Genomic DNA, 57671 nt, shown 5'->3' on the forward strand with positions numbered 1-57671 from the left:
TTTCATTTCTAAATCTAGCGGCAAAACAACTTGATTCATGTTATAATGTTTAAACATAAGGACACCTCTTTTGTGATGAATTATTGCTGTGGTAACTTTAATTTTATCAAAAGGTGTCCTTTTTGTTTTTGTTGAGTAAAATAAGAGTAAATAGAAAATCGCTTCACGCTTTTTGCGCGAAGCGATTTTCTATTTACTGGGGTTTTGTCCCAGCCTCTTGTCATGCCTTTTTTTAAGCCATCGAAGACATTATGAGAATTTAACAGAGTCGAGGTGATTATTTTGTCTTATTTCATTCTTTCACTCAATCGCTATGGGGACAGGCACCTTGCTCGGTTTTAAAGCCGGAGAAGGTGCCTGTCCCCAAATTCTTAAATTAATTCATTATTTTTTTCGTTTCTTCCAAAGCATTTCCCAGGAATTTAGCGAGCTCGAGCATGCCATATTTTTCAGCTTTAGCTTCAGCATCTGAATTGTAATTGGTGTTGGTATTTACATCATACGTATAAACTTCACCATTTACATCTCGAATAAATTCAATTCCGGCAACATCAATTCCGCTATCCTTGAGGAATGCTTCATAACGGCTAATTTGTTCCTTATCTATTTCACTTTCATTTAAAATCTCAAACATCGGAGCCTCCCCAGATTCCTCACCGACCGGGCAATACAAATCATCAATACGGCATGCATCTGCAGGACATAACTCAAATCCTTCAGAAGTGTCTACTTTCACCGCATAGACGAATTTTCCTCCAACGAATTCCGCTCGTGTGATGAATGGCTCAGGTGCCTGAATGTACTGCTGAATAAGTGTAATTCCGTCAACAGGTTCTTCAAAATCCGGGCCATTTATATACTCTTCAAGTCCCTCAATGGAATAGAATAACTGAACACCTAAGCCCTTGCCAGCTCGATTATGTTTTGTAATAAATGGTATATTCCCTAACCTTTTCGCTGCTTCGATAATATTTTCCCTACCAACTGCACCAATAGTCTTTGGCGTTTGAATCCCATTTCTTTCTAAAGCGGTGTATTGATTTACTTTACTTATTTCGAGATTCAATGCGCGTGATCCGTTAAACACTGTACGACCATACAGTTCAAGCCAGGATAAAACACCACCAGCAAGCTCCGGTGCAAAACGGTGATTCCTCGTGTGGGAGGATGCACTCATCCGATTATAAAAAACGCCTTCAGGTGGTTCTGCTGTTAGATCAACGATTCCCTGATCAAGATGCCATGTTTCGAATGGCAGTTCCAATTCATCCAAACGTTTTGTTAAATGATTTGTCCATTCATCATTTTCATGTAAAATATAAATTTTTGACATCATACATTCCCCTTCACTTGGTTAATTTTTTTAATACATTTGCCAGTAAAAGTGTTCTCTCTGTTAAAGAAGGGATATATAGAAACTCAGATTCAGAATGCGCTCCTCCTCCGTTAGGGCCCATACCATCAACCGTTGGTACACCAAGATGACTGGTCAGGTTTCCGTCAGAGCCACCACCGCTTTTTTCATGTTTTAACGTAAGGCCCAGCTTGTCGCCTTCTTCCACAATCTTCTCGATGAGTTTCTCCGCTTCTTCTGTTAATTCCCACGCAGGTCTTGTAATCTTACCTGTTAACTCGAGTGTCGTTCCAGGCACATCGGATCTACTAGTAACTACTTTAATAGCCTGGTCAATGGCAATTCCCTGTTCTTCCGTATCAATCCGAACGTCTATTGCAGCTTCAGCAAATGGTGCAATAGTGTTTACAGAAGTACCACCTTTAATTACTCCCACGTTCACATACAAGCCTTCCTCATGTCTTGCCAGCTGATGGAGCTGCAAAATTTTCCCTGCCAGTTCTTCAATCGCACTGATTCCACTCTCCGGATTCATTCCAGCATGTGCAGCTATCCCAGTCACCTTCAGGAAGTATTTTCCCCCGCCTTTTCTTCGGCTGACGAGATTACCTTTTTGAGCGGGTTCTAAGATTAAAGAATACTTTTTATCTTTAGCAACTTCTTCAATTAATGGACGCGAACCGACTGATCCAATTTCCTCATCACTGTTTAAGATAAGTACTATATCTTTATATGCCTCTTCTTCACTTTCAATTAAAGCTTTTATTGCATAATATGTCGTCACGTGACTACCCTTCATATCAATTACACCTGGACCATATGCATAGTCACCCTCTGTTTTAAATGGGCGTTTAGTAACCCGCCCATTTTCAGTCCAGAAGGAAACATTTAATTGCTTCATATCGAGTAGTTTCTTCTCGCTATTCATGCTCTTTTCCTCCCTCCAACCTTTATCGATTTTCTTTTTCTCTTTGTATTCATTATTTTCGGGTCTAAAGCATCTCTTAATCCGTCACCTACTGTATTTAAACCAAGTACAAGCAGAATAATCGTTATACCAGGAAATACGGTCATCCACCAAGCATTATAAATGACGTTCTTTCCATCAAATAAAATGTTCCCCAGACTTGGGTTTGGTGCAGGAATTCCAGCTCCTAGGAAGCTTAATGCTGCTTCTGTAATAATTGCAACTGCAAATACAAAGGTCAAAAGTAAAACGGGAGCGGATCGAACTAGAGGGAGAGGTACCGTCTCCTCTTGATGCACCACAGGGCTGTGTATTCCATACCAGCGTGGAATTTACACTTGAACTGATCCAAACGTACGATGCGGAAGTTGAAAAAGGAAATATGTCTTTAGAAGATGCCCAGGAAAATGTGAAGGAAATTGTTTTAGGTGAAAAAAAATACGGATGGAACACGTTCTATAAATGCAAATATTGACCTTGGGGAAAACGGATACATATTTGCAAATACGAGCGATGGGCTTTCCGTTGCTAACCCAGCCAACGAGGGTGATAATTCTTGGGAACTTGTAGATTCGGAAGGAAGCAAGTTTGTACAGGAGTATATCGATAAAGGAATGAATGGTGGAGGTTTTACATTCTATGAATATCCGCTCCCTAATAATGAAAATCAAATAGCGGAAAAGGTTGTATACTCCAGTTATTTTCCAGAATGGGATTGGGTTGTAAGTGCTGGTACATATATGAATGACTTTAATCAGTCCGCTAATGAAATACTAAAGGCCATATTAATTACAAGTGTTCTTGCATTACTCGCAGGAATTACGATGACTTGGTTCTTTGTCAACCGGATAACCAAACCGCTTCTACTAGCGACTGAAAGAATGGATGAGCTAGCGCAGAGGGATTTAAGTCTGGATCCTATTAAAGTGAATTCAACCGATGAAACAAAAATATTAGTCGACTCAGTCAATCGATTGCAATCTGATTTCAGAAAAGTGCTAGAGAATATTTCGGACACCTCCAACATCGTTGCCAGCAACAGTGAAGAGTTAGCCCAATCAGCGAATGAAGTCATGACAGGAACCGAACAAGTCTCTGCTACGATGCAGGAATTGGCCTCCGGATCAGAAACACAGGCAGATCGTGTGAGTGAACTAGCATCTGCTATGAATTCTTTTACAACGAAAGTCATGGATGCAAATGAAAAGGGAGAAGCGGTCGATGGGCATTCGAAGCATGTGCTGCATTTGACGAATGAGGGAAATCAGCTGATGGAGAACTCCGTAGCACAAATGGAGAAAATCGATCAAATCATTCAAGATGGCGTTCAAAAGATACAGCATTTAGATGAACAAGCGAAAGAGATCTCGAAATTGGTAACCGTTATTAACAATGTTGCGGATCAAACGAATTTACTCGCATTAAATGCTGCCATTGAAGCAGCAAGAGCTGGTGAGCATGGGAAAGGATTTGCTGTTGTTGCAGATGAAGTTGGAAAGCTTGCGGAACAAGTCTCCATATCGGTATTGGATGTAACAGCTATCGCAGACGCTATCCAGAACGAATCAAAAATCGTGACGGAATCACTGCAAGGTGGATACAAAGAAGTGATGGCAGGTACAAGTCAAATCGAAACAACGAGAGAAAAACTGGAAAGCATCAAGGATGCCACCAGAGATGTAGTAGGGCATATAACACAGATAACAGAAAACCTTTCCGACATTACGGCAAACACCCAAGAAATGAACGGAACAATTGAAGAGATTGCTTCCATATCAGAAGAATCTGCAGCGGGAATTGAAGAAACCGCTGCATCCTCCCAGCAAACAAGCAGTTCAATGGAGGAAATAGCGGGAAGTTCCGAACAGCTGGCAAAAACTGCTGAGGAACTGAATGATATTGTACAACGATTTAAATTATAGAAGTATTGGATTATAGGGGATGAACGAGGGTTGAGTAATATTGCATTTATACATGATAACAGTTTGTATATGAAGGGAATCGTTCATATTCTGAACGAAGAGATACCAGAACATACCTTTCATTTATATAATTATAAAGAGGTACTTTCAGGGGAAACAAGGATTCATTATTACACGGATTTGTTAATTCTTGAATTAAACACTCAAACGAGTCAGGATGAAATCTATGAAAAATATCAAAACAGAAATATTAAAATGGCAGTTTGGACATTTTCAGAAGTCCATCGAGAACAAATCGCAGACTTAATGAAAAAAGGCATTGATGGTTATTATTATGGTGACCTTGACCTAAACCAATTCCAATCAGCCATTCTCGATATTTTAAAAGGGAATAAATATATTCATACGTATTTTTCATCTATGATTCTTCATGAATATGCACGGATAACGAATCAATCCGTGACGAGGCCTTCTGATTTACTGACCAATAGAGAATGGGAAGTTTTGGAGGGGATGTCCAAAGGCTGGCAAAATGAGGAAATCGCAAATCAATATAGCATTTCTGATAAGACAGTGAAAAATCATGTATCTTCCATTATAAAAAAATTGAAGGTGAAAAATCGGATGCACGCTGTACTTGCTGCAATACGAAATAATTGGGTGAGTGTGTAAGTTGCTGCTTTCTACACAAAAAATCGACAAAAGACGAAGAGGATCAACATGTGATTCTTTTCGTCTTTATGCTGTCTATGAGTTTTTGTTCTAGATAGGTCAGGTGATGGTTGTAATACCTAAGCTTTACAACTTTGCTTGGGGGAATACTGCGAAAACCCTCCTCTTACATGCAATAATTATTACCTCTTATTTTATAAAGTAAAACTTCAACCAGTGGGAGTTTTACGGACGGTTACACCGGGATAAAAACCAAATCAAAAAAAGTCTTGATTATTTTTGATATAACGCTTGGCTTGCTTCATCAGTTTCTTATACTTTCTCCTGCACGAATCATTTCTCTGCCGCATCAGACAGTGTACGAGGAATAAGCGAGCATAAAAAATGTAACATAATAAAACTAACAATCCCCACAACATTTGCCGCAACGTCTATTAATTCAGCACCACGTCCAAAAAACGGCTGCACGAATTCAATGACAAATCCATATAAAAATGCGAGTAAAAATACCATTCTCATATTTTTAATCACTTGCCGCAGCAGTGCTGCCAATGCAAAAAACAGGAAAAAATGACCCGCAAACTCGATATGGCTGAATTCTCCATGAAAGAAGTTGAGCCAGCTTGGTTCTTGGCTAAGCTGGAATTGCACATCACCTGCGAATACTGCAAAAGCGGGCGTGGAACACAGCAATACGAATATTACAATCAACCAAGTAAATACAATAAATAACATAGGCACTGCCCTTTCTTTTTCTATTGTATATCATAGTATTGCCGACTGACACAAGTTAAATAACCTTTGGGGCAATATAAAAGTCTAGTGGTAGGAATGAGTTATTTTGATAGTGTCTTGGTCCTTTACCTACGATAGGGGGCTAATTATAATATCTATTGGTTTGACCAATAACAAAACGGAAATCGGTAAGGAGCTATTGTTTGTCATGATGACTTCGACCACAGCTATACCCTCCATTTTAAACTTCATGCTTTGATATTTCACAGCAGTATCGACACCATTATATGACTTTAAGATCCAACTTCTATTTCCATTTTCCAATTGCAAATTTTTTACGTTTGGTCGGCTTCTCCAATAGTTTGTACTCTCCACGAAAACAAAAAGGGAGCTTGACTTTAACGCCCAGCTCCCTCTTCATCTTGATTTCAGTTATTTGATAGGAACGCATCCCTAGCCTTCAGCTAATCAATCCAAATTTAATATCTGCTGAGTTCGCAATCTCAGAAATTCAATCTTCCACCCGTTTTATTATCCTGGCAGGCACCCCGCCTACTACCAAATTATCCGGCACATCTTTCGTAACTATCGCACCTGAAGCGATGACAACATTATTCCCTATCGTTACGCCGGGGTTTATTATGGCATTTCCGCCAACCCATACATTATCTCCAATAGAGATTGGCTTGGCATATTCTTTTCCTGAATTACGTTCGGTTGGATCAAGTGGATGGGTTGCCGTGTAAATTTGCACACCAGGACCGAGCATACAATTATCTCCAAATCGTACTTCACAGACATCTAAAATGGTACAGTCAAAGTTTGCGAAGAAGTTATCTCCTACATATGTATTAAACCCATAGTCAAATCGGATATTTGGTTCCATATATACATTTTCTCCCACAGATCCAAGTAAATCCATTAATAATGGTGTGCGTTTTTCCTCTTCCGTTTCCAGAGTTTGATTATATATTCTAACCTTGCGCCTAGCTTCTTCACGTTTCTTTAATAAGACTGGGTCAGAAGGATTATAAACCTCCCCAGCTAACATCTTCTCCATTTCTGTTTTCATAAGAAAGTAGCACCTGTCTTTTTGAATTATGGCATTTTAAGAATTAAGAAATACTTACTTCTTCAATAGATGCTAAAGCTGTTAATGAACCTACTTTTGTACATACTTCCGCGCTGAGATAATTTGCAAAGCGGGTTACTTCTTTTAAATAGTCAAAATCAGAAACTGAAATCGCTTTTTCTTCGTTTAGCCTATTTGAAAACTGATAAAGTACTGCTCCAACAAAGGCATCCCCCGCACCGGTTGTATCAATTGCTTCTATACTTTTACTCGGAACAACTTCATATTTTTCTCCATTTGATATAATCGAGCCTTCTTCACCAATTGTAACAGCAACTATTTTTGCTCCGAATTGATGAAGTTTAGCTATTCCATTGGAAACTTCATCCTCATTTGTCAAAATAACTAATTCTTCATCACTTACTTTAATAAAGTCCGTATAAGCCAGGATTTCCCTTGACAATTCTATAAATTCGTTTTCATTTCCTTTCCATAAATCCTCTCGGAAGTTTGGATCAAATGAGATGAATTTCTTTTCATTATAAGCTCTTTTAATCAGGGAAAAATACGTCTCTCTTAGCGGTGCTTCCAGTAAAGCAGTGGCTGAACCAAAGTGAATGACCTTCGATTCCATTACATCGGTAAGGGAGAAATCTGTCATCCTAAGATTTTTATCCGCTCCACGATAAAATTGAAAGTCACGTTCGCCCCCCGTTACCAAGGAAACAAGTGCCATCGTGGTTGGTAGACTTTTATCTCTTACCACCATCGAAGTATCTACTTGGTAATCTTCCAACGTTTCGACTAAAAAATCACCAAAACTGTCATTTCCAACTTTTCCTATCATCGAGGCTTTTCCACCCAGTCTAGCAATCGTTGCAGAGACATTAGCGGGTGCACCACCTGCCATTTTTTTGAAGTTATCCCCATCTTTTAAACTTACATCTACATCGATACAATACATGTCTATTAATAGCTCTCCGATACAAGCTACATTAATTCCTGTCATTGTGCCACCTCATTTTATATGAAATAGAAGCCTATATATAATAGCGCTTCCTTTTTTTACGGATATCATATACCCGTTGTTCCATTCAGTAGTAATCATTTATGATACTTTTTCTACAATTGATTTTGCTTGGCTCAGCTCCCCCTTTTCATACGCTTAGATATTTCATCCTTCTTCACTAAAGGTAATCGATTACGTATGTACTACGATATACTAATAAGTTTAAAAATGTCAAATTCATTTCATGAAAGTCCAATTCTATTCAGCTCTCTCTTCCAGTATATTTTCCATGAATAATTTTGCTAAATGTTAGGCTTGTCTATCAAACCATTGTTTCATTTATTAAGTTGTCATTGACTTTTTCTTAAGAACCGTTTAACATATTATGTAATCGATTACGTAAACGATTACCTTTTATTTTACTATAAATAAGAAAATGGAGGGAAGACATGCATACTTATAAAAACAGTAAGTATTGGTTTTCATCAGGTTATTTATTCCTATTCTTTGTCACTTGGTCCATCTGGTGGTCCTTTTATGCAATTTGGCTAAATAACACCCTCGGTTTGAGTGGTACACAAGTTGGAACCATATACTCTTTAAATTCATTTTTCGCCTTGCTGTTCATGTTATTTTATGGGGTCATCCAAGACAAATTAGGAACGAAAAAGCATTTAGTATGGTTCCAAAGCATTGTTCTAGTTTTCATCGGACCTTTTCTCATCTATGTATATGAACCATTACTAATTTCTAACTTTTACATAGGTGCTATATTGGGTTCAATTTATCTAGGTCTAGGTTTCGTTGCGGGGGCCGGGTTTTTAGAATCATATACGGAAAAGATTAGTAGAAAATACAACTTTGAATTCGGTAAGGCAAGAATGTGGGGATCTTTAGGATACGCAGTCGCTGCATTTGGTGCTGGTACACTGCTAAGTATCAATCCACATCTTAACTTCTGGCTCGCTTCTGCTGCTGGAGTTCTGTTCTTTATATTAAACTGTTTCTTTAAGATAGATGTATCAGAAAAAGAAGAGAAAGAAACAAGTAATCTTTCAAAAGAAGACATCATGGGGCTTTTTAAAAATAAAGTATTTTGGTTTCTAGTTATTTTCTTATTTGGTACCGTCTGTATCTACACTGTATATGATCAGCAATTATTCCCTGTATATTTTGTAGAACTCTTTGCTGATCAGGCAACAGGTAACCAAGTTTATGGTTATTTGAATTCCATCCAAGTATTTGTGGAAGCGTTGTTTTTATTCCTTGCACCGTCTATTGTCAGTAAAGTCGGGGTGAAGCGATCCTTATTACTAGCTGGTGGGGTTATGTTCTTTCGCATCGTAGGTTCCGCCTATGTGTCAAGTGGAATTGGGATTTCATTTATGAAAATGCTTCATGCGGTTGAAGTTCCGCTTCTTTTGATTGCTTCATTTAAGTACATTGGCCTGCATTTTGATTCAAGATTATCCGCAACAGTGTATCTTGTTGGATTTAAAGTTTCGAGTGAGATTGGAGTTATTGTATTCTCAACACTTGTAGGTCGTTTATATGATCTGACAAGTTATGAAACCACTTTCTATGTATTAGGATCAATTGTCGCATTGTTTGTTATTACAGCAATGTTTACGCTCAGCAAGGATAAGAAGGCTATTTCAGGTAATAGAGAAACTGATTTGTATCATAATATAAGTTAGGAGAGATTTTATAATGAATAATCATGAGAGACAAATTGAGAAAGCAAATACATTTATAAAAGAAAATTCGAATCAAAAAGAAAGGGATTACCAACCTACTTATCATTTTACTGCTCCGGTTGGCTGGTTGAATGACCCAAATGGTTTAATTCAACATAAAGGTATCTATCATTTATTCTATCAATTTCATCCTTACTCGGCGGATTGGGGACCGATGCATTGGGGGCATGCAACCAGCAGTGATTTAGTTCATTGGGAACATCAACCCGTAGCACTTGCTCCTTCAGAGGACTATGATTTAGGTAATCCTGGCGAAGGGTATGGCTGCTTCTCCGGTAGCGCTGTAGTAAAAGACGGTGATTTATTCCTCTTATACACAGGACATATTGATAGCAAAAATCCAAAAGAAGTACAATGTCTAGCGACAACACAAGATGGAATACACTTTGAGAAACATCCTAATAATCCTATTATAGATAAACCACCGCATTCATTGAGTAATGATTTTCGTGATCCTAAGGTATGGTCATATGAAGATACATGGTATATGGTAGTTGGAACAAGTCACAATGGGGATGGTGCAGCAGCTTTATTTCAATCAGATGATTTAATAAACTGGGAGTATTGTGGCCCAGTTGCTAAAAGTGATGGTACTTTAGGGGATATGTGGGAGTGTCCTGACCTATTCCCCATCCAAAATAAACATGCGCTAATTTTCTCACCTATGAAAGATGAGGGGCATGGTAAAGCTCTGATTCAAGTCGGAGATATGGATTACGACACCAAACGTTTTACAAAAGATTATGATGTGGAAATTGATCAAGGATTTGATCTTTATGCACCTCAAACATTTCTTGATGAAAAAGGGCGTCGTATTTTAATTGCTTGGATGGATCATTGGGCCTCTAAATTCCCAACAAAAGAAGAAGGCTGGGCCGGGGCGATGACGATACCAAGAGAAATAAAATTAAACAATGAAGGTAACGTTCGGTTCCAACCAGTAGAAGAATTAAAGATGTTACGAGCAAAAGAAGAACAATATCATGAATTGAACTTTACGAAGTCGTTTTCACCTGAGACAAAAGGTCAGTCTATCGAAATCAAATCAAGTTTTGATCTTTCTACGACAAACAGTGAAACATTCGGATTAAAAGTTTTAAAATCGGATGACGGGGAAGAATTTACTGAAATAAAATACGATGCCAAGACAAGTAAAGTCACTGTTGATTTAAACAAGGCAGGACATGTTTCAGGTATTGCATCAGCAGAGGTAGAACCAAGTGAAGAATTGTTGCTTCATATTTATATTGACCGATGTTCCGTGGAATTATTTATTAACAATGGAGAAAAGGTTATTACAAACAGAGTATATCCAAAAAACACAAGTAATCAAATTGAGTTTTTCGGGGAAGAAAATGTAGCTGTGAAAGAACTCAATGTATGGGAACTAAAAAAGTAAATATTTAGTTGATAAGAGCAGACAGTCTATAACCTTGAACTGTCTGCTTTCTTTATGTGGATCCTCGTTCTATTAGCATGGGTTGTAAAACAACCTTTTTCATCTTTTTATCAGGAGATTGAATTCGTGAAAGAATCATATGAGCTGCCTCTATTCCCATTTCATATGCCGGCTGGTCCACTACGGTCAATGGAGGAGAAACAATTCTTGTCCATTTAAAATTATCGAATACAATGACAGCAATATCGTCCGGAATAGTTATCTTATTTTCAATAAAATAATAGATGATTCCTGTAGCTACCTCATTGTTCGCTATAAATATAGCGTCTAAATCATGTAATAGGAGTTGAGCAGCCATTTCATAACCGCTTTCATATGTAGGTTCTCCAATAAATACAATATTTTCTACATCAGGTTCATCTTTTTGAGCATCTTGATATCCAGCTAATCGTTGTTTTGCTGTACTTATCGTTAAATTCGCACCAGCGTAACCAATGCGTTTATAACCCTTTTTCTTTAAGTATTTTATTGCATCATAGACGCCTTGATAGGAATCAATAGATACGGAATCTCGTTGGTTTTCTTCTGGTATTCGATCAATTAAAACAAGAGGATGATCCTTAAGAATATGTTTCTCAAGTGTTTGATACTCACTGTAAGTAGATGCAAGAATAATGCCATCCGTAATTTGGTCATTTAATAGTTGTAACTGTTCTATTTCTTGCTCTAAATCTTCCTTGGAATTACTAATAATTAAGTGATAACCGTATTCTCTAAGGGTCTCTTCTATTCCTTCTGCAATGGACATAAAAAAGCTCTTTGACGTATCTTCTTTTCGGAATGGAATGATAAGACCGATTGTGTATGTTTTTGCACTTCTTAAACTACGAGCTGCATGATTTGGACGATAATTTAATTCCTCCATTGCCTGTAAAACCCGTACAGTTGTCTCCTCCGACACATACCTGGTTTTATTAATTACATGAGAAACAGTAGCAGTTGAGACACCTGCCGCTCGTGCAACATCCTTAATTTTAGGCTGAGACAACGAATGCTCACCCCTTTCTGGTAGCCATTTTCGTATTTTTGTCTAGCAAAGATGATATAATTATTATATCATATTAATGAATTTCATAATACGTATTTAATGCTTCACCATCACCATATGTAGTTGAGTTGGTTTGTTCCCAACTACATATGGTGATGGAAAAGCCGACTTTGGTAATTATGAAATTCATTCATATATAAGAAATTTTCTTCTATAATGAATCCATTTCAGAAAAGCAATAACACTATTTCTAGAACGCTCGATTCACTTAGCTTTGTTAACAGTCGCGAATAGAAGTTTTGACTAACTGTACACGTCCATTTTATTCCTTTAAATTTCACCGTCATTCATCTATCAAGAACTACAAGCAATTTCCCAAAAATATAGGACACTCCCACCATATCCTTCATTATCAAAACAACACGTATCCAACTCAAAAACACGATCCACCCCATTGACTGAATCCTTTCTAGACCCATCCTTATTTCAAAAGCAATTTACTCCGAGTCTCCCGATCTCCTTCTCTATCGCTCAGCACGTTTCACTACTTCTCATCCAGGGAAAAAGCTAAACAAAGATAATGAAAAGGAGTTGGTACCATGAACATGTATAGTGTCGTTCCGAATCCGAAAGCAACAGGATGGTTGGTCAAACTGGAGGATGTGGCACCAGAAGAACAATACAACTCTGAGGAAGAAGCAATGGAGGCAGCAGAAAAATTAGCCAAAGAAAATAGACCGAGCACCATCCAAATTCTAAACATGGAACATGATATAGTAGATGAAATAACCTTCCAATAACGAAGGAGTGGCACTTCACAATCAAATGGAAGTGCCACTTTTTTTATCATTTTCTGAGTTGAAGTCATACAAGTCATCACTTTCTATTTATCCGTCTGATCACTTATAAATAATTCATCAATATTGTAGCGATGGAAAAGTAAATCATCAATCCGATAATATCATTAATCGTCGTTATAAATGGACCGGAAGCAATAGCAGGATCAAATTTTAATTTATTAAGAACTAATGGGAAAATTAATCCGACAACTGCCGATATACTTAATGTAACAAGAATGGATAGTCCAACCACTACGCCTAGCATGATGTTCCCATAAAAGAGAAGGATCAAGATGGTAATGAGCATCATACAAATCAATCCGATTAAAAAGCCGGTTGAAAATTCTTTCCTCATCATGCGCCACAAATCTTTCATATCAATTGTTCCGAGTGCAAGTCCTCTAACAGAAACTGCCAGGGATTGCGTGCCGAACTGCTTAGTAAGATATAACCTCTATTTATCATTAAGAAAACAGGCCGCTCGCTCATTTTATTATAATCAAGGTATGAAGAATAAGAAATTAAGGTGTAATCGATTTAGATTATCCCATAACAGCAATAATCCCTGCGCCACTAAAAATAAAACTTGCAGATATTAAAACTTTTGGGGTTATTACTTCTTCACTTGCTAAAAATAACTTGCTTAATACAACACACAATACAGGTTCAATAGCTACAATTGCAGCAACATAAGCGACCTGTATAAACCAAAGTGAAATAAAGAAAAACAATAAGGCAAAACTAGTTGCTATTCCAGCAACTAAGTAATATTTATTTTGCAATAAAATTATCTCTTTTACGGATGAGATCAAAGATTTATTTTTAGCTTCAATAAAGAAAAAACCTAATAATGCAACGGAGGCCCCAATAAAAGCACCAGCAAATGGATCATTAAAATGAAAGAGGGCTTGCTTTCTGACACCCTGGCCTATTCCAAAACCTATTGCGCCTAACAAGGTAATGAGTGCGCCCCATCGATTTATGCTTTCAGTTGACTTTTTAAATATCTCTGTATCGTGGGTCATTAAGCCAAGTAATATTAAGCCTAATCCTAACCATGGCCATCCTCCAATTGTTTCTTTCAAAATTAATAGCGCGAAAAGCAAAGTAAAAATAGGGGCTGAATTCTTGATAACCGAAGCTTTTGCAGAACCAATTTTCCTAATGCCTAAAAAATGCATACTCCGTCCAATCAATGTTGTCGATAAACCAGCAAGTATAAACAATAGAAAGCCCGTAACGTTAATGGGATCGGGATGGTGTTCGACCATCCGATAAATGATCAATACCAATCCCAATATAGCCACATTAACAAAAGCAGTGTTAAATGTTCCATTATTGTTCTTGGAGAACTTCATTCCCCTTTTTATTAAAATATTACTTACTGCATAAAGGAATGCTGTCATAAAAGCAAAAACAAATCCCATTTGTATGCCCCCTCTATGCTATCCAACCCCATACTTAAGTGAGGAGTACACTAATTCGATAATTACCAAGGGTACTAGCTTTTTCAAAGGCCTTCTGAATATTATCCAATGGGACTTTTTCTTCGATCAATGGTGATATATTTATGATTCTTTCATTTAACAATCGCCCTGCATGATAAAAGTCTGCTATATCTGCACCATATGTGCCTATCAATTCTATTTTTCGATAATGAATTATGTTCGAATCGATTTCCAGTTTGGGATTTGGGTATCCCGCCGCAAAAAATGATATACGTCCTTCGTATTGTTTTACCATCTCAAGAGCCTGTTGATTCGCTATTGTAACCCCCACAGCAACAATAACCGCGTCGACACCCTTTCCATTCGTTAATTCTTTTATGGATTTTACAGGATTATTTTTACTAGCATCAATAACTTCAAATCCCATAGAACGGGCTATTGCAATTTTTTTTTGCATTATTTCAGTTATTATCACCTGTGCTCCATATGCCCGGGCAATAAGTGCGTTGAGTAAACCCATGGTTCCCGCACCGATAACCACAACTTTCTCCATAGGGGTGACTCTTAACTTTCTTATTCCCTTTACTACTGTTGCTGCTGGTTCTAAAAAGCCCGCTTCACTTGCTGATAAATTTGGATTCATTTTCACTAGAAATTTTTCGTCCCTTACAGAGTAATTAGAAAAACCGAAGTTTCCATAATACCCATCACTTGAGGGTATTTTATTCATTGTCTTTTTCTTTTGTTCGCAATCGCTAGTAAATCCTAATAGACATTGCTCACATCTACCACAAAAGCTGTGTGTAACTGCTACATAATCGCCAATTTGTAAATCCTCACGAACTTTTTGGCCTCTTTTAACAATAACTCCGGAAACTTCGTGGCCGCCAGCCATCGGATAGGGTTGATGTTCCCTTAATCCCAACCATTGTCCGTAATCCGTTGTACAAATATTGCATGCCTGTTGTTGAATAACTAGCTCATATTCTCCAAAGTTAGGTAAGGCGCGAGTATGAACTTCAGCGTTCTTGACTTTTGTTAATACAGCAAACTTCATTTCATCTGACATATTTATCTTCTCTCCTTAAATTTATCTTCTTTAAATCATACTTTATTGGCAGAGCCAAATAATTTCATGTAATACTTGAGCGCTGTTTTATAACCTTTCATAGATTCTTGCGAAGCTTCTCGTATATTTAGCTTCATAACCCCTTCCGAAAATTCATCATCATTATCTCCATCAATATTATCTGGTACTTCTTTTGCTACATAGCTTTTTAATTGCTCCATTCCTTCTTTATTGAGATCTGTAAATAAGTTAATCTTTTGGATTCCAAGGGCAATGGCTCTTTGAAGATTGATATCACCAGTACCAGATCCGCCATGAAGTACTAACGGAATATTGACATTTCTTTCTATAGTTTCTATTAAATCAAACTCAAGATAAGGTTCCCCCTTGTAATTACCATGTGAGGTCCCTACTGCCACAGCTAGACAATCAATATTTGTTTTCTTCACAAAGTCTGCTGCTTGATCTGGATTGGTAAGACCTTTATCTCGTGTTTCATTATAATTCAACCCAACACCGACGTGTCCCAATTCTGCTTCAACGGATACTCCAACGGCATGCGCTATTTTGGTAATTTCTGTTACCTGATCTACATTATCTTTGTAGGGCAATGTTGATCTATCTACCATGACTGATGTGAATCCAGAACGAATTGCCCGTATAGCAGCCTCAAAAGTATCTCCATGATCTAGATTGAGAGCTGCACTAACGTCTCTATATTTGCTAGCAAAGAAGTGAGCAATTGCACTCACTTCTTCAATACCATGAGCTGGTGCACAGTCCAATATAATTGGTGCATTTAATTCTCTAGCTGCCTGAAACGCAGCCTCAACTGACTCCAAATTAAAAACATTTGGTGCAGCTATCCCATATCTTCTCTTTTTTGCGTCATCCAGTAAGTCTTTCATCGGTATAAGCATGATCATACTCCCTTATTATTAGTTTGCTGATTTACTAAAACATACTAGATTGCTAGAATAAACCGATATATGAACCTGCTAAACTAAGGATGAGAATAGATAATAAAATGATGGTGAAGTTTTGTCCCCTCTTTTTCAGGTACCAGTATATGGAAAATGTAACTAGTAATGGTAAGATACCTGGTGCGATACTGTCTAATAACGCCTGGACTTTTAATGGTTCTCCGCCTTCAATGTTAATTGTAAGGGGGATATCCAATTTAACAAAGCTAGCTGCTAAAGCCCCCATCATGAATAAACCGAGAATGCTAGCACCTGTAATTAATTCTTTTACCCACCCACTTTGTAAGATGGATTTTACTGATTCTTTCCCTACAGAATAGCCAAAGTTCCATAAATAGTAACCCTCTATAACTGTTACTATTGTAAATAGGAAGGGAATGAAGGCACCAAAGACACTTCCAGTTGCACCGAAAGAACAAGCTAATGCAAAAATTATTGGTTTTAATGTTCCCCAGTCAATCGTATCTCCAATTCCTGCAAATGGCCCCATCAAACCTGTTTTGATTCCAGTAATTGCATTTTCTGGGATTTTTCCATTGTTTGCTTTTTGTTCTTCCATAGCAATGGTTATCCCATGAATAAGACTTCCCCAAGTGCCCTGTGAGTTGAAAAAGTTCAAATGCCTTGTCAACGCTTGACTTAATTCTTCTTTAGTTCGATAGAGCTTACGTAAGATTGGAGAAAGGCTTGCACAAAAAGCAACTGATTGCATTCGTTCATATGAATTCGAAATTTCGCATATGAGCCACCAAAGAATAAAGGATTTATTAATGTCCCTTTTAGTTAGCCTAATGCCAGTTTCATTCGTTTTATCCATTTCATTAGTAACTCCTATGGATTCATTTGTCATGTTGTAGTCCCAGCTCCTTTCTCTTTTTTCATAAGCACAACTAGCAGAGCAATACAAGTTCCAAATATAGCAGCAGCCATCACATCAATTGCAAAATATTGGACTACAAAAAACCCTATAATGAAGAAAGGAATAAGATTAGCTCTTCCAATAACAAACACGGTTATTGCAAAACCAAGTGCGGGTAAAACCCCACCTACTACGCTCAGACCATGAAGAATCCATTCAGGCATTGTATCGATAAACCGTTCTACCACTGAAGCCCCATACAAATTTGCTATAAACACGGGTGGAAATCTAAGGAAAAAGGTCAATATCAAAGGATATAGTACTGCACAATACCAAATACCTTTTATATTGGCATCTAATGCATGCTTATCTGCCCTGTGGGCAAATCCCGCATTAATTGTTCGCCTAATCTGATCAAGGAATACCCCAAGTACACCGAAAGGAACAGCCAAAGTTACTGCCATAGCTGGATCCATCCCACTTTGTACTGCAATAGGGATTGCGATTACACCTGCAAAACCCTCATCTGCTGGCAAATTTGAGCCAGCGGCAACCATACCTATATAAAGTATATTAATAGCCGCACCAATCTTCATCGCACTTGATAAATCCCCCATAATTAAACCAATGGGAAGTGCCATAACGATAGGCTGGCGTAATACCGCTTGAAAGGTGTAACCTAGCTTTCCCATAGCTAACCAGTGTAATAAAGCGGTAAAAGTTGCTAGTCCAATGGACATAATGAGCCCCCCTAGAAATTAAATTTTTTAATTGCATTTTCTAGCTTTACTTTTTGTTCTTCGGGGATGATATGGAGGTAAATATCAGAACCTCCTTCTTCCATTTCCTGTAATTGTTCGACATCTTTCTTGTCAAATGAAACTGCCCTCAAAACTGTCACCCTCCCTGGCGCACTTGCCAATCCACCAATTTGCAAATATTGTATAGGGAAACCCTGTTTATAGCAGTTATAACAACTTTCAACATCTTTAAAGAGCAGCAATATATTTCCCACACCTAATTCATTTTCTTTCCATAATTGTGTTGCTTCATTGACGCTGAGTATTTCAATTGAAATTCCTGTAGGTGCTGCCGCAACATAGATGTCCGCCATAAAATCGTCTTCCGATAAATCATCATCGATAATTACAATCCGATTGGCACCCGCCACCTTCAGCCACTTAGTAATTACCTGCCCATGAATTAAACGAGTGTCTATCCGAATTAATTTTATATTTGCCATTCCAACAACCCCTTTCTTAAACAATTATTTATTAACTTTATTAAATGACTGAATTTCATAATTACCAAAGTCGGCTTTCCCATCACCATATGTAGTTGGGAACGAACCAACTCAAGTACATATGGTGATGGTGATGCATTAAATACGTATTATGAAATTCATTAAAATAATTCTTGACGAACATTTTTAATTCCTTCAATCCCTGCCTTGCAGCACCCATTCGTTACCTCCTGGAGGTTGCTATTTCCCCTTAAACTGAGTGCTTCGATCAGCATAGGCAAATTGACACCTGTAAGGCATTCCATATTACGTTGTTTCATATTTGCTGCCGTTACATTAAACGGACTTCCACCATATAAATCGGTTAACACTAAAACCCCCTCTCCGGTATCTAATTTTGTGGCTTCTAATTCAACTTCCTTTTTCAATAAATGAATATCGTCATCCGCATTTAAATTTAACGCATTTACACTAACCTGCTTCCCGACAATCAATTCAGCTGAATTGAGAAGCTCTGTGCTAAACTTGCCATGGGTAACAATTAAAATACCTATCATGCCAAATTCCCTCCCCTTTCTAAACTGAATGAATTTCATAATTACCGAAGTCGGCTTTCCCATCACCATATGTAGTTGGGAACGAACCAACTCAACTACATATGGTGATGGTGAAGCATTAAGTACGTATTATGAAATTCATTAAACTTTTAAAGAAATAAACTTCTCCTCGAGAAAATTCGCAATTCCCTGATGTCCACCTTCCCTACCAAAACCACTCTGTTTTATCCCACCAAAGGGCGCTTGTGCTACGGCGGGGGAAGAATCATTTAAACCAATGATCCCAAATTGTAATGCCTCTGCTGTTCGAACAGCTTTCTCCATATTTGAGGTATAGACGTAGGCAGCTAGGCCATAGTCAGTATTATTAGCTTCAGCTATCACATCCTCTATATTGTTAAAATGAATGATTGGTGCAACAGGACCGAAAGTCTCTTCAGACATAATTAGCATATCGTTTGTTACACCAGTTAAAACTGTTGGCTCAAAGTAGTAGCCTTTCTTTTTAAAACAACGTTCTCCACCTTGTATAATAGTGGCACCCTTTTCAACAGAATCTTTAACGTGACTACTGACTTTATTTAAAGCGCTTTCATTCACGAGTGGACCAATTTCTATACCCTCATCTAGACCACTTCCTATGCTTAACTGTTTAATCCGAGACACAAATAATTCTGTGAACTCTTGCTTTACTTTTTCATGTACATAAATACGATTAGCACAAATACAGGTTTGACCTACATTGCGATATTTACTCTCAATTGCTCCTTCGACTGCTTTCTGAATATCTGCATCCTCAAAAACAATAAATGGCGCATGCCCTCCCAGCTCAAGTGATAACTTTTTCAATTGCTGCGCAGATTTCTTAACTAGAATCCTTCCCACACGAGTTGAACCAGTAAATGAAACCTTTTTAACAATCGGGTTTTCAAAAATTTCATCTGAAATTGACTCGGGCATACCAGTTACAATGTTAATGACACCTTGTGGGAACTTCGCCAATTCTACTAATTTAGCAAAGGCTAATGCCGTTAAGGACCCTTGTTCCGCTGGCTTTAAGATTGTTGCACAACCAGCCGCCAAAGCAGGGGCTAGCTTTCTTGTTAACATGGAAAGCGGAAAGTTCCACGGTGTAATAGCGGCCACAACCCCAATAGGTTGCTTAATTACAAAAAGACGTTTGTTCGAGCTAGATGCTGGGATTGTTTCACCATAAATACGTCGGCCTTCTTCAGCATACCAAGTAAGGAAACTTGATGCCTGTTGAACTTCACCCAGCGCCTGGCCTTTTACTTTGCCCATTTCCAAGCTTATAATGGATGCTAATTCCTGTTCATATTTGAGTAAAAGATCCCGCAGTTTCAATAAAAAACTTCCACGTTCATTTGCTGTTAATCCTGACCATTTTGGAAAGGCGTTAGCGGCTGCTTCAATCGCTTCGTTTGCGTCTGAACGACTTGCATTTGGAACTTTTGCCAATAATTCTTCATTAGATGGGTTTATAATTTCAATCGTTGAACAATCCTCAGCTTTCTTCCACTCTCCATTAATAAAGCATCTTAAGTCATCTAAATTAATAAGCGATAATTCTTTTAAAGCATTTTCTACTTTCATATTAAAAACCCCCATTTTTTTCTTTTTCAATTATTTTTGATTAGCTATTGATAAGTCTATTAGCAGTTGGGTCATCGATAATTAACGCATTAATCACTTCAGATAATAAAGCTGAGTGTATAGCATTTGATTTCTTTATCCCACCTGCAATAGCCATTACCATGGGTGCTTGCTTTATTTTTTCAAATTCAATACCTATTAATCTCTCCATAAAATCCGTTTGCACGAACTCTCCATCCTTATCTAAAAAATGTCCGCCAACTTCGGCAACTACCCCTTTATCTTTCAACTTCTTTATTTCAATTTCTCTTGAAATATGTGGTAAAGTCAATAAAGATGTACACACTGTACCTATACCAAGCACCATAATATCTGCTTTTCCAGCTTGCTTTAGCAGTACCTCTGCACTTTTATCTTTCATAACTGCTGATTTGGTATCTGGCGAACTAACAAAAGTAGGAAAAGGGACTTGTAGGTAAGAGCCTCCTAGTTGTTTTGCTAATTTTTCTGCATGGGTATTTCCGGTATAGTGGTAATCCGATTGACTTACACCACCATTGATAGGGACAACCATAACAGGAATATGCGTGTTAAATACATCAGCTGTGACCATGCCATTAATTGTACTGCCACCAGTAATTCCGACGATATTTTCTTTCCTAACTATTTTTTGTAAAAATAGAGCAGCATGCAACCCTAATTTTGACTTCAAAGCAATGTTAGACGGAAATGGGCCTGGAACAACCTTGACGAAAGTTAATCCGTATTCTGTTCTTATCCTCTCCTCAAGTTCACTTAGCGGAGCAAATGGATCGCGAATTCTAATTTCTACAAAACCCTTTTCTAAAGCTTTGTTCAGTAAGGTGCTCACTTTTGCAGCACTTAATCCTAATTCATTACTAATATGACGTTGAAGCCAGCCTTCTTGATAATGTAAATGTGCTATTTTGATCATTAACTGTAACTCATCTTGTTTAATTAGGTCATTTTCTAACTTCAAAGTTCCAATCCTCCATTTGTTTTATACTACAAAAGTTTTAACCCCCAAAATTAAAATTGTAGGTTATTAGAGTATATTGCTTTTCTTCACTATTATGACCTTTTATCAAAAAAGCATAAAATTTCCCCAGCTATATTCACCCTTTATTTTCAGCTGTACAAGATAACAGGGGCATTACAGGGTTAAAATTAAAATAAAAAAATCGATAAAACTGTTTGTTAGATAAAAAAAACAGCCTTACCGATCAATGTATTATTATATTCATCAATTAAACTAACCTACTAAAAGTTGGGCTTTACTAAAGTTAATTTGTTTCAGATTAGCCGAAGCTAACATCATAAAAAAGTTGTTTACATGCCCGTGATCCCAAATAGATTCAATTAGATAAGTAACCATTAAGTATTGATCTAATAGCTTTTTACTTACGTACCAAATTTGCGCAGCATTAGCCACAACGATATAAGAGTTTAAATTCAGTTCTTCAATATACTGATAACAATATGATATTGACCTACCAGTACATAACACGATTTCCACATCTTTATTTATTAATTTTTGCATGACACTTTTTGTATAAGCAGTAACGGAATAATTATCATTCAAGAGTAAGCCATCCATATCAAATACAACTAATTTGATAGACATCTAAGTTTCCCTCTAATCTTGATTAAATACATATCTATTTTGCCCAACTTTTAGGCCTAATAATGAACTACATAATCCTAAAAAAATAAGAATTAATAAAGGTATTTTCCATTCAAAAGTAATGTCGTGTATCAGTCCTATAATCATTGGACCAAATGCCGCTAAAGTATAACCAATAGTTTGTGCCATTCCAGACAAAGAAGTAGCCTGGTTAGAGTCTCTTGACCGAATAGATAGGAATAATAAAGCTAATGTAAAGTTACCATTTATTGAAAAACCGATCAGAGCGGATGAAATAAAGTATACAACTTTACCGTTATATGCCAATAGCAGTAGTAATCCTAAAATTAAAAAAGCATTTAAAATAACTACTAACCAAGCTTGGCTCTTTAACTTATTTGCAATTAATGGTATTAGCAAACTAGCAGGTATCCCTATTAACTGTAAGTAAGATAATAAAAATCCGGAAGTTGTTTTATCTAATCCAAAACTGATAAATATTTCTGGTAGCCAGGAAATGATAATATAAAATAATAGAGAATGACATCCCATAAAAAAGGCAATTTTCCAGGCAAGGGGGGATTTCCAAATATTAGTGGCCTTTTCAGAAACTGATTGATTCTTAATAGACTGCTTAGATTTCGATATAATAATAAAACTCAAGTATATTAATGCAATAATTGCGGGTATTACCCATATTAGGAGGGAAATTCTCCAACCTAGCCCTAAACTTTCAGCAATAGGAACGCTTAGAGCAGATGCACTTGTTGCAGAAATCCCCATAACAGTTGAATAAACTCCTGTCATTAACATTAATTTTGTTGGGAATTCCTGTTTTATTATTCCTGGTATAAGGACATTACAAATAGCTATTCCAACACCAATGAATAATGTTCCAAAAAGTAAAAGTATTACTGTTGATGTAGATCGAAGAATTATACCAATCGTTAAAGAAATTAAACCAAACATTATTATTCTTTCATTCTTAAATTTTCGCGCGAGTTGGGGCGTAACTGTCGACATGATAGCGAAAACCACTAACGGTAGGCTAGTTAACATAGCTATACTCCAGTTAGAAAAGCCTATTTCATTTCTAATAATACCAATAACAGGTCCCACAGCAGTAAGTGCTGGTCTTAAATTGATCGCTAATAAAATGACTCCTACTATTAATATTATTTGAGCTCTAGTATCTCCGCTTGTATTTCTTTGTGCTAAATGCTCATCCAAATAAAGTGTCCCCCTGATTAAGATAGTAATTGTTAAGATTTAACAACAATATAAATAGTGCTTACGATAAACTTGTCAAACTTACAGTATTTTGTTCAGCATAAGTATAAGGGTTGCTATGCGATTTCCATGCAACCCCTATAATAAAAAAGTATTTTATTCTGAGTACTAATAATTCGCATTAAATGATATATATTTTGTAATTAAGTACCCTTCTAGACCATACTTTCCACCTTCTTGACCAAGACCACTTTCCTTGATACCTCCAAATGGCGCTTGAATAACGAATGGAGAAGAATCATTTACTCCAATCATTCCATATTCAAGTTCTTCCGATACTCTAAAAGCCCTTCCCAGATCACTTGTATAACAATACCCTGCTAATCCATAATGTTTGTGATTAGCTTTCTCTATAATTTCCTCTTCAGTTTCAAAAGTGAATATTGGAACAACAGGCCCAAATGTTTCCTCAGTCGCTATTAGCATTTTTTCATTCGCCTCAGTAATAATCGTAGGCTGAATAAATTTGCCCCCAGTGTTATTAGCATATTGCTTTCCTCCACATATAATCTTACCTTTTTTATCTCGAACATCTTCTATTTGCTCCATTATTTTATCAAATGACTTTTGGTCAATAATAGGGCCAACGTCTACATCTTCATCTAATCCATTTCCAACCTTAAGTTTTGAAACTTTTTTAGTTAAAGCTTTTGTAAACTTTTCGGCAATGCCCGATTGTACATAAATTCTATTTGTACTTACACACGTTTGCCCAGAATTGCCGAATTTTGTATTTAATATCCCTTCCACCGCTATATTTACATCAGAGTCATCAAATACAATGAATGGGGCATGTCCTCCAAGTTCCATAGAAATTGCTTTTACTGTGTCAGCAGAATCTCTGAATAGTAACTTTCCTACGGCAGTAGAGCCGGTGAAGCTAATCTTACGAACATCCTCGCTCTTTGTCATTTCATTACCTATCTCCTGGGCACTTCCAATAACTAGATTAATCACCCCTTCTGGCAGACCCGCCTTATCGAAACATTCAAATACCTTAACAGCCGATAATGGGGTCGCCGATGCAGGTTTTAGTACCACTGTACACCCAGTTGCTAAAGCCGGTGCAATTTTTCTAGTAATCATTGAAAAAGGAAAATTCCATGGTGTAATAGCAGCGCACACTCCTATAGGTTGCCTCTTTACTATCAGATGTTTATTCTGACTAGAAGCGGGAAGAACGTCTCCATAAATTCTTTTTGCTTCTTCCGCATACCATTCAATGTATGCTATCCCACTTTCGACTTCATCTCTTGAATCTCCTATAGGTTTTCCATTTTCCTTAGTAATTAATTGAGCTATTTCTTCATGCTGTTCTCTTAATAATGTTACTACCTTTTCAAGGTAATACACCCTTTCTGGGAAAGTGGTTTTTTTCCAACTCTTGAATGCCTCTTTTGCACTTTCTATTGCTTCGATAGTCTCTGTTTTTCCAACGACTGGCACCTTTCCAATGATTTCATTAGTTGCTGGGTTTATCACCTCGAGTTGGGATGCTGTTTCAATCCATCTTCCATTTATATAAGCCATTTTATTCCTCCTCATATATTTGTTATCTCTATGTATTCACTTTTAAATCAATAAAGATAATCTGCTTTACAACTGCTCTACTTCTGATAATAGTAAATATGATTATATGGATAAACACGTCTACTATTATTAAATTTCAGATAGCGCTAATAAGATTACCTGAATTAAAAAATTCTATAAATTGGAGTGATTTTCACATACTAAAGCCTTTGCCGATCAGCATTCTTTGATAAATAAGAAAAGGTCACATTCCTTATGGTTTATTAAGCATTACAAAGTAATATCTTGCATTTTCAATGTATAATTAAATAGATCACTTCGGAAAATACCTTCCTCATAGATTACTGGAACTTGTTGTGTATCAAAAGTAGTTCTCTCTATCGCTAATCCAGCAGTTGATTTTTCCACTCCTAAAAGTTTGGCGACTTTTGTTGGCATAATTGATGCATTAATAACGTGTATAGCACTATGAACTGTTCTCCCACAATCTTTTATCAATTGATATAAAGAATTAGGTATATTGTTTAAATCGGTATGTTCTACTATATTAAACGGTATATAGCCCCTTATATAAAGAATGGGTATTTTATTACCAGTTCGTATCCGTTCTATAAAAAGAACATCATCAGATGGGTTTAGATGTAGTTTTTCAGCTATTTCTTGATGTGGTTTTATTTTTTTAGCTTGTAATATTATGCTTCCAGGTTCCATCCCCTTTTCAGTTAATTCTTGACTCATACTTTTTAATCTCGGTAAATCAATAGCCACCTTAGGAACATCTATAGATACAAATGTTCCTTTTCCCGTAATTCTTATCAAATATTTTTGTCTAACTAACTCTTCTAATGCTTTACGAATCGTAGAACGACTCATTTGCGTTTCTCTTAACAGTAAACTTTCAGTGGCGAAAAAGCTTCCCTGCTCTAGATTTTTATCAATAATTACTTTATATAGAGCATCAAATAATTGTTGGTATAAAGGTAACGGATTATTACGATCAATATTTTTAACAGCCGTTCTTACTGCTTCTGGTAATTCTTTGCGGTCCTCTGAATAATTACTTTTTCCAATGTTATTAATCATTAATTTTATTTCCCTTTCCAAAATAATTACTATTTTTAAATATTCGATTTAAGACAAAAGAAGCTAACTAAATATAAATACGTTAAACACCCTCCCTCATAATCTTTTGTTAAATAATTTTTATCAAAGTCAAATTTCTATTTCATTTATTTCGATAATAATCAGACACTAAAGTCTACTGTCGAAGCATTTTTGATTCATTTGAATATAGAGGCTAATTATTCAGATCAACATATTCATTACAATGACTAAATAATCAAAGGAAAATAAAAATTTTGATGACTATATTGGTAGCGCATTAATGATCACTATAACTCCGTATTCAATCAGAAAAAAGATTTTGTAACCATTTCATTCTAGAGAAACCTAAAATCTTCTATTTCTGGATCAATCCCAAGTCGGCCATTGCAATCAAGCTTCGACATTTTTTCCATGTCTTTTTCCTCAAGCCTAAAATTAAATAAATCAAAGTTTTCTTTTATCCTTGATGCGGTAACTGATTTCGGAATAACAATTGTATTCCGTTCTAAATGCCACCTTAAAATGATCTGAGCTGGTGTCTTTGCATGTTTTTGTGCAAGGCTTTTAACGAGTTCATCTTGTAATATATTGCCTTTACCCAGAGGAGACCATGCTGTTACAGCGATTTGTCTTTCCTCGCAAAATTCTTTCAAATCCCTTTGTTGTAGGTAGGGATGACATTCTACTTGGTTAATCATCGGATGAGTATTCACTTTATTTTCAAGTTGCAAAAGGTGCTTTTCATGGTGATTAGATACTCCCGGCACACGAATTAGCTTCTCTTCATATAATCTTTCAATCGCTCGATAAGTATCGACAAATATATCCGGAAGTGGCCAGTTAAATATAAATCAATATAGTCAAGACCAAGAGTCCGAAGAGACTTTTCAAATGCACGTAACGTTTCATCATAACCTTGCTCATCATTCCATACTTTAGTAGTAATAAACAGCTCTTCTCTAGGAACCTCCGATAACCGAATTGCTTCCCCCACTTCTTTTTCATTTTTATAATAGCTCGCTGTATCTATTGCCCGATAACCTGCCCTTAATGCTTCTAATACAGCATTTACAGTAACTTTTGGTTCGGACATTTTAAAAACTCCTAGTCCTACACGTGGCATGAGAACACCATTTCTTAATCATTTTAACGTCATTCTATAAAATACCTCCGATCGAATTAGTCCTCACTACCATAAAAATGAAATATAAATACCATCTTCTTAATAAATTATTAAACCATTTTGCTATTTAGTTCGACTCCGCTGTCAATTTGATAACTTTGTATAGCTTTAGCAATTACTTTTCTTACAGGCTTTTTATAATTATCAAAGTCTTCTAGTTCTAAATGCAGCAAATTCTTACTAATTAATTCCTCACACCTGCACCATGACGAAAAAAAAGTTGCACCTGTCAATAAAAGACAACCTTTAATATTTGCTTCTTCATCTAATTGAATTAGAATAATAGCACCAGAAAACACACCTTTACTTCTCTCCACTAATACATTTCCATTTTGTAAAAAATTATTGTAATGTCCAAGAAATTCTTTTGTTTGTTTTGTTTTAAAATACCATTGAATAATAACCAGAATAATAAAAAATAAAAATAGAATTTTCATATCTTCACCTATTTTATTGTAATATTTCCAGGCTGTGATAAGTCACTTTTAAAACTTGGGGTTAAATGGATATGTCCTGGCAATTTCGCCTCTTTAGCATTATCAAAACACAATGAAACATGACCAAGTGAATAAAGATTTTCACTAACTACTGCTCCAACAGCTGTAATAGTATAAATTTGATCAATAATCTTCACACTATCTCCCACCTCAATTAGTCCTTCTTCTTGGTTTTCTTCGGTGATTACACAATAAGCTCTTAAATCTTGTGGTGCGCTTTGATTAAATAAAATCAATAAACCAGTCTGTAACATCTCATCTACATTAGCGCCGATTTCAATAATTTCCACGTTATATTTCACTCTTAAACCTCCTAAATTTCAACCTTTATTAATAATATATATTTATTTTATTTCTTTTTACACTTATTGTTTCGCTCATAAATTATATTACCTAGTTTTAACAGAATTAAAAATATAGAGAGCTGAGAATACATCGGGCGATGTCTACGTTATTTTTCATAACGGAATTTATCGATAGATTAAACCTCGCTCTCTTCTCCTAGCAACCTTTCAGTACGCATATCTATTTTGAAATTATAAAGTTTGATAGTTTTATATTTATTAAGAATAGAGACCAATACTGAATAGATAAGCAATTACTACCGCTAGAGGGGCTGAAATTTGTCTAGCAATTAGAAACGCCGGTGTCCCATATTGAATAGTTTTTGGTTTCGCTTGCATTATAGACATACCAACTGGAAAAAAATCCCCACCTACTTGGGCGTTAATAGCAAATAAAGCTGGCAAGGCAAACTCTGGTGGAATTGATCCCGCTGCAATTTGAGTTCCTACTAGGACACCTACGACTTGGGCAACAGCTGCTCCTGGACCTAGCACAGGAGATAAAAACGGAAAGCTACAGATAATCGAGATAATTAATAATCCCCAAAGTGATGATCCAAGGGGAGTTAGAGCATTTGCAATCCATTCCCCAACACCAGTATACTGTACTGCAGCGACTAAAATACTGACAAACGCCATAAAGGGTATAATTGTTTTTAATAAAAGATCAACAGTCTTTCTACCAGCATCTAAAAACATAGAAACTATCGAGCCTACAGATGATCCGATTTTTGATAATAGATTAAATACGGAATTACCTTTTTCTTCCTCCTGTTTTTCATCCATTTTTTCAAGCTCTATTTCAGATGCCGTTTCCTCCACAGTTCTAATTTCAACATCTACTGGGTCTGCTTCTTTAACGATTTTAATATTTTCTTTTTTAACGCCAGATACATATAAATCTTTTACTATATGATCGGCCAACGGGCCAGAAGGACCAATCGAATATAAATTAATTGTATCTATGCCTTTCTGTGGATAAATGCCACATCTTAATGTGCCACCACAGTTAATAATTGCACAAACAATCTCCTCATCATTCGGTACTTCTTTAAAGCCATTTACTACTTCTGCACCTATAGTATCTGCAATATAGATAGCTAATTCATGAACTCCGCCGCCTGTCATTGATAAAACCTTATTTTTTTTACCCTCACACTTTAAAAACAGTGGTCCTCCCCAACCGCTACTTCCTTTTTCAACCTTAACCATTTTATTCATGATTTACCCCCCCTATTAAACTTGATAATTGTTCCTTTTCGCAATAATAGTAAATACTATTTCTAAAATAATTGCACTTATGAGGCCTACAACTATACCGGTAATAATATAGCGGATAGCTAATGCACCAACAGGCAAACCAAGTTGTTCAATACCTTGGGCCACTCCTAGCCAAACAAACAATTCTGCCGGATTTGCGTGGGGGAATAAGCTTGTTAATGGATGTCCGATTCTGAATAATGCTTCTAACATTCCTGGCTTTGATCTTTCTGGTAGAAATCTACCTAAAGTACCACTAGCTGGACTTCCAAGGAAGAACTGAGCGAATACAGGGAATATAGAATACTTTAATATAGGGTTTTTAGCTAAAAATTGACCCATTTTTTCGATTCGACCCTCACCTACAATATTTACCAAGAATTGAATCAATGTTAACATTCCTATAAGGATAGGAACTATACCTGTAAACATGCCTACAAATGTCTCCCCTACAAATTCAAAAAAACCTACAAACGTTTCCGCAAAATCAACGATAAACGCCACATTTTGACCCCCTCTTTATTATTTTCAATAATAATAGTCAAAAGCCAGATAATATAATATCTTCAATCAAATGCATGGCAACACATTCCTTGGTTGTTTGCTATCTTGCAATTGGGGGACTTATACATAATCCCCCTTCCATTAACTAAGATATAATAATATAACCAATTCCTTAATAACTATTTAGACTCTTATCGTAACAACACACTAACACGGTAACTTCCTTGTGTACTAGCAATTTCGTAAGCTTTTTGAATATCTTCTAAGAGAATATTCGTTTCGACCAGCTTAGAAACATTAACTCTTCCTTCATTTAATAAGCTTGCAGATATATTAAAATCAAGGATATCAGCTCCGTATGTACCTATCAGCTCCATCTTTCTGTAATGAACTAAATTTGAGTCTACATTTAACTTCGGAGCTGGATATCCAGCCGCAAATAATAATAATTTACCGTTTAGATTTTTAACCATTTCAAGGGCCTGATCATTTGCTTTTGTATTTCCAACCGCAAGTATAATAGCATCTGCACCTTCACCATCAGTTAACTCTTTCACCCTCTCTACTGGGTCATGTTCTTTTACATCAATCACATTTAACCCCATCGCCCTTGCTGCTTCAATCTTTTTATCCATCATTTCGGTAACGATGACATCTGCACCATATGCTTTTGCTGCTAGCGCATTTAATACACCCATCGTTCCAGCGCCAATCACAACAACTCGCTCCATAGCAGTAATTCTTAATCTTCTTAAGCCACCAACAACAGTTGCAAGCGGTTCCAAAAAGCCGGCTTCATTAAAAGGTAATTTGGGATTCATTTTAATTACTGCATTTGCGTCTTTAACATCATAGGTTGCAAATCCCAAATGCCCATAATATCCCTCTTTATTTTGGTCTTTAAAAGGGTTTAATACTTCCGTACATTCACTTGTCCTTCCTACTTGACAAGCAGAACACTCTCCACAGTAATCATAAGCAACCGCAACATGATCTCCAATACTTAATTCATTTCTTACATTCTTCCCTTTTTCAACTATGACACCAGAACCCTCATGACCGCCAGCCATTGGATAAGGCTGATGTTCTCTTAATCCCAACCATTGACCAAAATCTGTTGTACAAATATTACAGGTTTCTTGCTTGATTAATACTTGGTTATCACCAACTTTCGGAACTTGTCCTTCATGTACTTCTGCATTTTTCACTCTAGTTAAAACGGCAAATTTTCTTTTTGTCATGATTATAGTTCCTCCCAAATAATATCTTGCTTAAGATAACAAACAGTGTTTAATCTCAAGGTTTATGAATAATATTAGCAAACCTTTCTAATAACTCTTTCGCTTCTTCCGGAGGGCGTTGCCACACATTTCTACCAATCGCCACGCCATTCACCCCTACATCCACAGCTTCATCCACCATTTTAACTAAGTCTTCCGTAGACCCACTCTTACTTCCACCTAGCAAAATAATTGGAACGTTGAAATATTTAACCCAACTTTCTAGTGTCTTCGTGTCTCCAGGATGAGCTACTTTCAAGATATCTGCTCCCAATTCAAAGGCGACCCGATTCGCGTCAGTTAAAACATTTGCACGTTCCTCAGGATCTTCTATCGGCTTTGAAGTAAGTGGTTCAACCAACACAGGCATCTCCCATTTTTCGGCCTCTTCGATAACTGAAGCAATCAATTTAATAGAACGCATTCTTTCAGCAGCAGGGCGATCCCAAAATAGGACGAGTTTCATACAATCGTATCCCCTTCGAACTGCTGTCTCTGGACTAAACGTTAATTGATGCTCCATTCTTTCATTTTTTACTTCATAACTAAAGACATCCGCATTCAACATACGCCCAGGTGCACCTTTCCCCTGAAATACTTCACTGGCTTGCCTGGCAACTCCGTCATTTAATAATACTGCATCGACACCAGGGGTTTGCAATTCCCTGAGAGTCTTAACCGGATCTTCTAAACCCTCCATACTTCCACCTATCCCGTGATCTACCGGCAATACAAGCGTGTTACCAGTGTCTTTCCTAAAAATCCGGGATAGTCGTAATGATTTTCCCACTTTGTCACCCACTCCTTATGTTATTTTTTTACTAGATACAATCCACTACTTTGTAAATTTAATTTTATATATTAATTAAATTATCTAAATTCGGTTTGTACGTATAATGGATTAATGTCATAATACTAGAGAAGCATTTTTTTGTCAATACTATTTATTTAAAGTTTTTAGTTTATTTCAAAAAACAGACTTAAACGTAGATGAGAATAACTAATCGTAATCCAACTCTATCTATAATAGAGTGTGTCTTTATAAATAGAACATCATTATTCAACCAAATGGATATTCAAGAGGATTAAATGATTTACCAATAAAACATTTTGTCTTGAATGGTATATTGTAAGAACAAAATCATCTAAATTCTGTGTACTATCCTACAAGTGTTCTAGTTGCTTGATGGTTTTCTGTTTTAAGCAAGTAAACAGCATGATAAGAAAATTTCATTTACTAAAACAAAAAAGCCGCCAGGTTATGCTCACTTCCGAAGCACAACCCAACAGCTTTTCCCATTTCAATTACCTCTCCACCTCACACAATAACCCCATCCTCAAAAACATCCCAAACACCCCAACCTTACTCCGGCACCACAATATCCGCTTTCTGCCTTAACAACTGATGCGCCTACACTAATTCCGTCAGATTCCATATGGCTCCGGCAGGGTCTGGCCAGTCATAATTCCAATTATCATATTTAGGAATGACATCGGCAGGCAGCGCAACTACCTCTTTTTTTCATTGTTACAGCTACAACTTAGCTTCCCGGTGTATGTCCACCGACATTCCCGATAGAGCCTCCTTGATTATTCGCCCGGCTATCTTTCTAGGCTTTTATGCCATAATGTAGAGCTAAAACCACTTTCCCCTTCTTGGATCAGGATTCCCGCCCTATAGACTAACCCTTATCAGATGCAAATAAGCTAGGACAAATGAACACGCTTGTTCACCCATCCTAGCTTAACTATAATTTTTTCACAAGGGCTCTGCATCCTAACACAACGGGGGACTGCTTCCCATAAGAGGTGTAAGATTTAATAGATAAAAAGCCAATACCAGTAATCACACGAGATTACTGGTATTGGCTTTTAATAATTAATAATCCCAACTCGGTAAAATAACGCCGTCAAAGTGGTCTAATACGAACTCTGTTACTTCTGGCGAGTAATATAGTTCTACTAACTTTTCTAATACGGGATCATCTTTATTTTCGTCTCGAACAACGAGTTGGTTTACAAATGGGGTATCTTTAGATTCGGAAAAAATGGCATCTGTCGCTGGATCTAAGCCATTTTCTACCGCAAAGTTACCATTAACAACACCTAAATCAACTTCCGATAAAAGATTTGGGATTTGTGCTGCTTCTAACTCTTTAAACTCAAGATTTCTTTCATTTTCTTCGATGTCTAGAACGGATGCTGTCTCTTTGTTCACATCATCTCCAAGTTTGATTAAGCCCGCTTCTTCAAACATAATTAATGCACGTGCACCGTTTGTTGGGTCATTTGGAATTCCAATGACTCCGCCTTCCGGAACATCATTAATATCTGTAACTTCCTCCGAATAGACACCGATTGGACTTAATGTAGTTGATGCAATTGCCGCTAGATTTGTTCCATGGTCTTCATTAAATTGCTCCATGAATGGCTGATGCTGGTAACTGTTTACATCTAGGTCGCCTTCCGCTAGAGCTGTATTTGGAATAATATAATCCGTGAATACTTTAATTTCGATTTCCAGTCCATCTTCTGCAGCCAATTCTTGAATCACTTCAAAGATTTCCTCATGCGGACCAGAAGTTACGCCCACTACTAATTTTTCATCACTTAATTGATTTTCTCTCTTCTCATCAGTTTCTGTCTCCTCACTCGCTTCCACCTCTGCTGTAGCATCTGTTCCAACGTCTGCGTCTGCATCTTCTCCGCTTTCACTTCCACATGCAGCGAGCACGCCAATGACAAGCACTGTAATGAATAACAATAATAACTTTCTCATTTTACTTGCTTCCCCCTATTATTCTATGTTTTCCTAACTACGTGGATTGAATAAATGAATTTTCCCAATAAAAAAACCACCTAAGATAGGAGGTTCGCTTAACAGATGTAAATTCTCCCCCTTATCTCGCAAAAAAATACTTGCAGGAATTAGCACCTCTTCATGCCGTGACATGAATGGTTGCTGAGCTTCATCGGGCCAGTCCCTCCGCTACTCTAGATAAGAGATCTTCTATTCAATTTGTAGTTAGATTATATATGATAGTACTGAAGTAACGTTAAATTGTCAATTAATATGGTTCCCACATAACTTTTCTCCTATGCAGATATTGGTGTAGAAAGTAGAATAAAAGCAATGGATAACCGGTTGAATGAATTTCATCATTACCAAAGTCGGCTTTTTCATCACCATATGTAGTTGGGAACGAACCAACTACATATGGTGATGGTGAGGCATTAAATACGTATTATGAAATTCATTAGGTTGTCCTTCTACTAAAAAGGAGGCATATCCAATGGATGAAAAAACGCGGGAAGAAATTGCTTTATCTCGTTATGGTTTGATTGCGCCGCTCTTTAATAAGCAAAGAGAACCAAAAGAGTATTTTTAAGAGCTGGAAGGAACAGTACATCAGGTACCCTATTATGGAGAACGAAAGGTTGCAGCTAAAACGATACAAGAATGGCATTTAAATTATCGAAGAAATGGATTCGAGGGGTCATGAAATCTATTCAATGAGAAAACAAGCCCTTGAAAAAATTCAATGACCTGTTTTCCCCCTTTTAAACAGCAACAAGTACGCAAATCCTAAATCTACTTCGCCCGAGCTAATTTCCCTACTTCCAACTCATCTCTTGACGACGGTATAAATATAATGGTCGCGATAAATAAACATAAAAGAATCGAAAACAAGAAAATCCCCAGTAAACCATAATCGTAAATCGCTTGATAATTCGTCAGTAGACCTATTGAAAGGAATGCTCCCGCAATTAAAGCATAAAGCCCTTTCCTCGATACAGAGGTAAATTTCACTTCAAGTGTCTTTGCCTTTTGCAATAATGTGATAATCGTTAATGTACTAAGATTAACTGACATTCCAATCCAAACAGGATGGATATTATAATAAAATTCATTTGGTGCCCAGCCGCCTAGATGGTACCATGAGATTCCGGACAAAAATCCGAGAATCATAGAACCTATTACAGCTTCTTTTGTTGCTAATCTCCAAAATAAGACTGCTACTACTGGTGCAAATGTTGCAGAATTCCTCATCGTCCAAGCTAAAATATTCCACCATGCAGCTTGTTCCGTCCGGAGCAATCCAAATCCAATCATTAACACAGTTAATAACAATAAGGATCGCTGCGTATACTTGACTAATTGTTCTGGAGTCGCGTGCGGATAAATCGCTTGGCCAACGTCTTTCCCTAAGCTCGTTGCTCCGGAAAATTGGCATGGTGCACCCCAACTCAAAGCACAAGCCCATATCCCAAGGAAAAATAATCCAACGAGCGGCGCAGGGAGAACTTGCATCAAATACTGCGGTAATGCTACTAACCCGAGGGTCGTGTCCGGTATCACAATTGCTGCGGAAATACCGAATAGGACACCAAGCAAAATAAAAGGAATCCCAAAAACGGCTGCCATCTTCAATCCTTTTTGTCCTTCTTCCGGTGTACGACATGATAACGCCATTTGAAAAGCCGCCTGTGCTAAGATGACGTTGACGAGAAATGTACCGAACCATGCCACAATCACTTGTATTCCAGCTCCACCCAACTGAAACATTTCCGGGTTCGTTACCGCAAAAGCGCGCAAACCATCTAAACCAGGATTAATGAAGAATGCTAGGATACCGATTGCGAACATTATAATGAAAACAAAGAAATTCATTGTTTGCGTAAAAGCAATGGACCACATCCCCCCAGCTTTCAAATATAGATACAAAAGGAATGCCGTAAATGCAATCGATAAAGATAAGGTAATTCCTGTAAAGACGTGGACTGCCGAAGCAAAGGCAATCGCTGTTGCGACAGACCACATTGGAAATGCAAAAGCTGTAATTGCTCCACTAATTCCAAGCGCCGCTCTTCCATATCGCTCCCCAATTAAACCAGATACCGTAACGACTAATTTTTCACGAAATGGTCCAATAATGACAAAAGCAATAATTAATATTTGCACCGTTTCGGCGACACCATACCAAACTGCCGATATCCCTGTAAGATAGGAAAGTTCAACAATAGAAATAAATGCAGAACCCGAGAATAACCCGGTAATACAAAAAGCTACAATCCACTTATTGAATGTACGCCCACCAACAAAATACCCAGTTGCGTTAGCTTTTTTCCTGGAAACTTGTCCTGCTATCAATAAAAATGCTGTATAAGCAAGTGCAAAGAAAATTAACCATAAACCATAGGAAGTCATTCGGTTACACCTTCTTTTATCTTAATCCAGTTTAATGATATCGGAATTCCTGTATCCTTAAATAAATTGTAGGCAGGACATCTATCCTTCACCTTTTCTTTCAATTCCTCTATTCGATGCTCGCTCTCGTCGGTTTCAAACCAAATCGTATTAATCACCTCTTGGAAATGAGGACTAACATTATCTATCCCTTTCATTCCGCGACGATCAATCGTCCCAATCGAATCAGACTTCAATCGATGAAATGCAAAATCAATTTCTTTTGCGATGGTTTCGATAACAATCAAGATACAGCCGTTAAAGGAACCTAAAATATATTCCATTGGAGTAGGCGCTTCATCAGTCCCTCCTAATTTAACCGGTTCATCAATTGTAAAAGAAAATTTTCTTACTGTATTAACATTTTTTAACACACCAATTCGTTCGCTGCTTGCTTTAACATTTCTTAGATTCGTATTGATTGAACTTGTTTTGTCCACTGACATATTCATCTCTCCTCAAATATAATTATTCTAATTGTTTTACTTGGTTTTAGGGTTAAATCTTTCCACTCCTTCCATATAAAAAGCCCTCCTCCCATCAAAAGATGAGAGAAGGGCAATGATGTATCCTATACCAATACGCTTAACTCATCTTTAGAATACCCAGGTATTCTTCTGAAATTAGCACCATACAAAAAATTGCTGGTTGCTGAGGCTTCAAAGGGTCAGTCCCTCCACCTCTCTCGATAAGATTTCATTCAATTAGAATAAATTATAGATACAGATATTTGAATTGTCAAGAGGTTTTGATTATTAATGAGTTATAAACTTGATTAATATACTTGCAAAGCCCATGAAAACTAAATTTACAGGATACTTTATATTACCCGGTTTATTATGAAAAGACAGTTGATAAAAATACTCTTCCTTGTTATATAAAACAATCTCGAAGATTTTTTGAAAGGAAACTTCAGATATCTTTATATAGTCAATATCCGTAAAATAAATGGTTACTTCACTTTTGGCTCTGGGTAAACACCGATTACTTCTTACAAGCAATATCCGGACGATTGTTCCTTTTCTTATGTATTTGTTTTTTACTCCCTTTATGACTCATCGTTTATAATGCGAAACTTCATTCAGTGTTGGAAGTAACTGGGTAATAACAGCCGTGTAGGGCGAGCAAGGACAAGCCCCCAAGCGCCTCAACTGTTTAAACTCGCTTGATAATGCTTGCGGGATTTCCTCCTACAACGACATTGTCCGGCACATCCTTCGTCACTACTGCACCAGAGGCAATAACAACATTGTCCCCTACAGTCACCCCAGGATTGATAATGGAGCGTCCACCGATCCAGACGTTATCGCCAATCGTAATCGGCTTTCCGTACTCCATTCCGGAATTTCGCTCCGTTGGCTGAATCGGATGTGTCGCTGTATAAAGTTGTACGCCGGGGGCCAGCATGCAATTATCCCCAATCCGGACTTCGCAAACATCTAAAATCGTACAGTCGAAATTTGCGTAAAAGTTTTCTCCTACATATGTATTATATCCGTAATCAAAACGGATGTTGGGCTCCATATAGATTTCTTTACCTGTCGAGCCGAGCAATTCCTTTAATAATTCCTTTCGCTCTTCGATTTCGGTTTCCAGTGTCTCGTTATAGATCCTTACGTTGCGGCGTGCTTCTAATCGATCTTTCACTAATTCAGGATCTTCGGGATCATACATTTCTCCCGCCAGCATTTTCTCTTTTTCTGTTTTCATTAACATAACTCCTTTTCCCGTAATACTTAAAAAGCAGCACAACGAGGGGAATAAGAACGTTGTGCTGCTTTTTCAAATAAGACCGCCCCCTACCTCCCAGGCTATTGGGCAGGATTGTACGACGTCTAGCTTCTTTCAAGCTTCCCCCTAATCCTTTACCCTTCTTGCAAAATCTACAAATCGGAACTTATCCGGACGGTGCCTAGACTCTGTGAATTGAAATAGATTCGTATCCTCTAAATGGACCTGACTTCGGATGACTACAACATTTGTGAAACCTTCCAGGTCTAACAATTCGTGGTCTTCTTTTGTCGGCGTTTCAACGACAATTTCTTTCTTGGCAAAACCGATCATCAGATTCAATTCCTTCTCAATATGGTTATAGATGGAAGTCTCGCAAATCTCCTCAGATAACATCGGCACGTATGTTTCATTGAAATAATCTTTATCAAGGATGACCTTCTCCCCGTCGATTTCCCGGGTACGAATAACATTCCAAATCGATTCCGTCGGGTCCGTCTTTAAAAATTTAGCCGATTCCCTTTGGTCTTCCGGTTTCAGACGCTTGAGGGTGTGCACGATTGTTCTGCTGTTTAAATTTAACTTCTCCGCCAGTTCGGAATAACTTTGAATTCCGGAGACTGGGAAGGATAACTTGTTTCGATCAATAACAACCGATCCTTTTCCTTGGATTTTCTGAATATAGCCATTTTGTGATAAAAGATCCAGTGCCTTGCGAATCGTTTCACGGGACGCTTCATATTCCCGAGCTAACTCATTTTCTGACGGCAAGAGGTTCCCAATCGCCCATCCACTTTCCTGGATTTTCCTAACTAAATCGTTGTATATGATTAAATATTTCTTCTGCAAGGTGCATCACTTCCAATAATAAACAATCGACTCATATGGGCGTAATTGTAATTGTTCCAGGTTTTGCGGTGAATCTTCATAGTTGGACAACAAGATTTCCGGAGCCGCTTGTGCCTTTTCTAACTGCAAATCAACCGTTGCGTCTTTCCCGTAGAAATTACTGACGACAAGGATTCTTTCCTCGTTCCAATTTCTTGTAAAGGCAAAAATTTGCGGGTCGTCTTCCAAAAGAAGTTGGTAATCTCCATTTGTAATACAGTCATACTTTTTCCTTAACGCGATTAACTGCTGATAATGATAAAAAATAGAATCCGGGTCTTCTAGTGCGTTTTCTGTATTAATTTCCGGATAGTTAGCCGCTACATCTATCCAAGGCGTGCCCGTTGTAAAGCCGGCCTGGTCTTTTGCCGACCATTGCATTGGTGTTCGCCCATTATCACGGGATTTTTTCTGTAAGATACCGATGATTTCTTCTTCGGTTTTTCCTTCTTTTTGTAAGTTTTTATACGCATTTAATGACTCAACATCACGGTATTCCTCAATCGTGGAAAAGTTGGGGTTTGTCATACCGATTTCTTCCCCTTGATAAATATACGGTGTACCTTTCATCATATGCAGGGTTGTTGCGAGCATTTTAGCGGATTCTTTATGATATTTACCATCATCCCCGAAACGAGAAACGGAGCGTGGTTGGTCATGGTTGCATAAGAACAGAGCATTCCAGCCGCCCCCCTCATGCATGCCAATTTGCCAATCGGAGAGTATTTGTTTTAACTCCAAGAAGTCGAATGGCGCATTTGTCCATTTCTCTCCATTCGGATAATCGACTTTTAAATGATGGAATTGGAAAGTCATCGATAATTCCTCGCGTTTCGGCTGCGTGTAAAGGATACAGCTTTCCAAGGTCGTTGAGGACATCTCTCCAACAGTGAGCATATCGTACTCCTGGAACACGTTCTGGTTCATCGCTTGCAAATACTCATGAATTCTCGGACCGTCTGTGTAAAATCTGCGCCCGTCACCGATATCATCATCTGGAAAATCTTGATTTTTGGAAAGAAGGTTAACGACATCCAGACGGAAGCCATCAATACCTTTCTCCGCCCAAAAGCGCATCATTTCAAAAATCTTCTCACGCAACGCTTCATTCTCCCAGTTTAAATCGGCTTGTGTCACGTCGAATAAATGCAAATAATATTGCTCTGTTTTTTCATCCCATTCCCATGTCGAGCCACCGAATTTGGATTGCCAATTATTCGGTATCTCGCCGTCTTTTCCGTCCTTCCAAACATAGAAGTTACGGAACGGATTATCCTTAGATGAAGCCGCCTGCTGGAACCACTCATGTTCTGTCGAAGTATGGTTCACAACGAGGTCCATAATCAGTTTCATACCGCGCTGATGTGTCTCTGAAAGTAATTCGTCGAAATCTTCCATCGTGCCATAGGATGGATCAATCGCATAATAATCACTAATATCATAGCCGTTGTCGTTTTGAGGGGATTTATAGACCGGGGTCAGCCAAATGACGTCCACCCCAAGTTTTTTAATATAGTCCAGCTTCTGAATAATACCTTGGATATCACCAGTTCCTGTCCCTGTCGTATCATAAAAGCTTTTCGGATAAATTTGATATACTGTGGATTTTTTCCACCATGCCTCACTCATGTTGAAGGCTCCTCTCCTATTGGTATTTATAAATGATCGGTAACAGGAAGTCCACTCAAAAGCAGTCCTGTTGTTACCGAAGTTCTTATGTTAAACGTTTCGTCCACGAAGAATTGCATGTCACTTTAGTTTTTCAGTTTCCGTTTTGCAATCGCAAATGTAATGATAAATGGAACAATGATAACGATGAGCATGCCTAGGAAAAATGCCCCCATGCTATTTGCGATGGATAAGAATGCCGGGACCCCTCCGACACCAACGGATGAAGCTTGTACACCGCCAACCGTGATGAATGCCCCTGCAATCGCCGTTCCGATTATCGCTGCAACGAACGGATAGCGATACTGTAAATTAACACCGAACAATGCCGGTTCTGTCACACCTAACCAAGCAGAAATCCCGGAAGTGCCTGCCAATCCTTTCAGTTTTTCATTTTTTGCCGCTAGGAATATGGCAAACACCGCGGATCCTTGGGCGATATTAGATAGTGCTAGAATCGGCCACAGGAATGTTGATCCCGTACTGCCGATCAATTGTAAGTCAACCGCAAGAAAAGTGTGGTGCATTCCTGTAATAACGAGCGGTGCATACAGCGCCCCGTAGATGAGACCACCAAGCAGTGGTGCCGCATCAAAAACAGCAATTAATCCGGATGTAATCCAGTTACCGATTGTAAATGTAACCGGCCCGATCAGGATAAAGGATAAAAAACCAGTCAGAAGCAGGGCGATTGGTGCAACGATTAATAATTGCAAGGAATCAATAACCCGCTTCTTCAGCCATTTTTCAATGCTTGCTAGAACCCATGCAGCAACGAGAACTGGCAGCACTTGTCCTTGGTATCCCATCATATTCACTTCTAATCCGAATAGGTTCCATGTCGGTGCCTCACCATTCGCAGCAGCGATGGCATAATCACCCGCAGGCATTAATGCTGGATGAACGAGAATCAATCCAAGAACAATACCCAATAATGGATTGCCCCCAAACCGTTTCACTGCAGACCAGCCGATCAAAGCCGGCAAGAACGTAAATGCCGTAACAGCAATGACATTAATCATATCTGCCATACCGGCCCAGGATGGGAACATCTCGATAATCGATTGATCCGTGAAAATCGGATTGACTAAAATATTATTTAATCCAAGCAATAAACCAGCAGTTACAATCGCTGGCAAAATCGGAATAAAAATATCTGCCAGTACTTTAATGCCACGCTGCAGCGGGTTGAGTTTCTTCCCACCGGCAGCCTTCACATCATCTTTAGATGCTTCTTTTAAACCGGTTTCTTTGACCATGGATTGATATACCTTATCAACAGTCCCTTGTCCTATAACGATTTGATATTGTCCATTTGTTGAGAAAGTTCCTTTGACAACATCTAAATCCTCCAGTGCATCTTTGTCTACCGCATCTTCATTATCTAGTGCAAAACGCAATCTTGTAACACAGTGGGTTGCTGCATGGATGTTTTCAAGACCCCCTACTGCTTCCACAATTTTCTTTGCCGTTTCCTTATATTCTGAATCCTGATTCGTTCCATCTCGCTTTTCAACTGGATTGGCATTTGTTTCCCTTGCCCCTTTTAGAGTAAGCTCAAGTAAGTTGGATTCTCCCGCAATAACCGTGTCATCACTCGTTTTTCCGTAATGCTCAACCGAATCTCCAGCCGTGATGATAATCGGTGTAATATGGCTCGCTGCTCTTTCTTTAATTAACTGCAAATCGAATGTAATCAAAGGATCGCCGACTTTTACTTGCTCCCCTTGTTCCACATGCACTTCAAAACCTTCCCCGTCCATGTGAACGGTTTCAAGACCAACATGAATCAGTATTTCAATTCCTGATTCTGTTTTTAAACCAATCGCATGTTTTGTCGGAAAAGTGACGACTACTTCTCCGTTTACAGGAGATACAACTTTACCATCCGTCGGTTCAATTGCTAGCCCATCACCCATCATTTTCTTAGCAAACGTCGGGTCCGGAACATTTTCAAGCGCTGTAACTTTTCCACTCAGCGGTGCAATAATGATTTCCTTTTCATTCCCTTGTAAAGCCATTGATGTCCACTCCTTTTCATATCTCTATTAATTATTCATATATACCCTCTGCTACCAACACGAACACACTAACAGCAGTGGTGTGAAGACAATATAAGATTTCCGATAAAACGAATGTTAGAGCACACTTGTATATACATGTCATCTCCAACTATAGTAGTTTAACTTGTATATACAATTTTTGCAAGTGCTTACAGATGGAATTTTATGGAGCGATGGACAAGCCCTGCATCCTGGGGGTGTTGAGTCGTGGAAAAGTGATTGATGTAAAAAGAGAGCTTATTTTTAATAATATGCTCTCTTTTTCTTATCATATCCGCTTGGAAACGGTTGATTATGCAGCCTGAACTGGAATCATAGATAGTATCTACTCTATATTATTCCTTCTATTGTTATACTCAAACAAAGTCTTCGTGTTCTTTGTAACCACCCGCTACTTCTGCCTTTGTAGCAGACAGGAACCAGGCTAAAATAAAATAATCTAAACTGGCAAGTAGAAACCGTACGCTTTTCTACTTACACCGTTTAGATTACAATATTAAAAGTTCATTCTATTTAAGCATTCACTGCTTTTATATTTTATGAAAGAAATTAAAAAAAGTCTTGATTCATTTTGATATAACGCTTGGCTTGCTTCATCAGGCTCTTATACTTTCCCCCGCTCCTATCACCTTGCAGGTATTCCTGTAAAGCCAGCACAATTGATCTTCCGTGCTCATCCATTTCTTGATCTTTCCTCTCTTTTCTTTCCACTAAAACAAATAATTCACTTTCGATTCTTCTTATATTTTCTTTCTTCTTTGATCGAAATAGCATAAACATGACATACCACCTTTTTATACATTTCGTTCATCGAATTTAAAATATGTCTTAGATTTATTTTATATCGAATTGGAGTGCTTCTAGATTTGATTGTTTTACTTGGTGTTTGTTTTGTTCTTTTATATAGAATACACCCATGCCGGACGCACAACAAGCTAGGACGGTTCAACGCTATTGTTCATCCGTCCTAGCTTAACTATAAATTGTTTCACAACAATAGGGGTAACCTTAGTGATTCCCTCTTAATGTATTATTCGGAATACTATTAATAGATAAACTTCCTATCCTGATTAGATCTCAGCAGAACCTTTTCATTTGGTTTTCATAATTACTAAGTAAACACTAATTTATAACAAACCTTTTCTTGCTCTCAAATCATTAATAATTTGAGGATATTCTTTATCTAATTTATAAAACGATAATAATAAAACTAATAATACAAAAGTTACTATTGGTAAATACAGGAATAAAGCGTTTATAGCGAATATTGCGGTATCAGATTGTATAGCTTGACCTCCTACATATCCTCCGAAACTTAAAATCCACCCTACGGATGCAGCACCGATCCCAGTACCGATTTTTGTACCCATGCTTCCTCCACTATATACGAGTCCTTCCCTTCTAACTCCCGTTTTCCATTCGCCATATTCTACCGTATCTGGTAGCAAAGCAAATATTAAACCGAATAATGGTACTCTTCCGATACCTCGAAGGATAGAACCTATTATAACAACCGTTAAGCTTGTTGGATTTATTATAATTAGAATTGAACCCGCAATAAATAATAGCGTTCCACCTATCATAAGCTTAGTTTTTCCAAATTTCTTCATTAATGGAGCAAGAAATGGAATGAGTAATAGGGCAGGCAGTTGTATACATAATGTTAATAATCCAACGAGAGCGGGATTTCCTAAGATATACTCAGCATAGTAAATCGTCCCACCATTATATAGGGCATCATTAACATAGTATAAAATAAACATAAAGAGTACCATAATCCAGTACTTGTTTTTTACTAAAGCTTTAAAACCAATCCAGAATGGTTCTTTATTAACGTCTTTATTTAGATATGCCGTTCTTTCTTTGGAAGTAAAAAATGTAACCATATACATAATCGCCGCAACTAGTGCAAGTACGGAATATGCTCCAATCCAGCCGACTTGACCACCGCCAAAAAAATTAACCATTGGAAGCACTAAGTTACCAACTACAATTATACCTATAGTAGCAAAAAACATTCTATAGACATTTAATACTCCACGTTCATTTTGATCTGGGGTCATCAGAGTATTAAGTGTTCCATAAGGAATTACAACACCCGTATACAATAATATTACTAGGTTATAAGTGATTGCAACATAGATTATTTTCCCTAAATCACTGACACCTGGAACCGTAAAGAGTAAAACCATCACAACAACAAATGGGATAGTTAACCACAGTATCCAAGGTCTAGCCTTTCCGTGTTTAGACTTGGTTTTATCTATAATACCTCCCATCGCAATATCAGAAACGCCATCTAAAAACCGGGATAGGAGAATTATTGTTCCTATTATACCAGCTGAAATTCCTACAACATCTGTATAAAAGTATACAATAAACATACTCATGGACGCCCAAGCAAAGTTAGTAGCTAAATCTCCTAGTCCATACCCAACTTTCTCGGTAAACCCGATTTTACCATTCGATTTAGGTGATTTATCAGCAGTTTGTGGTAAAGACATATTTCTTTTCCTCCCTTTTCTGTATGCGGTTACATTAATTAAGTCAATCCGATTGTTAATATTCTGAATTTAAGGGTATTTCACATTTACATCGGCGTATTTTTCGTCAAATTTTGGTATCCTCTTTAATCTATTTTTGGTGCTAAAAACAGTGGTTAAACACCTAGCACCAAAAATAGACAAGTTGTATCCTTTGTAAGTCACTTCCTGTGATGAGACTATTCTTCATTGCACCATTCTAAACAAGTTGCTGCTATCACTTTTGTAGCTGTTATAATATCTTCTACTTTACAATGTTCATTTGTTATATGGGCTAACTTCTGATCACCTGGTCCAAAATTTACGGTAGGAATATTACTTATCCTATCCAGCGATCCTGTATCAGTATGAAACCCGGATCCCACAGTGTTCATTAATGGATTAAGATCCTTTGCAGACTTTTTAAATACATCTACAAATGGATGATCTTCCTTAACTTCTGCACAGTCTGCTTCTAATACCCAATTAACCTTAGGAGGATTTTCCCTGAGCCAATCATCTGACTCCGCTACTCTTTGTATGAAATCTTCAAATTCTTTACGAGAACCAGTTCCTAAACCATTTTCATCTGACTCTTGTGGTAGTACTTGTATATTGAAAGATAGTTTGCAATGGTCAGAGTAGCTAGAGAAATGATGGCCGCCTTCAATCATTGCAACTTTAATTTGATTTGATTCAGTTAGTAAAGGATGGTTCTTATCCGGCCTCGCAGACCATTCCTTATTTAACTCGTCGATTGCATCCATAATATATCGTGCTTTTTCTATAGCATCAACCGCACCGCCTCTTGACCAGTGGGGTTGAGTAACTTCTAAATGACCAGTACGTCCCTTAATAATTACTTCCCCCCAAATTATTCCGCGACATAGTAAACTCAAGTCAAGATTAGTAGGCTCAGTCATGATTCCAGCATCTATCTTAATACCATTCTTATTAATATAATCTGCAGTCGCAAGGAAACCTGTTCCACCTGCTTCTTCACCCACGGAACTGGAAAACCAAAGATCACCATCTAACTTGATACCGCTTTCAAATATTGCCTCTAAAGCCGCCAACATAGCGCCAACCCCACTTAGCATATCAACAGAACCACGCCCATACAGTATTCCATTTTCAACCACTGCATCAAATGGAGGATGTGCCCATTCTGAAACATCGTCAGCTGCTACTACATCAGTATGGCCCGTTAAAATCAGTGAACGTCCTTTTTCAGGATTCTTACCAGATAAACGCGCTAAAATATTTGGTCGATCTTCCCAAGGTAATTTGTCAGTATACCCCGTTATAAATCCTGGCAGATCACGGTATTTTTCTAGTTTATCGAGTTCCACATCAAAATGATCAATCTTCATATTCTCAATCTTCTTGAGTCTGTCAGTAATGATTTGTTGGGCTTTCCGCTCGTTTGTATCATCATTATAAGCGGGATTTATAGGCTTAGTTCTAATTAAACTTCTAACTAGTTCAACAATTTCATCTCTTTTTTCATCAATTCTCGCAAAAACCTTTTCTTTTTGTTGCATTTTTTCTCCTCCTGCTGTTTTATGAGTTTATAAGATTAGTGGAACAGTGAACTTTCTATCCATTAATTATCTACAATACTGAATTTATACGAAGTCTGCTTTTGATAAGGTTCGTTAGCTTTTAAAACAATGCTTGGGAATCCTTCAAATTCTAAAGAAGCTGGAGAGGATTGGGTTTCAAGGGTAACACCTAAATATTTTTCTGATTTCCCTTCAGCAAGTTCAAAATTGTTATCTAAATTATTCCCAGTATAAATTACAATCCCAGGCTGGTCTGTTTTAATAGTCATTACCCTTCCGCTATTTGGTTCCTCTAAAATTACACTATCTTCATTTTGATTATCAAAAATAAAATAGTGATCAAAACCATTTTTGGCATACTCATTTTGACTAATAGGATTTTCAATTCCTTCTCCTAACACTTTCCCTTCACGAAAGTCAAAAGGTGTACCGCTTACATCTACTTTATCCCCAGTTGGTATCAGCTCTTTATCTAATTCAATAAAGTAGCTACTATTTAGTGTAATAATATGATTATTTATTGGTTGTTTTAAATTACCATTTAAATTGAAATAAGAATGATTCGTTAATGTTAATACTGTAGTTTTATCCGAAATAGCGCGATAGTCTATAATAAGCTCGTCATTATCTTTAAGTTTAAAGGTCACACTCACTTTAAGATTTCCTGGATACCCGTCCACGCTTTCAGATATTTCATTTTGAAGCTCAACACCGACATCTGAATCAGTCTCAAATACTTTATAATCCCATAACATTTGGTGAAAACCACGTGTCCCGCCATGTAGGTGATGATTGGATTCATTGGATTCTAACGAATAGCTGGTTCCTTCCAAGTCAAATTTTGAGTTTGCTATCCTACCTGCTACTCTCCCTATTGTTGCACCAAAGTAATTTGGATCATTTTTATAACTATCAAAATCCGCATAACTTAATACAACGTTTTCCATATTACCATTTTTATCTGGAACCGTTAGATTAGTAATAATCCCACCGTAGTTTAAGATATCAACTGATACATTATTTTTATTTCTTAATTTAATTAATTTCCATGATTCATTGATTGGTTTAACTTCGATACTCATAGCAATTACTCCGTTTCTATAAATTTATTGTGTTTTACGCACAACTTACTTTTCACTCTAACAAGGCATTAGGTTGAAGATTGTTTAAGTTTTTTAACCAAATAAGCTGCACCTATAATTCCCGCATCATTTCCTAATTTAGCTATTTCTAATTTACAACTTTGAAAAACCCGTGGTAATGAGTATTTTTCGAATGATATATTTACTGCATCTAATAATTGTTCTTCTGAATTCGACAATCCTCCTCCTATCAATATCTTAGAAGGATTGGTGACTGAAGATACTGCTGCAATTGCATAACCTAGAATATCTGTTATATCCTTTACTATACCTTGGCATAATTGATTTCCTTTTCTTGCTAATTGAAAAACATCTTTGGATGTTATATCTCCTTCAGATTCATAAAATTTTGCCAGGTCACTTGTTGGATATTTTTCAATCACTTTCATCGCTTTATAAACCACACCCGGACCTGAAGCAATTGTGTCCAGACATCCTCTTCTTCTACAATTACAAGGCAATCCATTTCGATCGACAATGATGTGACCTATTTCTCCAGCTGTTCCATTGATTCCACTAAGGAGTTCTCCATTAGCAATAATTCCACTACCAACACCCGTTCCTAAAGTGATAACAATGATATCATTAGTATTATTACCAGCTCCTTTCCAATTCTCCCCTAACGCCGCCAAATTTGCATCATTCTCAACAAATACTGGTAAATTCGTTAGACTTTGTAATTTTTCTTTTAACCTGTAATTCTTCCAACCTATATTTACAGCTTCATAAACCATCCCGGTTTGTTGACTAACAAAACCAGGAGCACCAACGCCGATTCCTATTACTTCGTTGTTAATTTCATTCCACGTTAGTTCAGCGTTTATAGATTTCCAAATATCACTCACAACGTTTATCCCTTTATTTTCCTTCCTTGTTTTAATTTCCCATTTTTGAATAATAGACCCATTGATATCCAAAACACCAATTTTTACGGATGTGCCCCCTATATCAATTCCAATTAGCTTATTGCCCATCTCACTGTCATCCTTCTCTTAATTTCTGCGCACTTATTTTAATACTTCTTCTCTAATAAAGAGGCCGCATCTTCATCCATAATAAAAGTTACATTGGGATGGGTTCTTAAAATGGAAGCTGGACATTCTTCGGAAATAGGTCCCTCTAACGTTTCTTTTACTGCTTGAGCTTTACGTTTTCCGGAGGAGGCAACTAAAATATGTTTACTATCCATAATGTCAGCTAACCCCATCGTTAACATTTGGGTTGGAGCTTCTTCTTTAGATAGATTATGATACCCCATTGTACTATCAATAGTTGATTGATCACTATCAGCCAAAAAGAGGCGGGAATCAAAAGGTGTTCCAGGCTCATTCGCAGCTAAGTGTGCATTTACTCCTAATCCCACAATTTGTAAGTCTCTTGGATATTTATTTAAAACCTCTTTATATCGTTCTAATTCCTTTTCAAGATCCGTTACGCTTCCACTACCATCCAATAATCCAACATATCTTGGTTTGGTATCAATTAAGTCATAGAAGTTTTTGTGCATATAAGAAAAAACAGTAAACGATTTATTCCTTTCAGCTACATACTCATCTAAATTGGTGAAAACCGATTCTTGAATATTAACCTTCCCCGAATTAATTGCTTTAACTAGTAATTCAAATGTCCCATCATAACTTGCACCTGTTGTTGTGTTGATTACCGCCTTTGGATTTTCCTGTAAGGTTTCAGCAATAACTGAATAAGCTTCCTTTGATAATGCTTCATAATCTTTAACCTGAATAACTTTCATTCTAAATTTCCTCCCTCTAAATTTAAGATAATAGCCTCATTAATAAACTTAGTTTAACTATAATTATAATGTGATCGCTTTAATATACATTAAATATATATATCGAGTTTTTTTCACTCTATTATTAAACTAGGTTTAATAATAACTTATCACCTAACTGAAGGAAATGCAATACATTTCTAACTATTATTTAAGAATACTAGTAAAATTCTTCATCTCTTAATATAATGGTTTGTTCTGTTGTGTATTATTATGTTATATTTTATTTTTTTATAGATTGAATGAATTTCATAATTACCAAAGTCGGCTTTTCCATCACCATATGTAGTTGGGAACGAACCAACTCAACTACATATGGTGATGGTGAAGCATTAAATACGTATTATGAAATTCATTAGATTGCGTAAATGAAAAAGAAAAAAGATGGTTACGTGTAGATAGGTACAGCGCTATTTCGTTTGTCTTAACAATAATTAATAGTAGTTTAGTTAGGTAAGCAAGAGTTAGAGTAATAGGCCTTTCGAGTAACTCCTTAAAGGTAGATATATAAAATGGTTAAGTTCCTCATATTTATTACCTGGTTTAGTTTCGTTTTCAAGTATGCATAAGTGGATTAGTTTTCTTAAGATAGGTAAAACACAACAATATCGATTCGATGGCTGCAATCAAGCTGTTACAATAAATGTGCAAATTATGCTATTATATAAAGCAAAATCGCGAATTTAATTCTTCTGTTAATCGCACATGAAAAGTGAGCCATATAACAACTTAAAATTGAGCCACTTATACTTTGTGAAGTAATTTTTCACACTACCTTTTAACGGCTTTACATGGAGAGGTGGGCATGATATCCTCATCAGGGTGCGAAATCCCTTAATATCGCACGTTTTCGCTAAGTAGTCATGCCCACAGAGGCTCCATGTTAAGCCAACGCAGATGAAAAGTGATACCACTATAGTTTGTGAAATGCACTAAATTTTAGTGGCTCAATTTTAATTGCGAAGTGACTCAAAATTCAATTGCGAAATACATTCTTCTCATAAGAAGTAATATTTCAACTACTAAACATCATAAATTCAATGGATTAGAAGGTGATTTCATGTTTAACATGCGTTATGATCAAAAAAGAATTAGAAAATATCATTATTTCTTATTGCTGAGTTTGATTCAAAAGCACAAAAAAATGTCTAGAACTGAGTTGGCTAAGATTACAAATATGAGTAACACCACTGTTGGAAAAATTATAAAAGAGCTTTTGGAAGATGGATTAGTAAAAGAGGTAGGGCAAGTAGTTGGCGATTTAGGAAGGAGAGCAACTTTATTAAAAATCAATTCAGAAGGCGCTTATATTATCGGAGTAGAAATTAATCTAGATCACTCAGAAATAGCTGTTGTTTCGTTAAACGGAACAATCGTAAAACGTAGAATTTTAAACCTTAATGCAAATCAATCTCCAGAAACAGTCCTAAATGTAATTATTTTAGAAACTAAGGAAATAATTTCCGAAATGAGTACTGATCTCTTTGATAAAATTTTAGCAATTGGTGTTAATCTCCCCGGACTAATTACATGGCCTGAAGGGAAAGTGCTTGTTGTCCCGCAATTTCATTGGAGAGAAGTGAATATTAAGGAATATATTGAAAAAGAATTGAATTTTGTTGTGTACATTGATACTGATACTAGAACAGAGCTTTTAGCAGAGCATCTATATGGAGGCTTAACAAATTATGAAAATGCTGTATGTCTCTATATAGGGAGTGGTGTCGGAAGTGCTGTAATGGTTAACGGAGAACTCGTGCGTGGTCATGACAATATGTTAGGAGAAATTGGTCATATAACAATTGATCCAAATGGGGACTTATGCGATTGTGGAAGACTTGGATGTTTGCAAACGTTTTTTTGTTCCTCAAGTTTAGAAAAAAAAGCTCAAAAACCACTCCGAGAAATTTTTACAGCATATGAATTAAGAGAAGATTGGGCTGTACGATTAATCAACCAGGCTCGGCTATATATAGGTCTGGCTATATCTAATATAAGCTGTATATATAATCCTGAAGCAATTTTAATCACAGGACCGATGGTTAGACAGTACCCACAAATTACAAAAGATATTGAAAAAATTGCAGAAAATTACGTTTGGGCACCATTAAAAACTTCTTATAAGCTTGTAAAACCAAGTATTGAAGAAAATAGTGGAGTTATTGGAGCAAGTGCAATTGTGTTAAAGGAATTTTTACGTTTTTCTAACGACGATATTTAATCTTTTTCTTTAAATTGTTTAAAGGAGATATTTTAGCATAACAAAAAAATCCTAATCACAGTGGCATTTTAACTTCTTTCTATGCTTCCCATTTTTTGAAGAAAGTGAAAGATGACCTCATTAGTTTCTTCGCTACATAACTAACCTAATCCCTTAGTAAAAATAAGGAGAACCTATTTTACGCTCACTAACAAAAAAAAGCAAGTTCATCACTAAACACAGCATGAACTTGCTTTCCCTTTTCATATAAAATACCCTAAGACTACTTATCTAATAGCCTAATAACGTCTGCGGGGCAACGAGTTTTGTATTTCTTTAACCTTTCGCTCCATCGATTGAAGTTTTCTGTTTTGTTCTTCCGCCGCCCGCCTCCTATCTGATGCAGCAAAGCTATCCAACATCGCACTTGCTCTCGCTTGCCTCATTTGAGCTTCCTCTATTTCGTACAATCTGATTGCTTCGGGTAACGTATCGGCCTGCAGATTTTCAAGATATGTGTAGATTTTATTGATGGCTCGTGAACGTCTATATTTCCGAGGGAGGATACCGAGATTACTAGCGTTGACAATATGATTATTCTCATCCTCCAACTCCCCTATTTTTTGCTGGAAGCGAGATTGCGTCTTTACAACCCTTTGTTCCACGAAACCAAGCCTTCTCAGAAAAGAGTCTTCCTTACCTAACGTAAACATGCTATAGAAAAATAAGATGATTAATCCTAGAATAAATAGCCGTAATAATATGCTATATCCTGGGATGAGATTCGGTAAAAGACCAAAAAGGATTGGATCTAAAATCGGAATCCTTTGCGATTCAATAAAAAACAATAAAAATACAGGGCCTAACGTGATAAGCAAAAAGAATAACCGTAAATGAGAGCTCGTTCTATCCATCATTTTCCGGTGCAAGCGGCTGATTTTCTTATTATTCCTATCCAGCACTTTCCCGTCCTTCTTTAAACTCGCCAGATTATGTAACAAAACCTCTCGTGAATGACTCATTCCGTTCCTTTCTCCCTTCTTTACTAGAAACAGTTCAATATTTAATCCTTTCAAACTAAATCATACCATAATTCGCGTTTTTACCTAGGTCATTTTATTTAATTCGAAAGACTTATAATAAACATGGTAAATTACTAGACAAACAAAAGTTTAAAACCATATGTTTTCGCTAACGAAAGCACGAAACCCAAATAAAAACCCGCCACATCGTGCACTCTCTCACTAACGCAGCGGGCATCTAACACCAAATCATTCCTCTGTATCAACAAATTTTGTAAACGTAAATTCTGCGAGCTCTCCGAATCCTGCTCGTATATCATTTACAGCTTCTTCACTTAATTCATCACCCGGTTCAAAAGAATGACCGGTATCTAGTAAGCTTGCATAGGTTTCTGTTGCCAAATCCTCTACATAACCATCTTTAAACCGATCCTTGTCCACGTCATAAAATGTTGTAGAAATCATTCTTCCAGCTTCATACGATTCGAAAACTTCAATCGTGCCATTTTTATAAATGGAGAGCGAACGCCGTATTGCGCTTTCTTCGGCCTTATACGGTTTTGACTTCTTATCCGTAATCGTATAGATTTCTTGGATCCACGGCTTTTCATTGGAATGCGTGCCTACAATCATTTCCTCGAACCCATCGCCATTTAAATCGGCAAAAACATATCCATAGTCAAGTGGAAGAGGACTTGGCTCGTATTGATTTGGTCCTAAATTCCCCTCTTTTTCTAAATCAGACGGATTCCATTGCTCATCGATGGCTGTCCGATACGTCTCCACCAATTCGTTATAATAGGGAGGGATGTCACTCGTAAATAGAACGGGATTTAACGAGTTGGCTACATTTAATAGCGGATAAGAATCCTTTTCCCCTTTCTGCTCTATGACGATATGTGTTGTACTTTCAATTAAACGTTCCTTCACTTGATCAGCAGTAAAGTCCGGATTGTGAGACCAAACAAGCGCAGCCGCTCCAGATACCATCGGTGCGGCAAAGGATGTGCCAGACCATGGTTTATTTTCCGCTGGTTCCCCATAATTTTCCTTTAGCTCCATATTGATCTCTTCAGAAGGAGCAGCGATATCCACCGAATTTCCATACCCACGATTCACTGGTGATTCATACCTGTTACCTAACTTTTCAGCACCTCCGACAACGATAATGTGGCTTCGTATATCTTCTAAACGATGATTCAATTTACCATCTACTTTATCAAATGTATCCGGATTGATATTAGCAAAAAAACCAGTATATTCTGCTGCAGCTTGACTTTTTTCAGATGGTTTCTCCTCGTTATCCTCTTCACCCTCCTTATACGGTTTAAAACCATTCCCAGCACTTTGGACAAACAAAAAGTCATAGCCAGAATCCAGAAGACTATCTAATGCCACAATGAGAGCTGCTGAATTTAAATCATTTTTCTTTTGAATTGCTTCCAAGTACGCGTCATAAGTTTCGTAAGAAGAGTCATTTGTCTTTTCAAAGTTCAACTCACTTACCGGTCGTTCTCCCCATGAATTATTGATGATTTTCGCGCCATCCTCAACAATGTATTTAAGCCCTGCAATAACTTCGTGGTTAACGACTGCATCGGAACGTGCGTCCCTTTCAAATGCATCGTTCATACTCCAAAATGCAACATCCACTGCTCCAGCAGCAACTCCACGGATTCCCTGTGAGTGCATATCTCCTCCTATAATTTTAGTAACAACTTCTGCATGCGTACTGTTGGATGCACTTTCGGACGGAGACTTTACCTCGACTTTCTCTAAAGCAGGATCATTTTTATCTAGATTACCCAATTCCACTACATCCACTCGGACTCTTTCAAATTCCTTATGGTTACGATCCATATAATCCCACGCAGAATAAGCATGAATGGAATCAAGCCACCATTTACGATCGTCTTCTTCATATTCTACCTTATTGATGCCGCCTGTCTGGGAATCTTCCGAATTTAAGTCAGAAGGAAAGATTGGTGTTGATAGCCCAGCATATTTCACCGACTCCTCATCCATTAGACGATCTGCCAACTGCTGAAGCTCATGATAGGAATCCGCTTCTACCTGAAGTTGAAGGGTATTCATCGCTCCCTGTAATCTTCCACCCATATTCCCTTCTACTAAATGAGCTAGCTCCTCTGCATCCTTATCCGATAGTTCCCCAACAAGGAAAACATCCAATATATTTTTATAATACGTTAATCTTTCTTCACGGTCATAAACGATATCCTCATCTGTTGGAAGGAAGACATAATCCCCGTTCTCATAACGGATGGTTCTTTTTTCATCTCCTTTATTATTTTGTTCTTGCCCAAGCTTTTCCGACTGCTCTGTTTCCATTTCCTCTCCTGATTGCTCGGCATTTTTATTGGTTGAAAAAAACCATACAGCCGCTAATGTAACCAGAAGTGCTAATACTATCGTTACATTTCGTTTTTTCTTCAAGATACTTCTCCTTTGTAATTTCTTTATGTCACTTTCTATCATTATAACTCTATCATGCACTTGGATAGAATTGGAAAGAAATAAAAAAATAACTTTTTTTATGTCCACAAGCATTACATATAGGGGTTCAGGGAGTCATGATTAGAATGATCCTCTGTGCTGCTTCCTTTGGTTTTCTTGATATGGGAGTTCATTTTTTCAGAAAAAAATAATTACTTACGACTTGTTCCTCGGATCGGATATTAGCCGCTCAGGACTCTCACTCTATAGACTACACCTGATTTATTTCACTAGATTTTAAAGGCCATACTTACACCCACACAATCCGAAACTTCTGATTCCCCTTTATCCGACGCAGAATTGTAGCTACTTTTCCAAGTGCCTGGAGCTGTTCCCTATAGATGGATTGATCTTCCTCTGGGATGTGGAGCGAAGTAAAAATCGATTCAAATCCCATTTCTCGCATGTTGCGAATATAAGGGATTTGCTTAGCAATTGGTTCACTTCCTAAATAAATAGAAATTCCTAACATCGTTATACCCCCGATAAATAAAGAGAAGGAGGTCAGAAATTAACCCCCAACTCTTTTTAAAGTTCATTAAATATTGTCTGCCATGTTTTCCTTGAAACCAAATGTATACGAATAGGAAACCAAATGCATATGAGATAACTAAACCTAGGAAATACGAGAGATATTGTCCATTTGTGATGAATGGAATTAAGGACAAACCAGAAACACCAATGCCAAAAGACGCCGTACTCATAATTGCTTGAAACGCTCCCCTAACGGAAGCACCCATACAAGCTGTTAGGAACGGTCTACCTAATGGTAAGATTACCCCCTACATTAACGGTTCACCAATCCCAAGGAATCCAACGGGTGTACTTCCTTTAATAATATTCCGCAAGCGTTTGTTCTTTGTTTTCACATAGATCGCTAGTGCTGCACCAACTTGGCCAGCTCCACCCATTGCTGATCAATATACCAGCTTTTATGCCAGGTTCTGCGGATTCGGACATTTTATCGTTTTTGGAACAAATGGTTTCTGATGCCCAACTTTACTTTTATAAAAATGAATGGGGACTGAATTTTATAGGGTATTCTTTCCTGCATGATCATAAGGCTTTTACGGTAACCATTGGACCTTTTTTTAATTATCAACTGATTTTATGTGAGGTTATCCAATAAATGCAACCTCAGTCACAATCAAAGAGAAGATTTAAAACTTGTCTGTGACCAAATCCACATATTGCCCATCGATAAGATAAGAAGTTATTCTACAATCCTCCAGTTATTCGATAGGATGATGGGAACGGAATACGATCCCATGATTATTGAAACCGTTGATCATCCCGATGAAGAGAATAACAATGATAGATTGAATAAAAATCAGGATGCCAAATTGATCAAATCAAGGTATAAAATCGAGAGGGATTTTATTCAAGCTATCCAAAATGGAAATAAAGAAACAGCCTAAGGGTTGTTAAATGACAATAAATTGTCGTTTTCTTTTTCATATTACTTTCCAATTCAAACTATGAGGACGTTAAAACATCTGGCGGTTATCAAAAATACGTTATTTCGAACAGCAGCCCTACAGGGTGGTGTCCCCCCATTTTTATTCACCGCCTTTCTGAAAAATTTGCTTTTAAATTGGAGGCTACAAACCAATTGGAAAGGTTTAATCAACTAGGGGATGAGATGGTTGAAGAATATTGTGATTTAGTCAACTCATTTCCTTTAAACAAATATTCCATATTAATTCAGACTGCCCTGGAGCACATCATTAGTTTTTATAACAAAAAAATAGATGTAGAGGAATTAGCACAGATTACCTTCACCCATCCCAATCACTTAGCGCGAAGATTCAAAGAAGAGACGGGAAGGACAATGACAGAATATCAACAGACGTTAAGAATAAATAAGGCGAAGTATTTACTGGAAACGGGATTATATCCTAATTCAAAGATCCATTTTTAGTGCCCTACAGCAAATACAAGAATTGCTGGTATTTTCCTGGCAATTAAAACAGCATTCTCAGAAGTTTAAATTTATATTTATAGTCCTATGGATACGTATTCCCTTTTTAAAAAGCCTGCAAAGCAAATATAATCAATAACGGGGGTTTATTATGAAGTATGCAAAATTTCCAAAAACCAAGCAAAGGATACAGCTTGATTTTTGGAAATTA

At 37.2% G+C, this 57671-nt stretch carries 50 protein-coding genes, 4 pseudogenes and 2 riboswitches; of the genes and pseudogenes, 9 read left to right on the top strand and 45 right to left on the bottom strand.

The features are described from left to right. Positions 1–376: 376 nt before the first annotated feature. The 3 genes and pseudogenes from LZD48_RS13195 to LZD48_RS13205 all read right to left on the bottom strand — a co-directional run. Positions 377–1333 carry an ATP-grasp domain-containing protein gene (locus LZD48_RS13195; RefSeq protein WP_235763201.1) on the bottom strand — a complete coding sequence of 319 codons (957 nt, stop codon included), beginning with the start codon at positions 1331–1333 and terminating at the stop codon, positions 377–379. Positions 1334–1346: 13 nt separating this feature from the next. Further along, positions 1347–2282: a M20 family metallopeptidase gene (locus tag LZD48_RS13200; protein WP_235763202.1), complete on the bottom strand. Its 936-nt coding sequence runs from the start codon at positions 2280–2282 to the stop codon at positions 1347–1349. Further along, positions 2279–2563 (bottom strand): annotated as a pseudogene (locus tag LZD48_RS13205) (ABC transporter permease); the annotation flags it as partial. The gene LZD48_RS13200 and the pseudogene LZD48_RS13205, both read right to left, overlap by 4 nt. A gap of 186 nt (positions 2564–2749) precedes the next feature. Here LZD48_RS13205 and LZD48_RS18930 point away from each other — a divergent pair. Further along, the gene (locus tag LZD48_RS18930) at positions 2750–4243 is read left to right on the top strand and encodes a methyl-accepting chemotaxis protein (RefSeq protein ID WP_310739835.1); all 1494 of its coding nucleotides are present in this window, start codon (positions 2750–2752) and stop codon (positions 4241–4243) included. Between the two features lie 30 nt (positions 4244–4273). Continuing rightward, positions 4274–4915, top strand: coding sequence for a response regulator transcription factor (locus tag LZD48_RS13220; protein ID WP_235763203.1), 642 nt, complete (start codon positions 4274–4276; stop codon positions 4913–4915). A 333-nt stretch (positions 4916–5248) separates the two neighbouring features. Here LZD48_RS13220 and LZD48_RS13225 read toward each other — a convergent pair whose 3' ends face one another. From LZD48_RS13225 to LZD48_RS13235, 3 genes are all read right to left on the bottom strand, one after another. Beyond that, positions 5249–5650 (bottom strand): VanZ family protein, encoded by a 402-nt coding sequence (locus LZD48_RS13225; protein ID WP_235763204.1) that lies wholly within the window; start codon positions 5648–5650, stop codon positions 5249–5251. Positions 5651–6161: 511 nt separating this feature from the next. Next, the gene (locus LZD48_RS13230) at positions 6162–6722 is read right to left on the bottom strand and encodes a sugar O-acetyltransferase (protein WP_235763205.1); all 561 of its coding nucleotides are present in this window, start codon (positions 6720–6722) and stop codon (positions 6162–6164) included. Positions 6723–6765: 43 nt separating this feature from the next. Then, positions 6766–7731, bottom strand: a complete 966-nt coding sequence (locus LZD48_RS13235; RefSeq protein ID WP_235763206.1) for a carbohydrate kinase family protein — start codon at positions 7729–7731, stop codon at positions 6766–6768. Positions 7732–8180: 449 nt separating this feature from the next. Here LZD48_RS13235 and LZD48_RS13240 point away from each other — a divergent pair, with 449 nt between their 5' ends. Together LZD48_RS13240 and LZD48_RS13245 are read left to right on the top strand one after the other, a co-directional pair. Further along, positions 8181–9428: an MFS transporter gene (locus LZD48_RS13240; RefSeq protein WP_235763207.1), complete on the top strand. Its 1248-nt coding sequence runs from the start codon at positions 8181–8183 to the stop codon at positions 9426–9428. 13 nt (positions 9429–9441) lie between these two features. Continuing rightward, complete coding sequence (locus LZD48_RS13245; protein WP_235763208.1) at positions 9442–10887, top strand: glycoside hydrolase family 32 protein; 1446 nt, start codon at positions 9442–9444, stop codon at positions 10885–10887. A 52-nt stretch (positions 10888–10939) separates the two neighbouring features. Here the strand turns inward: LZD48_RS13245 and LZD48_RS13250 are convergent, their stop codons facing one another. Further along, positions 10940–11935, bottom strand: coding sequence for a LacI family DNA-binding transcriptional regulator (locus LZD48_RS13250; RefSeq protein ID WP_235763209.1), 996 nt, complete (start codon positions 11933–11935; stop codon positions 10940–10942). 599 nt (positions 11936–12534) lie between these two features. Between LZD48_RS13250 and LZD48_RS13255 the strand changes: the two genes are divergently transcribed. After that, complete coding sequence (locus tag LZD48_RS13255; protein ID WP_235763210.1) at positions 12535–12735, top strand: DUF2188 domain-containing protein; 201 nt, start codon at positions 12535–12537, stop codon at positions 12733–12735. Positions 12736–12838: 103 nt separating this feature from the next. Here LZD48_RS13255 and LZD48_RS13260 read toward each other — a convergent pair. From LZD48_RS13260 to treP, 28 genes and pseudogenes are all read right to left on the bottom strand, one after another. Further along, positions 12839–13195: pseudogene (locus LZD48_RS13260) on the bottom strand (magnesium transporter); the annotation flags it as partial. Between the two features lie 121 nt (positions 13196–13316). Continuing rightward, complete coding sequence (locus LZD48_RS13265; RefSeq protein ID WP_235763212.1) at positions 13317–14201, bottom strand: EamA family transporter; 885 nt, start codon at positions 14199–14201, stop codon at positions 13317–13319. Positions 14202–14235: 34 nt separating this feature from the next. Continuing rightward, positions 14236–15291, bottom strand: a complete 1056-nt coding sequence (locus tag LZD48_RS13270; protein ID WP_235763213.1) for a zinc-dependent alcohol dehydrogenase — start codon at positions 15289–15291, stop codon at positions 14236–14238. 35 nt (positions 15292–15326) lie between these two features. Continuing rightward, positions 15327–16211: a class II fructose-bisphosphate aldolase gene (locus LZD48_RS13275; protein ID WP_235763214.1), complete on the bottom strand. Its 885-nt coding sequence runs from the start codon at positions 16209–16211 to the stop codon at positions 15327–15329. 52 nt (positions 16212–16263) lie between these two features. After that, complete coding sequence (locus LZD48_RS13280; RefSeq protein WP_235763215.1) at positions 16264–17091, bottom strand: PTS system mannose/fructose/sorbose family transporter subunit IID; 828 nt, start codon at positions 17089–17091, stop codon at positions 16264–16266. A 29-nt stretch (positions 17092–17120) separates the two neighbouring features. Then, on the bottom strand, positions 17121–17873 hold the full coding sequence (locus tag LZD48_RS13285; RefSeq protein ID WP_235763216.1) for a PTS mannose/fructose/sorbose/N-acetylgalactosamine transporter subunit IIC: 753 nt from the start codon (positions 17871–17873) through the stop codon (positions 17121–17123). A gap of 11 nt (positions 17874–17884) precedes the next feature. Beyond that, positions 17885–18376, bottom strand: a complete 492-nt coding sequence (locus LZD48_RS13290) for a PTS sugar transporter subunit IIB (RefSeq protein ID WP_235763217.1) — start codon at positions 18374–18376, stop codon at positions 17885–17887. A 161-nt stretch (positions 18377–18537) separates the two neighbouring features. Continuing rightward, on the bottom strand, positions 18538–18933 hold the full coding sequence (locus LZD48_RS13295; RefSeq protein WP_235763218.1) for a PTS sugar transporter subunit IIA: 396 nt from the start codon (positions 18931–18933) through the stop codon (positions 18538–18540). Positions 18934–19074: 141 nt separating this feature from the next. After that, complete coding sequence (locus tag LZD48_RS13300) at positions 19075–20547, bottom strand: NAD-dependent succinate-semialdehyde dehydrogenase (protein ID WP_235763219.1); 1473 nt, start codon at positions 20545–20547, stop codon at positions 19075–19077. Between the two features lie 40 nt (positions 20548–20587). Then, positions 20588–21547 carry a sugar-binding transcriptional regulator gene (locus LZD48_RS13305; protein ID WP_235763220.1) on the bottom strand — a complete coding sequence of 320 codons (960 nt, stop codon included), beginning with the start codon at positions 21545–21547 and terminating at the stop codon, positions 20588–20590. Between the two features lie 273 nt (positions 21548–21820). Beyond that, positions 21821–22192 (bottom strand): HAD family hydrolase, encoded by a 372-nt coding sequence (locus LZD48_RS13310; protein WP_235763221.1) that lies wholly within the window; start codon positions 22190–22192, stop codon positions 21821–21823. 12 nt (positions 22193–22204) lie between these two features. Further along, positions 22205–23422 (bottom strand): CynX/NimT family MFS transporter, encoded by a 1218-nt coding sequence (locus LZD48_RS13315; RefSeq protein ID WP_235763222.1) that lies wholly within the window; start codon positions 23420–23422, stop codon positions 22205–22207. Positions 23423–23590: 168 nt separating this feature from the next. After that, a complete protein-coding gene (locus tag LZD48_RS13320; protein ID WP_235763223.1) occupies positions 23591–25012 on the bottom strand; it encodes an NAD-dependent succinate-semialdehyde dehydrogenase in 1422 nt (473 codons plus the stop codon). Positions 25013–25282: 270 nt separating this feature from the next. Beyond that, a complete protein-coding gene (locus tag LZD48_RS13325) occupies positions 25283–26095 on the bottom strand; it encodes a GntR family transcriptional regulator (protein ID WP_235763224.1) in 813 nt (270 codons plus the stop codon). A 356-nt stretch (positions 26096–26451) separates the two neighbouring features. Further along, positions 26452–27239 (bottom strand): annotated as a pseudogene (locus tag LZD48_RS13330) (aldo/keto reductase). Between the two features lie 110 nt (positions 27240–27349). Then, positions 27350–27736, bottom strand: a complete 387-nt coding sequence (locus LZD48_RS13335) for a transcriptional regulator GutM (protein ID WP_235763225.1) — start codon at positions 27734–27736, stop codon at positions 27350–27352. Between the two features lie 8 nt (positions 27737–27744). Further along, positions 27745–28098 (bottom strand): PTS glucitol/sorbitol transporter subunit IIA, encoded by a 354-nt coding sequence (locus tag LZD48_RS13340; RefSeq protein ID WP_235763226.1) that lies wholly within the window; start codon positions 28096–28098, stop codon positions 27745–27747. A gap of 261 nt (positions 28099–28359) precedes the next feature. Beyond that, positions 28360–29361, bottom strand: a complete 1002-nt coding sequence (gene srlE / locus LZD48_RS13345; protein WP_235763227.1) for a PTS glucitol/sorbitol transporter subunit IIB — start codon at positions 29359–29361, stop codon at positions 28360–28362. A 15-nt stretch (positions 29362–29376) separates the two neighbouring features. Beyond that, complete coding sequence (gene srlA, locus LZD48_RS13350) at positions 29377–29904, bottom strand: PTS glucitol/sorbitol transporter subunit IIC (protein ID WP_235763228.1); 528 nt, start codon at positions 29902–29904, stop codon at positions 29377–29379. A 191-nt stretch (positions 29905–30095) separates the two neighbouring features. Continuing rightward, on the bottom strand, positions 30096–31145 hold the full coding sequence (locus LZD48_RS13355) for a zinc-dependent alcohol dehydrogenase (protein WP_235763229.1): 1050 nt from the start codon (positions 31143–31145) through the stop codon (positions 30096–30098). A 55-nt stretch (positions 31146–31200) separates the two neighbouring features. Next, positions 31201–31974, bottom strand: coding sequence for a class I fructose-bisphosphate aldolase (locus tag LZD48_RS13360; RefSeq protein WP_235763230.1), 774 nt, complete (start codon positions 31972–31974; stop codon positions 31201–31203). 1089 nt (positions 31975–33063) lie between these two features. Beyond that, positions 33064–33963 (bottom strand): MetQ/NlpA family ABC transporter substrate-binding protein, encoded by a 900-nt coding sequence (locus LZD48_RS13365; RefSeq protein WP_235763231.1) that lies wholly within the window; start codon positions 33961–33963, stop codon positions 33064–33066. Between the two features lie 118 nt (positions 33964–34081). After that, positions 34082–34189, bottom strand: a riboswitch (SAM riboswitch). Between the two features lie 587 nt (positions 34190–34776). Beyond that, positions 34777–36393, bottom strand: a complete 1617-nt coding sequence (locus tag LZD48_RS13370; protein ID WP_235763232.1) for a sodium:solute symporter family protein — start codon at positions 36391–36393, stop codon at positions 34777–34779. Next, complete coding sequence (locus LZD48_RS13375; RefSeq protein ID WP_235763233.1) at positions 36390–36878, bottom strand: OsmC family protein; 489 nt, start codon at positions 36876–36878, stop codon at positions 36390–36392. Before LZD48_RS13375 ends, LZD48_RS13370 begins: the two co-directional genes overlap by 4 nt. A 141-nt stretch (positions 36879–37019) precedes the next feature. Beyond that, positions 37020–37127: riboswitch (SAM riboswitch) on the bottom strand. A 460-nt stretch (positions 37128–37587) separates the two neighbouring features. Beyond that, entirely contained in the window at positions 37588–38142 is a 555-nt protein-coding gene (locus LZD48_RS13380) for a maltose acetyltransferase domain-containing protein (protein ID WP_235763234.1), read from the bottom strand. 147 nt (positions 38143–38289) lie between these two features. Continuing rightward, on the bottom strand, positions 38290–39012 hold the full coding sequence (gene treR, locus LZD48_RS13385; RefSeq protein ID WP_235763235.1) for a trehalose operon repressor: 723 nt from the start codon (positions 39010–39012) through the stop codon (positions 38290–38292). 6 nt (positions 39013–39018) lie between these two features. After that, positions 39019–40680, bottom strand: coding sequence for an alpha,alpha-phosphotrehalase (gene treC / locus LZD48_RS13390; protein ID WP_235763236.1), 1662 nt, complete (start codon positions 40678–40680; stop codon positions 39019–39021). 125 nt (positions 40681–40805) lie between these two features. Continuing rightward, on the bottom strand, positions 40806–42740 hold the full coding sequence (gene treP / locus LZD48_RS13395; RefSeq protein ID WP_235763237.1) for a PTS system trehalose-specific EIIBC component: 1935 nt from the start codon (positions 42738–42740) through the stop codon (positions 40806–40808). 197 nt (positions 42741–42937) lie between these two features. Here treP and LZD48_RS13400 point away from each other — a divergent pair, with 197 nt between their 5' ends. Next, the gene (locus LZD48_RS13400; RefSeq protein WP_235763238.1) at positions 42938–43087 is read left to right on the top strand and encodes a hypothetical protein; all 150 of its coding nucleotides are present in this window, start codon (positions 42938–42940) and stop codon (positions 43085–43087) included. Positions 43088–43331: 244 nt separating this feature from the next. Here the strand turns inward: LZD48_RS13400 and LZD48_RS13405 are convergent, their stop codons facing one another. The 6 genes from LZD48_RS13405 to LZD48_RS13430 all read right to left on the bottom strand — a co-directional run bounded on the left by LZD48_RS13405 (position 43332) and on the right by LZD48_RS13430 (position 49764). Continuing rightward, positions 43332–43562 (bottom strand): hypothetical protein, encoded by a 231-nt coding sequence (locus tag LZD48_RS13405; protein WP_235763239.1) that lies wholly within the window; start codon positions 43560–43562, stop codon positions 43332–43334. A 347-nt stretch (positions 43563–43909) separates the two neighbouring features. Continuing rightward, entirely contained in the window at positions 43910–45286 is a 1377-nt protein-coding gene (locus tag LZD48_RS13410) for an MFS transporter (RefSeq protein ID WP_235763240.1), read from the bottom strand. Between the two features lie 218 nt (positions 45287–45504). Continuing rightward, positions 45505–46848 carry an ArgE/DapE family deacylase gene (locus LZD48_RS13415; RefSeq protein ID WP_235763241.1) on the bottom strand — a complete coding sequence of 448 codons (1344 nt, stop codon included), beginning with the start codon at positions 46846–46848 and terminating at the stop codon, positions 45505–45507. Between the two features lie 62 nt (positions 46849–46910). After that, positions 46911–47951 carry an aldose epimerase family protein gene (locus LZD48_RS13420; protein ID WP_235763242.1) on the bottom strand — a complete coding sequence of 347 codons (1041 nt, stop codon included), beginning with the start codon at positions 47949–47951 and terminating at the stop codon, positions 46911–46913. A gap of 68 nt (positions 47952–48019) precedes the next feature. After that, complete coding sequence (locus tag LZD48_RS13425) at positions 48020–48985, bottom strand: ROK family glucokinase (RefSeq protein WP_235763243.1); 966 nt, start codon at positions 48983–48985, stop codon at positions 48020–48022. A gap of 38 nt (positions 48986–49023) precedes the next feature. Next, positions 49024–49764: a glucosamine-6-phosphate deaminase gene (locus tag LZD48_RS13430; protein ID WP_235763244.1), complete on the bottom strand. Its 741-nt coding sequence runs from the start codon at positions 49762–49764 to the stop codon at positions 49024–49026. Between the two features lie 1099 nt (positions 49765–50863). Here LZD48_RS13430 and LZD48_RS13435 point away from each other — a divergent pair. Further along, complete coding sequence (locus LZD48_RS13435) at positions 50864–52024, top strand: ROK family transcriptional regulator (RefSeq protein WP_235763245.1); 1161 nt, start codon at positions 50864–50866, stop codon at positions 52022–52024. Positions 52025–52302: 278 nt separating this feature from the next. Here the strand turns inward: LZD48_RS13435 and LZD48_RS13440 are convergent, their stop codons facing one another. The 4 genes and pseudogenes from LZD48_RS13440 to LZD48_RS13455 all read right to left on the bottom strand — a co-directional run. Next, a complete protein-coding gene (locus LZD48_RS13440) occupies positions 52303–53025 on the bottom strand; it encodes a DUF443 domain-containing protein (protein ID WP_235763246.1) in 723 nt (240 codons plus the stop codon). A gap of 249 nt (positions 53026–53274) precedes the next feature. Continuing rightward, a complete protein-coding gene (locus LZD48_RS18935; RefSeq protein ID WP_310739836.1) occupies positions 53275–55479 on the bottom strand; it encodes a S8 family serine peptidase in 2205 nt (734 codons plus the stop codon). Between the two features lie 310 nt (positions 55480–55789). Continuing rightward, a complete protein-coding gene (locus tag LZD48_RS13450; RefSeq protein WP_235763247.1) occupies positions 55790–56011 on the bottom strand; it encodes a MupG family TIM beta-alpha barrel fold protein in 222 nt (73 codons plus the stop codon). Positions 56012–56077: 66 nt separating this feature from the next. Next, positions 56078–56453, bottom strand: a pseudogene (locus tag LZD48_RS13455) (PTS transporter subunit EIIC); the annotation flags it as partial. 333 nt (positions 56454–56786) lie between these two features. Here LZD48_RS13455 and LZD48_RS13460 point away from each other — a divergent pair. Both LZD48_RS13460 and LZD48_RS13465 read left to right on the top strand, forming a co-directional pair. Next, positions 56787–56957 carry a hypothetical protein gene (locus LZD48_RS13460; protein ID WP_235763248.1) on the top strand — a complete coding sequence of 57 codons (171 nt, stop codon included), beginning with the start codon at positions 56787–56789 and terminating at the stop codon, positions 56955–56957. Between the two features lie 194 nt (positions 56958–57151). Then, positions 57152–57460, top strand: a complete 309-nt coding sequence (locus tag LZD48_RS13465; RefSeq protein WP_235763249.1) for a helix-turn-helix domain-containing protein — start codon at positions 57152–57154, stop codon at positions 57458–57460. Positions 57461–57671 lie beyond the last annotated feature (211 nt).

The sequence above is a fragment of the Oceanobacillus alkalisoli genome (assembly GCF_021556485.1).
Lineage (GTDB): Bacteria > Bacillota > Bacilli > Bacillales > Amphibacillaceae > Oceanobacillus > Oceanobacillus alkalisoli.

What these genes read in the sequence shown, in the direction of transcription:
- LZD48_RS13195 (WP_235763201.1), bottom strand. Translation starts at nt 1,333, where the DNA reads ATGTCAAAAATTTATATTTTACATGAAAATGATGAATGGACAAATCAT.
- LZD48_RS13200 (WP_235763202.1), bottom strand. Translation starts at nt 2,282, where the DNA reads ATGAATAGCGAGAAGAAACTACTCGATATGAAGCAATTAAATGTTTCC.
- LZD48_RS13225 (WP_235763204.1), bottom strand. Translation starts at nt 5,650, where the DNA reads ATGTTATTTATTGTATTTACTTGGTTGATTGTAATATTCGTATTGCTG.
- LZD48_RS13230 (WP_235763205.1), bottom strand. Translation starts at nt 6,722, where the DNA reads ATGAAAACAGAAATGGAGAAGATGTTAGCTGGGGAGGTTTATAATCCT.
- LZD48_RS13235 (WP_235763206.1), bottom strand. Translation starts at nt 7,731, where the DNA reads ATGACAGGAATTAATGTAGCTTGTATCGGAGAGCTATTAATAGACATG.
- LZD48_RS13240 (WP_235763207.1), top strand. Translation starts at nt 8,181, where the DNA reads ATGCATACTTATAAAAACAGTAAGTATTGGTTTTCATCAGGTTATTTA.
- LZD48_RS13245 (WP_235763208.1), top strand. Translation starts at nt 9,442, where the DNA reads ATGAATAATCATGAGAGACAAATTGAGAAAGCAAATACATTTATAAAA.
- LZD48_RS13255 (WP_235763210.1), top strand. Translation starts at nt 12,535, where the DNA reads ATGAACATGTATAGTGTCGTTCCGAATCCGAAAGCAACAGGATGGTTG.
- LZD48_RS13265 (WP_235763212.1), bottom strand. Translation starts at nt 14,201, where the DNA reads ATGGGATTTGTTTTTGCTTTTATGACAGCATTCCTTTATGCAGTAAGT.
- LZD48_RS13270 (WP_235763213.1), bottom strand. Translation starts at nt 15,291, where the DNA reads ATGTCAGATGAAATGAAGTTTGCTGTATTAACAAAAGTCAAGAACGCT.
- LZD48_RS13275 (WP_235763214.1), bottom strand. Translation starts at nt 16,211, where the DNA reads ATGCTTATACCGATGAAAGACTTACTGGATGACGCAAAAAAGAGAAGA.
- LZD48_RS13280 (WP_235763215.1), bottom strand. Translation starts at nt 17,091, where the DNA reads ATGGATAAAACGAATGAAACTGGCATTAGGCTAACTAAAAGGGACATT.
- LZD48_RS13285 (WP_235763216.1), bottom strand. Translation starts at nt 17,873, where the DNA reads ATGTCCATTGGACTAGCAACTTTTACCGCTTTATTACACTGGTTAGCT.
- LZD48_RS13290 (WP_235763217.1), bottom strand. Translation starts at nt 18,376, where the DNA reads ATGGCAAATATAAAATTAATTCGGATAGACACTCGTTTAATTCATGGG.
- LZD48_RS13295 (WP_235763218.1), bottom strand. Translation starts at nt 18,933, where the DNA reads ATGATAGGTATTTTAATTGTTACCCATGGCAAGTTTAGCACAGAGCTT.
- LZD48_RS13300 (WP_235763219.1), bottom strand. Translation starts at nt 20,547, where the DNA reads ATGAAAGTAGAAAATGCTTTAAAAGAATTATCGCTTATTAATTTAGAT.
- LZD48_RS13310 (WP_235763221.1), bottom strand. Translation starts at nt 22,192, where the DNA reads ATGTCTATCAAATTAGTTGTATTTGATATGGATGGCTTACTCTTGAAT.
- LZD48_RS13320 (WP_235763223.1), bottom strand. Translation starts at nt 25,012, where the DNA reads ATGGCTTATATAAATGGAAGATGGATTGAAACAGCATCCCAACTCGAG.
- LZD48_RS13325 (WP_235763224.1), bottom strand. Translation starts at nt 26,095, where the DNA reads ATGATTAATAACATTGGAAAAAGTAATTATTCAGAGGACCGCAAAGAA.
- LZD48_RS13335 (WP_235763225.1), bottom strand. Translation starts at nt 27,736, where the DNA reads ATGAAAATTCTATTTTTATTTTTTATTATTCTGGTTATTATTCAATGG.
- srlE (WP_235763227.1), bottom strand. Translation starts at nt 29,361, where the DNA reads ATGAATAAAATGGTTAAGGTTGAAAAAGGAAGTAGCGGTTGGGGAGGA.
- LZD48_RS13355 (WP_235763229.1), bottom strand. Translation starts at nt 31,145, where the DNA reads ATGACAAAAAGAAAATTTGCCGTTTTAACTAGAGTGAAAAATGCAGAA.
- LZD48_RS13365 (WP_235763231.1), bottom strand. Translation starts at nt 33,963, where the DNA reads ATGAGAAAGTTATTATTGTTATTCATTACAGTGCTTGTCATTGGCGTG.
- LZD48_RS13370 (WP_235763232.1), bottom strand. Translation starts at nt 36,393, where the DNA reads ATGACTTCCTATGGTTTATGGTTAATTTTCTTTGCACTTGCTTATACA.
- LZD48_RS13375 (WP_235763233.1), bottom strand. Translation starts at nt 36,878, where the DNA reads ATGTCAGTGGACAAAACAAGTTCAATCAATACGAATCTAAGAAATGTT.
- LZD48_RS13380 (WP_235763234.1), bottom strand. Translation starts at nt 38,142, where the DNA reads ATGAAAACAGAAAAAGAGAAAATGCTGGCGGGAGAAATGTATGATCCC.
- treC (WP_235763236.1), bottom strand. Translation starts at nt 40,680, where the DNA reads ATGAGTGAGGCATGGTGGAAAAAATCCACAGTATATCAAATTTATCCG.
- treP (WP_235763237.1), bottom strand. Translation starts at nt 42,740, where the DNA reads ATGGCTTTACAAGGGAATGAAAAGGAAATCATTATTGCACCGCTGAGT.
- LZD48_RS13400 (WP_235763238.1), top strand. Translation starts at nt 42,938, where the DNA reads ATGGAATTTTATGGAGCGATGGACAAGCCCTGCATCCTGGGGGTGTTG.
- LZD48_RS13405 (WP_235763239.1), bottom strand. Translation starts at nt 43,562, where the DNA reads ATGTTTATGCTATTTCGATCAAAGAAGAAAGAAAATATAAGAAGAATC.
- LZD48_RS13410 (WP_235763240.1), bottom strand. Translation starts at nt 45,286, where the DNA reads ATGTCTTTACCACAAACTGCTGATAAATCACCTAAATCGAATGGTAAA.
- LZD48_RS13415 (WP_235763241.1), bottom strand. Translation starts at nt 46,848, where the DNA reads ATGCAACAAAAAGAAAAGGTTTTTGCGAGAATTGATGAAAAAAGAGAT.
- LZD48_RS13420 (WP_235763242.1), bottom strand. Translation starts at nt 47,951, where the DNA reads ATGAGTATCGAAGTTAAACCAATCAATGAATCATGGAAATTAATTAAA.
- LZD48_RS13425 (WP_235763243.1), bottom strand. Translation starts at nt 48,985, where the DNA reads ATGGGCAATAAGCTAATTGGAATTGATATAGGGGGCACATCCGTAAAA.
- LZD48_RS13430 (WP_235763244.1), bottom strand. Translation starts at nt 49,764, where the DNA reads ATGAAAGTTATTCAGGTTAAAGATTATGAAGCATTATCAAAGGAAGCT.
- LZD48_RS13435 (WP_235763245.1), top strand. Translation starts at nt 50,864, where the DNA reads ATGTTTAACATGCGTTATGATCAAAAAAGAATTAGAAAATATCATTAT.
- LZD48_RS13440 (WP_235763246.1), bottom strand. Translation starts at nt 53,025, where the DNA reads ATGAGTCATTCACGAGAGGTTTTGTTACATAATCTGGCGAGTTTAAAG.
- LZD48_RS13450 (WP_235763247.1), bottom strand. Translation starts at nt 56,011, where the DNA reads ATGTTAGGAATTTCTATTTATTTAGGAAGTGAACCAATTGCTAAGCAA.
- LZD48_RS13460 (WP_235763248.1), top strand. Translation starts at nt 56,787, where the DNA reads ATGGGAACGGAATACGATCCCATGATTATTGAAACCGTTGATCATCCC.